This window comes from Burkholderia pyrrocinia, from assembly GCF_003330765.1.
Classification (GTDB): domain Bacteria; phylum Pseudomonadota; class Gammaproteobacteria; order Burkholderiales; family Burkholderiaceae; genus Burkholderia; species Burkholderia pyrrocinia_B.
The window spans coordinates 1,318,068-1,373,351 of sequence record NZ_CP024903.1 but is presented as its reverse complement, the minus strand read 5'-3'; the positions used below and the strand labels follow the sequence as shown (position 1 = coordinate 1,373,351).

Genomic DNA, 55,284 nt, shown 5'->3' with positions numbered 1-55,284 from the left:
GCCATACGCGCGCAGCACGACGCCGCGCACGGCGCCCTCATCGTCGACGATCAGCGCCAGCGCGCGCGTGTCGTAGCGCGTCGCGACGCCGAGCGCCACCACCCGTTCGGCCAGCACGCGCATCAGCATCTGGCCGCCGCCCCAGCCCGGCCATTGCGGCGTGTGGCCGCGCGGGCACGGCTTCGCAGCCTCGCTGAACGGCCAGGCTTCCTCGCTGCCCGACCAGATCAGGCAATCGTCGGTTTCCGGTTCGACGATCCGCTCGGCGACGAACGTGTTCTTGTACGTAAGGCCCTGTGCGACGAGCCAGTCGTGGTGCGCGAGGCTCTCGTTCGCGTAGAGGCGCACTTTCGCCTCGTCGGCATCGCGGCCGCCCGCGAGCATCAGGTAGCGGTACAGATCCTCGGTGTCGTCGCGAAAGCCGGCCTGCCGCTGCGCGGGCGTGCCGCCGCTGCCGCCGAGGTAGATCTCGCCGCCCGACAGCGCGCTCGTGCCGCCGTAGCTCGATGCGCGCTCGACGATCAGCGTGTCGGCGCCGGCGCGCGCGGCTTCGATCGCCGCGCAGGCGCCGGCTGCGCCGAAGCCGACGATCACGACGTCGTGTTCGGCGTCCCAGCGATGCACGTCGCGGGTGTTCAGGGGGCGGGTCAGGGAATGATCGGATGACATGGGGAATGGGTCAGCGTGAAGGAAATCTGCGGGAAGCGATGGTCGTGGCGCTGGCCTGCCGGGCACGCGGCCTGACGCGAAGGTCGCCGCGTTGCCGATACGGGCACACGGCGGTGCGAAGGCAAGCCGCACGCCGTGTCGTGCGCGGTGGAAGTCGAACAACGTGAAACCCGGATCGACAGCGCTATCTGGCCGACCCGCAACGATTGCGCCGTGGCCTCGGCGAAAGCGCTTCATGCGCTGTCGCGCCGCGACGGCTTTCGGCCTGCGCGACGCGCGGCCGCGCCGGCGTCACATGCCGCGCAACGCGGCGAAACCGAAGTGCGATGGGTCGATCGGCACGCAACCGGTCGGCAGGCCGCTCGGGTCGACCGAGCGGCATTGCAGGATGCCGGCCGCATACGGCGGCGACGGGACCTGATCGGCTCCGTATCGCGCCATCGCCATGGCAGCGAACGTGCCCATCGCCAATACGCACAGCTTGCGAGTCGTCAGTCTCATGATCGTCGTCCCCTCCGGTTGGCCGCTGATGCGGTTCGTATCCGGCGCGCATCGCATGCAGCACCGGATGACTGCACGGTAGCCAGCGCCCGGCCGCCAGCCATCGTCCATTCCGACTAGGGGCAAACGCTGAGCGGAGGCCGCACGGCATACCGCATCGCACCATCGCGACCAACGGATTCGCACGCGTGGCGCAAACGCGGCACATCCCGGGCCTTTCGCGACCGGCCGCGCCAATCGTCAGACGCATGCCGCGCATCGGCCGCTGCGTCGCACCATCGCGCGGCGCACGGCGGCCGGCCCCGGTGTTTTCCCCGAGCCTCGCCCTGCTCCGTATGGATGATGAGTCTCGATCGGTCCGATGCGAACCTGCGCATCGACGTCGCAATGCCGCCGCGTCCGCACTCTCGCGGCGCGGCCGACTCTTTCCGTTCTTCCACGGGAGCCATGCATGACCGATCCGAATCCCCGCCACGCGCTGTACGAACTCGCGTGCCGCTACGCGCAAACTGTCGACCGGCGCGACTGGCCGCGGCTCACCGCCCTCTTCACGATCGATGCCACCCTTGCCGGCCCCGGCTTCCGCTTTGACGACCGCGATGCGATCGTCGCGGGCATGCGCGTGATCGAGCGCTACGAAGCGACCCAGCATCACGTGCACAACCAACTGGTCACGCTCGACGGCGGCGAGGCCGACGTCGAGACCTACGGCATCGCGTGCCACGTCTACGTGCGCGACGGCGTGAAGCGCAAGCTCGACTGGGGGCTGCGCTATCGCGACCGCTGCGTGTTCGACGGCGGCACGTGGCGCTTCGCCGCGCGCACGCTGCACGTCGACTGGGCGCAAGACCTGCCGCTGGAGGGCTGACCGATGCGCACGTCCCTTCCCCTCGCAGGCCGCACCGCGCTCGTGACGGGCGGCGCCGGCGGCATCGGCGCAGCCTGCGCGCATGCGCTCGTCGCCGACGGCGCGGCCGTCGTGCTGATGGGCCGCCGCCGCGACGCGCTCGAACGCGCCCGGCGGCAACTGACCGACGCGGTGCCCGGCAGCCGCGTCGCGATCCACGCAGGCGACGCGTGCGACGAAACCGACCTGCAGGCCGCGCTCGATTGCGCGTGGACAATCGACGGCCGCCTCGACATCGTCGTGCCGACGGTCGGCGGCGCCGGATTCCGGCCGCTGCTGATGCACGACGCCGACACCTTCCGCGCGGAAATCGACCTGAACCTGCACAGCGCGTTCGCCGCGATCCGCCATGCGGCACCGCGGCTGGCCGACAGCGGCGGCGGCGCGATCGTCTGCATCTCGTCGACCGCCGCGCGAATCAATTTCCGCTGGCTGACCGCGTACTGCACCGCGAAGGCCGCGCTCGAAGCGCTGGTGCGCGGCGCGGCCGAGGAACTGGCCGGCGCGAAGATCCGCGTGAACGCGGTGCGCCCGGGCCTCACGCGCTCCGAGGCGACCGCGCCGATGTTCGACAACCGCGCGCTGGTCGACGGCTTTCTCGAACAGATCCCGCTCGGCACGCTCGGCGAACCCGAAGCCATCGCGCATGCGGTGCGCTATCTCGCGGGGCCCGAGTCGGGCTGGGTGACCGGCCAGAGCTTCGCGGTCGACGGCGGCCACGAGCTGCGCACCAACCCGCGCGTCGACGACACGATCGCGCAGATCTACGGCACGGCCGCGCTCGACGCGATCAAGGCCGGCCGCGCACCGGGCGCCGCATGAGCGCTCGCCTTCCTTCAACGTCACAGGAATTGGACCGACCATGATTTCATTCACCGGCAAGACCGTGCTGGTCACCGGCGGCGGCGCGGGCATCGGCCGTGCGTGCGCGGAAGCGTTCGGCGCGGCCGGCGCGCGCGTCGCCGTGGCCGAAATCGACGCGGCCCGCGCGCAGGACGTACGGCAGGCGCTCGAAGCGGCGGGCGTCGATGCGCTCGTCGGCACCGTGGACGTCACGCGTCGCGACGAGGTCAATGCGTTCGCGCGGACGGTCGACGCGCGCTTCGGCGGCCTCGACGTGCTCGTCAACAACGTCGGCGATTTCCTGCAGATCGCGAAGCCGTTCGACGATTACACCGACGACGACATCGCACGGCTGTTCGACGTGAACCTGCGCCAGGTGTTCATCGTCACGCGCGCGATGCTGCCGTTGCTGCGCAAGCGTGGCGCGGGCAGCAGCATCGTCGGCGTGTCGTCGATCGAGGGTTTCCGCGCGATTCCGAACTGCACCGTGTACGCGTCGTTCAAGGCCGCGCTGACCGGCTTCACGAAAAGCCTCGCACTCGAACTCGGGCCGGCCGGCATCCGCGTGAACCAGATCGCGCCCGAAACGACCGAGACGCCGCAGGTGCCCGTCAGCATGATGGTCGCGGCCGAACACCATGACCACATCCCGCGCTGGATTCCGCTCGGACGCTTCGGTGCGGCCGGCGACGTCGCAGGCGCCGCGCTGTTCCTCGCGAGCCCGCTCGCCGCGTGGGTCACCGGCACGACGCTGCACGTCGACGGCGGCGCGCTCGCGGCGGCCGGCTGGTATCGCGACCCGAACGGCTTCTGGACCAACCTGCCCGTCGTCACGGGCAACGGCTTCAATTTCTGAGTCTGAGCGAAGGCCGCCCGCATCCGCGGCATCACCCGTTCATTTCACGCGGCGCGCCTGCGCCGCTACGGAGACACCATGAAGATCCTGATCGTCGGCGGCACCGGCCTCATCGGCGGCCACGCCGCGCTGCACCTGCACGCGCAGGGCAACTCCATCACGCTCGCCGCGCGCAAGCCGCCCGCGGCCGGCAGCGCGCTCGCGCAGTTCGACGTGCTGCTGCGCGACTACGTGGCCGGCACCTTCACGCGCGACGATCTCGCGTCGTTCGACGCGGTCGTGTTCGCGGCCGGCAACGACATCCGCCACCTGCCGCCCGGCACCGACGAAGCCGCGCACTGGGAACGCGCGAACGTCGACGCGGTGCCGCGCTTCTTCGCGCTCGCGCGCGACGCGGGCGTGAAGCGCGCGGTGCTGGTCGGCAGCTTCTATCCGCAGGTCGCGCCGGCGCTCGTCGACACGGTGCCGTACGTGCGCTCGCGCCATCTCGCCGACGAACGCGTGCGCGCGCTCGCAACGCCGTCGTTCGCGGTGTGCAGCGTCAATGCGCCGTTCGTCGTCGGGTCGGTGCCGGGGCTGCGCAACGAGATGTTCGCCGCGTACACGGGCTATGCGCAGGGCCAGTTCGCGGGGCTGCCCGTGTTCGGTCCGGCCGGCGGCAGCAACTTCATCTCGACGCAATCGCTGTCGGAAGCGATCTGGGGTGCGCTGCAGCGCGGCGAAGCCGGCAAGGCGTACCTCGTCGGCGACGAAAACCTCAGCTTCGCCGACTACTTCGCGGCATTCTTCCGCGCGGCCGGCAATCCGCAGCACGTGCCGTCGCTCGACCAGGAGCATCCGCTCCTGCCCGACATCGCGATCTACACGGGGCGCGGCAACGTCGTGTCGTACGAGCCCGACCCTGCCGATAGCGCGCTGCTGCGCTACCGGCGCGGCGACGTGCAGCGCGCGGTCGACGAAGTCGTCGCGCATTGCCGCGCGCAGTAAGCGAACCACGCACGCGTGGCGCGGATGCAAAAACGTCCCGCCACCGGCGATCGCTGCCGGTGGCGGGACGTCAAGGTCGATGCGTCGATGCGTCGATGCGTCGATGCGTCGATGCGGATCGTCAGGTGCCGATGCGTTGCTCGATCTTCTTCATCGTGTCGGTCATCTCGGCCGGCAAGCCCAGCTTCAGCGTGTCGAACAGCGCCGCATGCAGCTTCAGTTCGTCGCGCCATTCGTCGGCGTTCATCGACATCACCGTATCGAACTGCTCGCGCGTGAAATCGAGCCCGTCCCAGTGCAGGTCGTCATACGCGGGTGACACGCCGAACGCATGCTCGCCGCCGCCGCCGGTGCCTTCGAGACGATCGAGCATCCACTTCAGCACGCGCATGTTCTCGCCGAAGCCCGGCCATACGAACTTGCCGTTCGCATCCTTGCGGAACCAGTTCACGCAGTAGATCTTCGGCAATGCGGCGCCCGCGCCTTCGAGCTGCTTGCCGATCTGCAGCCAGTGCGCGAAATAATCGCTCACGTTGTAGCCGCAGAACGGCAGCATCGCGAACGGATCGCGCCGCACGATGCCCTGCTGGCCGACCGCCGCGGCGGTCGTCTCCGAGCCCATCGTCGCGGCCATGTACACGCCTTCGACCCAGTCGCGCGCCTCGGTCACGAGCGGCACGGTCGTCGAGCGGCGGCCGCCGAAGATGAACGCATCGATCGGCACGCCCGCCGGGTTCTCCCAGTCACCGTCGATCGACGGGCACTGCGCGGCCGGCGCCGTGAAGCGCGAGTTCGGATGCGCGGCCTTGCGGCCGGTTTCCTTGGCCGTTTCCGGCGTCCACGGCTTGCCCTGCCAGTCGGTCAGCTTCGCGGGCGGCGTATCGGTCAGCCCTTCCCACCACACGTCGCCGTCTTCCGTCAGCGCGACGTTCGTGAAGATCACGTTTTCGGTCAGCGTGGAGATCGCGTTCGGGTTGGTCTTCACGCCGGTGCCCGGCGCGACGCCGAAGAAGCCGGCTTCCGGGTTGATCGCATACAGGCGGCCGTCGCGGCCCGGCTTCAGCCACGCGATGTCGTCGCCGATCGTCGTGACCTTCCAGCCGTTGAAGCCCTGCGGCGGAATCAGCATCGCGAAGTTGGTCTTGCCGCACGCGGACGGGAACGCGGCCGCGACGTGATACTTCTTGCCGGCCGGCGACGTCACGCCGAGGATCAGCATGTGCTCGGCGAGCCAGCCCTGGTCGCGGCCCATCGTCGACGCGATGCGCAGCGCGAAGCACTTCTTGCCGAGCAGCGCGTTGCCGCCGTAGCCCGAACCGAAGCTCCAGATCTCGCGCGTCTCGGGGAAATGCACGATGTACTTGACCGGGTTGCACGGCCACGGCACGTCTTGCTGGCCCGCTTCGAGCGGATGGCCGACGCTGTGCACGCACGGCACGAAATTGCCGTCCTCGCCGAGCACGTCGTACACGTCGCGGCCCATGCGCGTCATGATCCGCATGTTCACCGCGACGTACGGGCTGTCGGACAACTCGACGCCGACGTGTGCGATCGGCGAGCCGAGCGGGCCCATCGAAAACGGCACGACATACAGCGTGCGGCCGCGCATCGAACCGCGGAACAGGCCGTTGAGCGTCTCGCGCATTTCGGCGGGCTCGACCCAGTTGTTGGTCGGGCCGACGTCGTCGCGCGATGCCGCGCAGATGAACGTGCGATCCTCGACGCGCGCGACGTCCGACGGATCGGATTGGGCGAGATACGAGTTCGGGCGCTTCGCCGGGTTCAGGCGCGTGAGCGTGCCCTGGTCGACCATCGCCTGGCACAGCGCGTCGTTTTCTTCCTGCGACCCGTCACACCACACGACACGCTCGGGCTCCGTGAGCGCCGCGATGCGCGACACCCAGTCGATCAGCTTGCGATGTTTGACGAAAGCCGGCGGAGCGATCAGCGGGCCGTGTGTTGCTGCGGCCAAAGTGTTTTGCGACATGAGGATGTCTCCAGATTATTGGGCGGGGATGGGAGATGCGGGGTGAGCCCGCCAGATGGGGAATGCGATTGGAGCGCAGGGGGCAGCGGCGCGCAGGACGAGACGCGCGAGCGGAGCGCGCGTCGATGCCGCCATGCGTGCGAGAGAAGGTGAAGTCTCGTCAGAGGGTGCGAACGCGAGTTTCGCCATACAAGCAACCTGCCATACAACTCCATGCCGGCCAGCATACCATCGCCGTTATTCGGGGGACGTTGCGTTGCAACAAGAAACAACTGTGACGACGCGCCGGCACGCCCGTTGCAGGCGGGTCTTTTTTACAGCGCCATTGCACGCGCTTCCGGGACGAAACGGCCGGGACGGCCGCCCGGCAAGGATTTCGCGCGAACGGCAAGTTCGGCCCGCCGCTCTCGCGTGCCGCCAACGCGAACGCGAGCCGCGCGGATTCACGTTTTCGCTACTCAGGCAAACCCTGAATTAGGTTGCGTACACAAACATCGGGCTCGAATGCTTGATGCATGCCCCTGCTCAAAACGGCGCGCCCGGCAATCCGGGGTAATACGCGCCTGCCGCCATCCCGCCGTCGACGGCCAGTTCGGCGCCGTTGCAGTACGACGCTTCGTCGCTGGCGAGGAACAGCGTCGCGCGCGCGATCTCGTCGGGCAAGCCGACGCGCTGCAGCGGCACGTTCGCGTAATGCTTGTTGATCTCCTCGAGCGGTGCGCCGGCCGGATTCGACATCGCGGTGTTCACGCCGCCCGGATGGATCGAATTCACGCGCACGCCCTGGTGGCCAAGTTCGAGCGCCGCGACTTTCGTCAACCCTCGCACGCCCCACTTGCTCGACACGTACGCGGCCAGCGCGTTCACGCCGCGCAGCCCGTCCACCGACGAGATGTTGACGATCGACCCGCGCTTCTGCGCGATCATGCGCGGCGCGATCGTGCGGATACCGACGAACGTGCCGACCAGATTGATCGACACCGCGCGTTCGAAATCGCGTTTCGACAGCTCGGTGATGCCGCCGAACATCAGCACGGCCGCGTTGTTGACGAGCACGTCGATGCGGCCGAACTGCTCGACCGTCGCTTCGGCCACGCGCACCCAGCTCGCTTCGTCGGCGACATCGAGCCGCATGAAACGCGCCGCATCGCCGAGTTCGCGTGCGAGCGCTTCGCCCTCCGCGTCGAGCACGTCGCCGATCACGACGCGCGCGCCCTCCTCGACGAACAGCCTGCACGTCGCCGCGCCCATGCCACGCGCGCCGCCCGTGACGATCGCTACCTTTCCTTCCAGTCGACCCATGTCGTCCTCGCTTCGTTTCCGGTTTGCCGGCTGCCACGCACGCGCGTGCGCGTCCGAGCCGGACCCATGATTGGCACGCGGCACGCGCCGCCCGCCGTCAGCCCCGTTGTTGGCCCCGCCGTCAGCCCCAGTAAGCCTGCCCGCCGTCGAGCGGCAGCGTCGCGCCCGTCAGGTACGCGGCGTCGCGGCTCGCGAGAAACACGATCGCGCGCCCGATGTCCTGCTCGCAGTCGCCCACGCGGCCGAGCGGAATCGTGCGGAAGAATGCGGCGGCTTCCTGCGGATTCGCATCGACCCAGCCCTTCAGGCCCGGCGACAACGCATGCGGCGCGACCGCGTTCACGCGGATGCCGTCCGAGCCCCATTCGCACGCGGCCGCGCGCGTCAGCGCACGAATCGCCTCCTTGGTCGCCGCGTACGCGCCGTAACCCGACGCATCCCAGCGCACCGCGGCCGACGACGCGAAATTGACGATCACGCCGTCGCCCTTCAGATGCGGATGGCATGCGCGCATCATCCGCAGCGTCGCGATCGGCCCCGATTCGAGCCCCGCGAGAAAATCCGCGTCGGTCACGTCGAGCAGGCGGCCGAGCGGCACGACCTGCGCGTTGTTGATCAGGATCTGTACGCCGCCGTACCGCTCGACGACCGCATCGACGCAATGCGAGATCTGCGCGGCGTCCATCACGTCGCACACGAACGGCTCGGCCACGCCGCCGCGCGCGCGGATCGCGTCGCAGGTCGCGAGCAGCTTGTCGCGCGTGCGGCCGACCACCGCGACCCGAGCGCCTTCGGCCGCGAGCGCGTGCGCGACGCCCTGGCCCACGCCCTGCCCCGCGCCCGTCACGAGCGCGACCTTGTCCTTCAGGATGCCCATGCGCGCTCCTTAAGCGACGATCGCCGGATGCGCCTGCACGGGCCCGCCGAGCAGCTCGCGGTACGACGGCGGCTGCTTGCCGTCGAGATCGGCGATGCCGTACTGCAGCGCCGCCTCCGCGCCGACGAGCACCTGCCCCGACAGCGCCATGCGCTGCGGATCGCCGTGGATCGCGTGAATCACGCGGCCCGTGAATTCCGGGCTTTCGGCGACGAGCGAGAATTCCTTGTAGAGGTCCGGATGTTCTTCCCACACGCGCGTCGTGCGCTCGGTGCGCAGCGGTCCCATCCAGATCGACACGGCCGCGACGTCGAACGGCTTCAGGTCGACGGCCATGTCCTTCGCGAACTTGTCGACGCCGGATTTCTGCGCGCCGTAGGCCGCGCCGTGCATGTAGCAGCTCGCGCCGAACGACGACGTGAACGCGATCAGCCCGCTGCGGCGCTTCGCCATCAGCGGCGCCGCGTGCCAGCTCGCGACATAGGCCGAGCGCAGCCCGACGTCGAGGATGTTCACCAGGTCGAGCGACTTCTCCCAGAACGGGCCCGGCAGGATCAACTGGTCGTGCAGGTAGGTCGCGTTGTTGACGAGGATGTCGAGCCGCCCGCTGTCACGTTCGATGCGCTCGAACAGCGCCTTCACCTGCGCGTCGTCCGCGTGATCGCATGCCACCGCGATCCCGCGCCCGCCGAGCGCGTCGATCTCGCGCACGGTCTCGTGGATCGTGCCGGGCAGCGGCGCGTCGCCTTCGTGCTGCGAGCGGCCCGTCACGTAGACGGTCATGCCGGCCGCACCGAGCGCGCGTGCGATGCCTTTGCCCGCGCCGCGCGATGCGCCCGTCACGACGGCAACCGGCACATCGTGGTTCTGTGTCATGTTCGATGTCTCCTGAGGAATGCGCGCCACGCGCGCGGTGGTGGCGTGCGTCAGGCGGCCGGCGGCTGTGCGCCGGCGAACAGCACGCCCGGCGCATCGCCTTCGTAGCGGACCGACAGCGTCGACGTGACGACGCAGCGCGTGCCCGCGATCTTCCATTCGCCGTCGACCTTCCGGTATTCGTCGTCGTAGTACGCGCCGAGCTGCGTGAGCGTGCGCGCGTTCGTGTCGATCATCTGGTAGTGCAGGCCCCACGTGCCGCGCGCATGCGTGTCGTCGAGCACGGCGATGTCGGGATTCACGCCGTGGTGCATCTCGACGATGTGCGGATGGCAGCCGAGCCGCTCGAACACGTCGACGAGCGCGTCGCGCGTGTCGAACGTGCCGATCCGGCCGTAGTCGATGTGCACGCGGCCGGGCGCGAAGCAGTCGCGCATCCCTTGCGGATCCTTGCGGTCGCAGCACGTGAAGTAGCGCGCCTTCAGCCGGCGGATCGCGTCGGCATCCTCGAGCCTGCGCACCCGCGTTTCCAGCGATTCGATGAGGGTCATCCCGTCTCCTTGTTCGGTGCCGGCGCGGATCGAAGGCCGCGTCGATGCCACGTTACCGCCGTGCGATGCACCGGCCATCACCCGTTCGGATTAAACCGGCGATTCGTATCGGCGCGGCCAACCGCAAGCGCGCGGCTTTCGTCCGAACAGACGATGTGATGCAGGCGGCTTCGTTCCTACCATCGAGCGACACCACCACGAGACACGGCGATGGACGACACGACCCGCACGCTCCATGCATACGAGCAGATCCGACAGTTGAAGTACCGGTATTTCCGCGCGATCGACACGCACGACTGGTCGCTGCTCGCGGATTGCCTGACCGAGGATTGCGAGGCGCGGCTGTACGGCGGCCGCTACGCGTACGACGGCCGCGACGCGTTCGTGTCGAGCCTGCGCGCGCTGATCGGCAAGCCGACCTTCCTGACGATGCATCACGGCCACCACCCGGAACTCACGCTGGTGTCCGCCGATCACGCGTGCGGCGTGTGGTTTCTCGAGGATCACGCGATCAATCTCGAGGATGACTACCTGCTGCACGGCACCGCGTTCTACGACGACCAGTACGTGAAACGCGACGGCGTGTGGCGCATTCACGCGACGCGCCACGAGCGGCTGTTCGAAACCGTCACGTCGCCGATCCCGCCGTCGTTCACGCTGACCGCGAACCGGTTCGCGCCGGGCGAGCACCCAGCGGCCGGATCGACGGCAACCGCTTCCTGAACCCCGGCGGCAGCGCCGCCGATCCCGTCATTCCCCCCTGGAGCCGGAGCAATGGAGAAAGTCATTTACGTGTTGTGGCGCGACGCGCAGGCCGCACCCGATCAGTGGAACCGCACGGTGCGCGCGCAACTCGCCGACACGCTGCTGTCGCTCGGCGCGCACGGCGTGCAGGTGAACGTCGCCGACGCCGATGTCGCGCCGGCCGCCGGCCTGAAGCAGACCAACACGCACCCGGGCATCGACGGGATCGTCGCGGTGTGGGTCGACAGCGCGAACGCGATGTTCCGTCAGCCGTTCGACGACGCGGTGCGCGCGATCGTCCCGCACATGGCCGCGTATCTCGTCACCGAGTCGCAGCCGATTCCGAACACGCGTTTCCCGGCGCAGCCCGGCGAGCGCACGACCGGCTTCTCGCAGCTCGCGTTCCTGAAACGGCCGCCGCGCCTCACGCACGAAGCGTGGCTCGACGTGTGGCACGGTCATCACACGCGCGTCGCGATCGATACGCAGGACAATTTCCTGTACGTGCAGAACGTCGTCGTGCGCGCGCTCACGCACGCGGCGCCCGGTTACGACGCGATCGTCGAGGAATGCTTTCCGGCCGCCGCGATGACCGATCCGCATGCGTTCTTCGATGCGGTCGGCGACGACGAGAAATTCCAGCGCAACGTGGCCGAGATGATGGATAGCTGCGGGCGCTTCATCGACTTCGACAAGATCGATGTGGTGCCGACGAGTCAGTATGTCGTGAAGGCTGTGCGCGGTTAAGTTGTGCCGATCGCTGGCCGCGCGGGCGTGGCCGCACGGCTCGCTTGCCTTCATCGGGTTCGTCTCGTATTCCTTCGCGCTGCGGCAGGTAACGCGTTGGGGCACGCGGCGCCAACGCTCGTACGCTTGCACCTACCGCGCGGCCGATGCTGACATAAAATGGAAAACGCTACGTTGAAAATCAATTGATGGCAAAAAAGGGGGTGCCAACATGAGACGCCTTTATTTCCTCGTACCCGATACGCAGATGGCGAAGGCGATCGTCGATGACTTGCTGCGCGCGCGCATCATCTGGCGCCATATCCACGTCCTCGCCGATCACAGCGTCACGCTCGATCAGTTACCCGAAGCATCCTTGCTGCAAAGCAGCGATGTGGTGCACGCGCTCGAGCGCGGCGTCGCATTCGGCGGCGCGACGGGCGCGCTTATCGGCCTCGTCGCGCTTGTGTTCCCCCCTGCGGAGCTCGTGATTGCGGGCGGCGCCGTCGTCGCATTGACGTTGGCGGGAGCGGGCTTCGGAGCGTGGACGGCCGCGATGATCGGCATCGCCGAGCCGAACGCGCGACTCCAGCGATTTCGTGACGCCATACGGGAAGGTCAGATCCTGATCATGGCCGACGTGCCGGGATTACGAGAGCAGGAAATCGAGCAGATGGTCGCCCAGCATTTTCCAAAGGCGGATCTGGAGGGCGGCGAGTCTACGACACCGATCTTCCCCTGAAACGCGAAAACCGGCGTACGCAACATCTGCGGCTGCCTCTACATTGAGCGTGTCGGCGTCAGGCCAGTGTGAAATCGGCATGAGTCCACGCAGGAGAATGGTTGGGGTACTTCCGCTGCCCCGGCACGCCGGTACAAGGGCGATTCGGTGACATCCGGTACCCCTTTGCGTTGGCCCCATCTCTACCATTCTGAATCGCACAAGGGACGTACTTTTGACGCGAGTGGCCCTTCTGAACCTGAGTGCTGAAATTGAACTGTCAGCAAGGAGGTCGTATGGAACTGAACATTCAATCACACCATTGGCAACGGCGCGTGCCCGACTGGCTCGCCGCTGCCGTGGCCGGCCTTGCGGGCGGCGCCCTGGTGATCGTGCTCGAATTCTTCTGGTCGACCATGGTGCTCGATGAAAGCCCGTGGCAACCGACCCACAAGATCGCGGCGATGGTGATGGGCCGCAGTGCGCTCGAGCAGATGTCGGTCTTCAGCTTTGGCATCGTGGGGACGGCGCTGGTACTGCACTACGTGCTCGGCGCCATTATGGGGATGATTCTCGGCGCGATCATTGCGCCGTTTCGCTTCGATTCGAGTGTGGGCATGGAGGCTGTCATCGGGCTGGCCTTCGGGATCGTCGCGTATGTATGGAACTTCTATGTGATGACGGCCGTGTTCCCATGGTTCATCTCGGAGCGGGGTTCCGGACCCTTGTTGGCAAACCTGTTGTTCGGTGTGGTCACCGCCGTCGTTTACGGCATGCTTGAACGGCGCAAGCAGGACGCGATGCACTGACACGTTTTTTCCCGCCGCGCCGATAGGGTCTCAGACCCTGAACACCCGGCGCCCTCGCGAGACGGCCGCCTCGACAACCGATGCTCGAGGCGGCCGTTTTGCATTGCATCGCGACAAGTCACTCCTCCATTCGCGCGATGCGTCGATGAGACGCGCTTCCCCGTTGCACTGCCTTGCACGATGCCGAGGAGAGGACTACCTTTTCTTTTAGAGCCGCTTGTAACGCTTGGTGAATCGGTCTTGGCAGACTGCCGGCGAAAATAATACGAAATACGGCAAGGCGGCACAACGACGCCAGGAGCGCTTGTCGGCGGCTCCGGCGAGTGACGCGCGGCGAGGCGGCTTATGGCGCTTGCGATTGCCCTGTTCCTGATCATCATATTGGCGGTGGGGTTTCACTTTGCCAGTCCCTGGTGGATCACGCCGATCGCGTCGAACTGGGTGCGCATGGACGATATGCTGACGATCACGCTCGTCATTACCGGCGCGCTCTTCATCGCAATCAACCTGTTCATCGTGATCGCACTGGTGCGCTACCGCCACCGCAGCGGGCATCGTGCTGCTTACGAGCCGCACAACAAGCGGCTGGAATGGTGGCTGATCGGCCTGACCTCCGTCGGCGTGGCAGCGTTGCTGGCACCGGGGCTGTTCGTCTACGCGGACTACATCCGGCCGCCGCGCAACGTGCTGCAGATGGAGGTGCTCGGCCAGCAATGGCAATGGCGTTTCCGCTTTGCCGGACCCGGTGGCAAGCTGGGCACGACGGACGTGCGCTACATCAGCAACGACAACCCCTTCGGCCTGAACCCCGGCGACCCCAACGGCCGTGACAACTACCTGATCGAGACGCCCGAGGTGCACCTGCCGCTCAACCGGCCGATCCAGGTCCTGGCACGGTCGCGCGACGTGCTGCACGACTTCTACGTCCCGCCGTTCCGTGCGCGCATGAACATGGTGCCCGGCATGGTGACCACCTTCTGGTTCACGCCGACCAAGGTCGGGCGCTACGACATCCTGTGCGCACAGCTTTGCGGTATCGGGCACTCCAACATGCGCGGCGTGGTGGTGGTGGAAGACGAAGCATCGTTCTCGCGCTGGCTGGCGCAGCAGAGCACGTTCGCGCAGCGGCAGCAGGCCAGGGTGCAGGCTGCCGCCGCCGCTGCCGGCGGCAGCGCCCAGGCGCTTGCCGACCAGGGCAAGACGCTCGCGGCGGCCAAGGGCTGCGCCGCCTGCCATACCGTGGACGGCAGTCCGCGCGTGGGCCCCACCTGGAAGGGCCTGTACGGCAAGACCGAAACGATGGCCGACGGCAGCACCGCGAAGGTGGACGAAGCCTATCTGCGCGCCTTCATCCGCGACCCGAAGGCCCGCGTCGTGAAGGGCTTCTCACCCATCATGCCGACCTTCGACCTGAGCCCGCAGGAACTGACCGCGCTGGTGACCTACATCGAATCGCTAGGCGGTCCGGCCGCCAGCAGCGCAACGAATCCCTAGCGGAGCAGACGCCATGCCCTACGCGCACACCGACCACGCCCCGCAAAGCTTCTGGACGCGCTATGTCTGGAGCCAGGACCACAAGGTCATCGCCGTGCAGTATTCGCTGACGGCCATCGCCATCGGCCTGGTCGGCCTCGTGTTGTCGGACCTGATGCGGTTGCAGCTCGGCTTTCCGGGCAAGTTCAGTTTCATCGACGCCACCCACTACTACCAGTTCGTCACCATGCACGGAATGATCATGGTGATCTACCTCCTGACGGCGCTGTTCCTGGGCGGCTTCGGCAACTACCTGATCCCGCTGATGCTGGGCGCGCGCGACATGGTGTTCCCGTTTCTCAACATGCTGAGCTACTGGGTCTACCAGCTGGCCGTGCTGGTGCTGGTGGCGAGCTTCTTCGTGCCGGGCGGGCCGACCGGCGCGGGCTGGACGTTGTATCCACCCCAGGCCATCCTGCCGGGCACGCCGGGCGTGGAATGGGGCATCGTGTTGATGCTGGTGTCGCTGGCGATCTTCATCGTCGCGACCACGATGGGCGGCTTGAATTACGTCACCACCACGCTGCAGGCGCGCACCCGCGGCATGACGCTCATGCGCATGCCGCTCACGGTGTGGGGCATCTTCATCGCGACCATCATGGCGTTGCTGGCGTTTCCGGCGCTGTTCGTGTCGGCGGTGATGATGCTTCTCGACAGGACACTCGGCACCAGCTTCTTCATACCGGCCGTGGTGTCGATGGGGCAGACGCTCAAGCATGCCGGCGGCAGCCCGCTGCTGTTCCAGCACCTGTTCTGGTTCTTCGGGCATCCGGAGGTCTACATCGTCGCGCTGCCGGCCTTTGGCATCGCGTCGGACCTGATCAGCACACACGCGCGCAAGAGCATCTTCGGCTACAGGATGATGGTGTGGGCCATCATCATCATCGGTGCGCTGAGCTTCGTGGTCTGGGCGCACCACATGTTCGTCGCCGGCATGAATCCGTACTTCGGCTTCTTCTTTGCCACCACCACGCTGATCATCGCCGTCCCGACCGCCCTCAAGGTCTACAACTGGGTGCTGACGCTGTGGCGCGGCGATATCCACCTGACCGTGCCGATGCTGTTTGCCATCGGCTTCATCAGCACCTTCGTCCTGGGCGGGCTGACCGGGCTCTACCTCGGCAACGTGAGCGTGGACATTCCGCTGTCGAACACGTACTTCGTGGTCGCGCACTTCCATATGGTGATGGCCGTGTCGCCGATCCTGGTGGTGTTCGGCGGCATCTACCACTGGTACCCGAAGGTGACGGGCCGCATGCTCGACGACACGCTCGGGCGCGTGCACTTCTGGGTCACCTTCGTCGGCACCTATGCGATCTACTTCCCGATGCACTATCTCGGCATCCTCGGCATGCCGCGGCGGTATTACGCGTACGAGGGCTACAGCTTCATTCCACATTCGGCGCAGACGCTCAACACGTTCATCACCGTCGTTGCGCTGATCGTTGCGGTGGCGCAGTTGCTGTTCCTGGTCAACCTGGCGTGGAGCCTGGTGCGCGGCAAGCGTGCCGACAGCAACCCGTGGCGCGCCACCACGCTGGAATGGCAGACCCCGCAAACGCCGCCCGTGCACGGCAACTGGGGCGCCGCGCTGCCCGTCGTCTACCGCGGGGCGTACGAATACAGCCCGCCGGGGCAGGAGGAAGACTTCGTCCCGCAAAACCAGCCGCCCGAGACGGCACCTGAAACGGCCCACCCGACGCTTCAACCCGGCGAGGCACGCGAATGACCACACTGCCCCGCCCCTTCGTGCCTGACACGCCGCCGGTGCTCCCGAATGCGAGCCGCATCGGCCTGATCGTCTTCATGGCGGTGGCGACGACCTTGTTTTCGCTGCTGCTGCTCGCCTATGCCATGCGCATGCGCGAGCCCGACTGGCAGCCGATCCCGCATCCGGCGCTGCTATGGTGGAACACCGGCGCGCTGGTGCTGGCAAGCATTGCCATGCAGCGCGCACGGCAGATGACCTTGCACCGCGCGGCGTGGCTGGTGTCCGGCGGCGTGCTGGCGGCCGTGTTCGTGATCGGGCAACTGACCGCCTGGCGCATGCTGTCGGAGGCCGGGCAGACCGTCGCCGTCAATCCTTCCAACAGCTTCCTCTACCTGCTCACCGGCCTGCACGGATTGCACGTGCTGGGCGGGCTGGTGGCCTGGGTCGTGACGATTGCGCTTCTGCAGCGCGCGGATCCCTTCCGGGCCCAGCGCGCCATCGCGCTGTGCGCGATCTACTGGCATTTCCTGCTGGCTGTCTGGCTCGTGCTGCTGGCGGCGATGTGGTGGCTCACCCCCGGGTTCGTCGCCGCCATCTGCGGGCCGCTGTATGGAGCCGCGCCATGACCTCGCCCACGCTCCCCGGCGAATCCGCTGCCACTACGCCGACCGACGCGCCCGCCGACGCCGGGCCTGACGGCTGGCGCGGCATCGTCACGGACTGGTCGGCCGACCGCGAAGCCTTCAAGGTGCCGTGGGGCAAGGCGATGATGTGGATCTTCCTGCTGTCGGATACCTTCATCTTCAGCAGCTTCCTGATCGGCTACATGACGGTGCGCATGTCGACCACGGCGCCGTGGCCCGACACGTCCAAGGTGTTCGGGCTCACCGTGGGCGGCGTGGAGGTGCCGTTGCTGCTGATTGCCATCATGACGTTCACCCTGATCAGCAGCAGCGGCACCATGGCGATGGCCGTCAACTTCGGCTACCGGCGCAACGCAAAGCCCGCCGCCGCCCTGTTGCTGGCGACCGCGCTGCTGGGCGCGACCTTCCTGTCGCTGCAGGCCTTCGAATGGAGCAATCTGATCTTCCGTGAAGGTATACGCCCCTGGGGCAACCCGATGGGAGCGGCACAGTTTGGCGCGTGCTTCTTCCTGATCACCGGGTTCCACGGCTTTCACGTGACCTGCGGCGTGATCTACCTGCTGCTGATCGCACGCAAGATCCTGCAGCCGGGGTTCACCGAGCACGGCAACTTCCAGATCGTCGAGATTGCCGGCTTGTACTGGCACTTCGTCGACCTGGTGTGGGTATTCATCTTCGCGCTGTTTTATTTGTGGTGAGGCAGGCCATGGACCACACCGATCCCGCCGATCGACCCGACGCCGCGCACGGCCAGCAGCATCCGATCGGCATCTACCTGAAAATCTGGGGCCTGCTGTTCGTCCTGAGCACGATGTCGTACCTGGTGGACTACTTCAACGTGCAGGGCCTGCTGCGCTGGGTGCTGATCGTCGTGCTCATGATCGCCAAGGCCGGGCTGATCGTGTCGATTTTCATGCACATGATGTGGGAACGGCTGGCGCTGGTGTACGCCATCCTGATACCGCCTCTGTGCCTGCTGGTGCTCATGGTGCTGATGGCTGCCGAAGCGCATCACACTTTCGGCATGCGGGAACTCTTCTTCCACTGAGCCCTGCGCCGCCCGTTCCTCACGCGACGAACGCTTCGCATCACGATGGGCACGATGACGTGGGGCATCGACGGACGTCGTTTCTAGATGGACGGCGTCACGTCATCAAAGACGGTCGGGGGTAACACACATGAAGGAGAACGCCATGAAATTTTCACGCCGACGTTTTATTGCAGCCACCACCGTTCTGGCATCCGCGCTGGCATTGGGACGCCGCGCGGCGGCGGCAGATGCCAGTGCCGTGCAGGAATCCGATGCAAACGCCCAGGCCCTCGGCTACAAGACGGACGCAAGCCGGGTCGACCATGCGAAGTTCCCGAAATTTCAGGCGGGCGAAGCTTGTGCGAACTGCCAGTTCTTCCAGGGAAAAACCGGCGTCGCGATGGCGCCGTGCGCCATTTTCAGCGGCAAGCAGGTCAATGCCAAAGGCTGGTGCAGCGCCTATTCGAAAAAAGCGTAGCAAGGACGGCGTAGCGGCCATGCTGCCGGTGGCCAGTTTCCTGGTGCCCTTTTCCTGCTAAAACGGTCGCCGCTCCACGGCAACCCGCGCTTTTGCCACGCTCATGACAAAATGTCTATAATTGGACAATCCATCGACCGGCCCGCCGCAGCCTTTCATCGCGTGCGTGCCGCGATCCCCCGGCCCAGCCTACCCGGAGCGACATGAGCGACTACCCCGTTTTCGACGCGCTGTGCGATCTGCTGAATACGTCCGGCGCGCGGTTCCGCGTGCTGGATCACCCGGCCGAAGGCAAATCCGACGTCATCGCCGCGATCCGCGGCACGCGCCCCGAACAGGGTGCGAAAGCGATGCTGTGCACGTTCAAGGATGGCGGCGACACCACCGCGCTCGCCGTGATTCCCGGCCACCTGAAGATCGATTTCCGCAAGGTCGCCGACGCAGTCGGCCGCCGCAAGGCGACGCTTGCGTCGCCCGATGTCGCAGCCGTCGTCACGCGCTGCGTGATGGGCGCCGTGCCGCCGTTCGTGTTCGACGCGAACGTGACGCTCGTCGTCGATCCCGCGCTGGTCGAACGCAACGCCGAAATCGCGTTCAACGCGGGCCGCCTCGACCGCTCCGTCGTGCTCGACGCGTCCGACTATGTGCGGATCGCCCGCCCGCTGCTGGCCGACATCACGCGGCCGGAAACGGCAGACGACCCGGCGCTCCGAGCAAACTCATGACCACGCCCCGCAGAAAACCGCAGTCTGAACAGGCGTCGCTGATCGAACAGGTACAGCGCATCGCCGAAGGGCTCGGCGAGATGTTCGCGCCGTTCACCGAGGTCGTGGTCCACGACCTGCGCACGCCGAAGCACGCGATCCTCGCGATCCACAACAACCTGTCCGGGCGTGCGGTCGGCGATCCCGCGACCGAACTCGGTCTCGCCCGCATCGCCGACGACGATTTCCCGCCCGTGCTCGCGAACTACCCGAACCGCTTCGCCGACGGCCGCACCGCGAAAAGCACGTCGATCGGCATCAAGGATTCGACCGGGCGCTACGTGGCCGCGCTGTGCCTGAATGCCGACGTCACGCTGTTTCGCGGCTTCCAGGGCATGCTGAACCAGTTCTGCAGCACGGACGGCGAAACCGTCGCCGAAACGCTCGACCCGGCCGGCGCGGACGCGATCCGGCAACGCATCGACGCGTTCGCGACACGCCTCGCGACGACGCCGCGCGAGCTGAAGACCGACCAGCGCCGCGAGTTGCTGCAGACGCTGAAGGCCGACGGCTTCCTCGAGGTGCGCCGCGCGATGGAGATCGTGTCGCAGCATCTCGGCGTATCGCGCGCGACGGTGTACAACGATGCGAAATGATGTGTGCGCGGATGTGTGCGCGGATGTGTGCGCATTACGCGCCCTGTTTTCCTGTTGATTGATCTTTCCGACCCTCGACCGACCATGAACTCACCGACTCTCCCCACGTACGACGACGTTGCCGCCGCCGCGGCCCGGCTGGAAGGCCATGCGCACCGCACGCCGGTCATGACGTCGCGGACGATCGACGATGCGCTCGGCGCGCAGGTGTTCTTCAAGTGCGAGAACCTGCAGCGCATGGGCGCATTCAAGTTCCGCGGCGCGTTCAACGCGCTGTCGCGCTTCGACGCGGAGCAGCGCCGCCATGGCGTCGTCGCGTTCTCGTCCGGCAACCATGCGCAGGCAATCGCGCTGTCGGCGCGCATCCTCGGCATTCCCGCGACGATCGTGATGCCGCAGGATGCGCCGGCCGCGAAGATGGCCGCGACGCGCGGCTACGGCGGCACCGTCGTGACCTACGACCGCTACATCGAGGATCGCGAGCAGATCGGGCGCGATCTCGCAGAGAAGCACGGACTCACGCTGATCCCGCCCTACGACCACGCGGACGTGATCGCCGGCCAGGGCACGGCGGCCAAGGAACTGTTCGACGAAGTCGGCCCGCTCGACGCGGTATTCGCGCCGCTCGGCGGCGGCGGGCTGCTGTCGGGCACCGCGCTCGCCACGCGCGCATTGTCGCCGCACGCGACGTTGTACGGCGTCGAGCCCGAAGCCGGCAACGACGGCCAGCAGTCGTTCCGGTCCGGCGCGATCGTGCATATCGACACGCCGCGCACGATCGCCGACGGCGCGCAGACGCAGCACCTCGGCAACCTGACGTTCCCGATCATCCGTCGCGACGTCGACGACATCCTGACCGCAACGGACGCGGAACTGGTCGACTGCATGCGCTTCTTCGCTACCCGTATGAAGATTGTCGTCGAGCCGACCGGCTGCCTGTCGTTCGCCGCCGTGCGACGGATGAAGGACGCTCTGCAAGGCAAGCGCGTCGGCGTAGTGATCAGCGGCGGCAACGTCGATCTGGAGAACTTCTGCGCGCTGGTGTCGTCGTCGGCATGAATGTCGCGGCGCGCGTGAACATCCTGTCATCCGCGCGCCACCGCACCTTCACGTCGCGTTAAGTTTCGCGCCCTAGACTGATTACGTTGTCCCGAAGTCAGTCGTGAAGGAGCCACCATGAACACGCACGCGATCGTCGCCGCCGCCCTGGCGGCCGTTTCCCTTTCGGCGTTCGCTCAACCGGGCGTTACGTCATCCGGTTTTCCCGCCGCGTCGCCGCGCGACACGGTCGCACCGGCGACGCACCGTTCGCCCGGCGCGTTGCCGGCCGCCGGCTTCGTGCTCGCGAAGATCGATCAGAACAATACGCCACCCGACCGCGGCGGCGACCCGAGCGGCCGCACGCACACCGGCACCCGCATGTAACGGCGCGCCGGTCGCCGCTACTGCGCCCGGTCGTCATTGTCAGAACGACGGCAGCGACGGATCGCGTGCGGCGAGGATGTCGTCGGTGCGCCGCTGCAGCGCGCCGTCGATCGTCTCCGGTTGCGGAATCAGCCAGTAGCGCCCTTCGCGAATACCGTCGAACACACGCTCGGCGAACGCGTCGGGCGTGAGCCCGTGTGCGTTCAGCATCGAGCGCATCGTGTCGACGAAGCCGCGCACTTCGGGCCGGTCGTGTGCGGCGCCGAACGGATCGTTGAAGATGCCCGACTGCACGGGCCCCGGCGCGAGCAGCGACACGCCGACGGGCGCGCCGAGCATCTTCAGTTCGCCGTACAGCGATTCGGTCAGCGCGACCACCGCGAATTTCGTCGCCGAATAAGGCGACATCAGCGGGCTCGGCAGGAATCCGCCCACCGATGCGGTATTCACGACCCGTGCCGGCACGTTGCGTTCAAGCATCCGCGGCACGAAGCTGCGGATCCCGTTCAGCACGCCGTGCACGTTGATCGCGAAGCTGCGCTCGAAACGTTCCGGCGTGATTTCCCAACTGAAGCCGGTCGCCATCACCCCCGCGTTGTTGAACAGCAGGTCGACGCCGCCGAAGCGCTGCCACGCGGCTTCCGCCAGCGCGTCGACGGCTTCCGGCCGGCTGACGTCGGTCGGCACGCACAGCACGTCGGTGTCGAGCGTCGCGGCGAATGCGTCGAGCTTCACCGGATCGAGATCGGCCAGCACGACGCGCATGCCGAGCGCGGCCGCACGGCGCGCGAGCCCGCTGCCGATGCCGCTGGCCGCGCCGGTGATCACGGCGGTGCCGCCGTCGAAGCGAATCGATTTCGTCATGTCAGAGTCCTGTCGGGTCGATGTGGGGATGCGCATACGCGGGAATCACGGGCGGCGGCAGCGGCGTGCGGCCGTCGAGCGAACGCACCGCGAGTTGCTGCGCGAGCGGGAAATGCAGGCTGTGCGTAACGAGGCCCGTGCGTTCGCGCGCCGGCAGGCTGCACAGTGCGAGCGCCGTTTCGGCGAGATACGCGACGTCCTCGGTCGGATAGCCTTCGGGGATGTAGCGCGCCGCGCCCGGCGTGCGGATTGCCGTGCTCGGCGCGACGAGATTGACGGCGATGCCGTCGGCTTCGAGTTCGGCCGCGAGCCCCTGCGTAAAGCGCGACAGCGCGGCCTTCACCGCCGCGTAGACGGTCGCGCCGCCCGCGCGCGAAAAATCGTCGAACGGCCGCAGCGGCGGCAGCGCCGTCACCGAGCCGACGTTCACGATCCAGCCGGCGCCGCGCGCACGCATCAGCGGGATCGCGGCCTGGGCCAGTGCGAACGGAATGCGCAGATAGTGTTCGATGGTCGTGTCGAACATCGTCATCGGCATCGCGTCGACGCAGGCGTAGTCGGCCACGCCCGCGTTGTTGACGAGGATGTCGAGGCCGCCGGCGGCCTGTGCCGCGCGCCCGACGAGAGCGTCGCGTTCGGCCGCGTTCGACAGGTCGGCCGCGAGCGCGATCGCGCGGCCGCCGGCCTGTTCGATCAGCGCGACCGTCTCGGCGAGCGTGCCGGCGGTGGTCGCGGATTGCGTGAGGCTGCGCGCCGTCACGACGACGGTCGCGCCTTCGGATGCGAGGCGCTGCGCGATCGCGCGGCCGATGCCGCGGCTCGCGCCCGTCACGAGTGCGCACTTGCCGGCCAGCATCATGGCTCGGGTGTCGGTCATCTTGTCTCCTGTGTTTTCCAGTGCGGGCGGTTCAGCCCGCGATATCCGCAACGTGCAGCACCAGCTTGGTTTTCGCCTCGCCCGTTTGAACGAGATCGAGCGCCCGTGCCGCCTGTTCGAGCGGGAAACTGTCGAAGCGCGGCACGCGCAACGCGCGCCTGCCGAGCCGTTCGGCAATCAATGCGAGCGTGTTGCCGCTCGGCATCCGGCTGTAGGTCATCGCGGTATGCAGCCCGCGACGCGCGGCGTCGGCGCCGGTCGCGGCCAGCCGCTCGGCGTCGCCGGCCGCGAGCGTCATGATGTTCACCAGCGTGCCGCCCGGCGCGAGCAGGTCGAGCGCGTCGGGCAGCGTGTCGCCGCCGACCGCGTCGAGCACGAGATCGACGCCGCCGGGCGCCCACGCCCGCACCGCCATGCCGATGTCCTGCGCGCGGTAGTCGATGCTCGCCGCCGCGCCCAGCGATTCGACCGTCTCGCGGTTGCGCGCCGAACACGTCGCCGCGACGCGCGCGCCCGCCTGGGCGGCAAGCTGGATCGCGAACGTGCCGACCGCGCCCGCGCCGCCGTGCACCAGCACGGTCTGCCCGGTGCGCAACCCGCCGTCGTCGAACAGGCCGGCCCACGCGGCCAGCGCGGGCGTCGGCGTGGCGGCCGCTTCCGCGAAGCTCACTGCATCAGGCAGCCGCACGACCGAGTCGTGGCGCACCGCGACGTATTCCGCATACGCGCCCCAACGCCCCGCGCCAACGTCGGTCTGCGCGAACACGCGCATGCCGGGCGCGAAACCGTCGACGCCGTCGCCGACCGCTTCGACGACGCCCGCCGCGTCGAAACCGATCACGAACGGAAACGTGTACTGCATGAATGCGCCGAGATAGCCTTCGCGGCATTTCCAATCGGCGGGATTGACGCCCGCGTACGCGACGCGGATCAGCACGTCGCCGGGGCCCGGTTTCGGTGCGGGAACATCGGCCAGCCGTAACGCGTCGGAATGTCCGACGCGGTCGATCAAAAGGGCTCGCATCTTCGTGTCTCCAGGTTTTTTTGTTGACTTGGTGCGCGCGGCGCGTCACGCCGTCGTGTCGGCCAGCAGGCTCGACGCGAGCGGACAGAACGCATGCGAGATCGCGTCGACCGTCCAGTCGGGGCTTTCGGCGTCGAACCGGCGGTCGACCCAGCCCCAGTGATACGGATGCATCAGGTATTCGCCGAGCAGATCGCCGACGTGCGCGAATTCCTGTTGCCATACGTGCGTCCATGCACCCGGCGTCGCGATCCGGCTCAGGCGCCAGTTGCGGATGCCGGGCATGAACGCCGGCATTTGCAGCAGCTCGCGTTCCAGCTCGGCGACCTGTGCTGCACTCGCCTGCGGCCGCACGCGCAGCATCAGCGTGCGCCACACGCCGTCGCGCAACGCCGGTTCGCGCAGGCCGCCGCCGAGCGCGCGACACACGGCGCCGTCGATGCGCGCGATGCCCGGCAGTCGAGCCAGCATCGCGAAATCCGCTGCGGAATCGACCGCCGGTTCGTCGCGCAGCACGTCGAGCGTGTAGTCGCCCGCGCCCCAGCAGCCTTCCAGATTGCGCGCGAGCGCCACGCGGGTTGCGCCGGGCAGCGCGTGCGCGGCCTCGCGCAATGCACGCTCGATTGCGTCGGCGCCGCGATCCGCCGCAACGAACACCTGTGCCGTGTCATGCCGCATGGTCGGCCTCCGTCAGCGCGGGCAACGGCGCATCGGCGTCGGTCATCACATGGCGGCGGCGCGCACCGCACAGACCGTCGACCGCCATCCAGAACGCGACCGCGTCGCCATCGGTCAGCGCGCGCATCCGGTAATAGGACGGCGCATCGTCGACGTGCCAAGTCAGCCAAAGCGTGCTCGGCTGCCCCGGCACCGCGACGGGCGGCGACACCCAGTGGCCGGCCGCCGTCAGCCCGCGCGCCGCGTGGCCCGGCAGGTAGCGCTCGCGCAGCAGTGCCAGCACGTCGGGAATGCGCTCGGGTGCGAGCGTGATTTCATCGATGATCTGGATCATTCGCGTGTTGTCCGTGGTCGTTCGGGATCGTTCGTGGCGGGATGCGTCGCCGGCCTACGCCGTTTCGGCGAGGCGGAAGGCGCCCGGCGTGGATAGCATTCTTGCGTGGTGTCGGCTCGCGAACCCCTACCGGCCCGCTCACCGCCCCCTGTCGCAACGATCAGATCGGGAGACTCATGAAACAGCACGTCATGCCGGCAAGCGGCCGCGTCCTGCCGGGCCTTGGCGCTCGTCTGCTGAGCGAACTCACGCGCAGCGGCGCGCCGCCGCCGCAAGATGCGACGACACCGGGCGGCTTCGTCGCGCTGTACCGCGACGCGATCGAGCGGCTCGAGGCGCAGGTCGCGCGCGGCAACGGCCATCCGCCGATGCGCAAGCAGGAAGTCGACCTGATGTGCCGCTGCCTGCTGAGCTGCGCGACGCTCGCCGACGCGATCCGCTGCGCGCGCGAATTCTGCGAGATGCTGACGCCGCGCGCCGGCGGGCTGTCGCTCACGGTACGCGACGGGCGCGCGACGTTCCGGATGGACTCGCTGCGCCGCACGCGCAGCCCGGCCGCGTGCCTCGTCGACCTGACGGGGCTGTTCTGCTACCTGCAACTGTTCGGCTGGCTGATCGGGCAGCCGCTGCGTCCGGCCGAAGTCTGGCTCGGCCATCCGTGCCGCGACGATGCCGTGCCGTTGCTCGGCCTGTTCAACGCGCCAGTCGACGTCGGCCGCCCAACCTACGGCTTCGCGTTCGACGCCGCACGGCTCGATTGCCGCGTGATCCGGCAGCCGGGCGAGCTCGGTGCGTTCCTCGTCGATTTCCCGTTTCGTCTGATCGATGCGGCGCCGGCGGTCGTGTCATGGGCGCAGCAGGTGCGCGGTTTTCTCGATGCGGCGCTCGCACGCGAACAGGCGCTGCCGCCGCTCGCGGAGCTGGCCGTGTGGCTTGGCGTCAGCGACGCGACGTTACGTCGGCGGCTGAGCGCGGAAGGCAGCGGCTATCACGCGTTGCGCGAGCAATGCCTGGCCGATGCGGCACGACGATGCCTGCACGAGACGGACTGGCCGGTTGCACGCGTGGCCGCGCATCTCGGGTTCGGCGGCGAAGAGGCGTTCCGGCGCGCGTTCGTGCGCTGGACGGGGGTGGCGCCAAGTCGATTCAGGCGCGATCGAGAGACCTCGAATTACCCGGTTTCATCAGACATGAAACGCAACACCGGCGCATGAAGGAAAGGATTTAGAAAGTTTTCATCGGCCAATGACGTTTTTTCGCATCCCCGCGCGACCGGACAATTGACGCGCCGGAGTGCGCGCCATTACGCTTGCGCGCTGATGGTTCCCGGAGACGGGATCAAAAGGGAACGCAGGAGAGGCAGCGCCTCGAATCTGCGGCTGCCCCCGCAACTGTGAGCGGCGAATCCGTGCCACTGCAAGCCACTGGGAAACCGGGAAGGCCGGCGCGGATGACGACCCGCGAGCCAGGAGACCTGCCATCGACCCGAGGTCCAAGCAGCCGCACCGGGCGGGGTGTCCCGATGCGCAAGCACCGCCGTTGGCGGTCGCCCGTTGCATGGACGGCCCGACCTCAGGATCCTTCAGATGTCCACCGTTCCCGAATCCGCTTCGACGCCGGAAGCGTCGCGCCGACACGCCGTCGGCATGTCCCGCTGCCTCATGAACATTCGTTATCTTCTCGCCACATCCGCCGCCACCGCGCTGCTCTCCCCGATCGCCCATGCCGCCGGCGACACGGCGCTCCCGCAGCCGGCCCGGCCCGCGGAAGACGCCGACCTGCCGACGATCAGCGTGACCGACACGCGGCACCTGCCCGAATCGTTCGACCGGCGCTATGCGTCGACGCAGGTGCTCACGCGCGACGACCTCGACCGACTGTCGCCGAGCGACCCGAGCATCACGCAGGCGCTTGCGACGCTGCCGGGCGTCACCGTTTCGCAGAACGGCGGCCCCGGCTCGTCCGCGTCGGTCAGCATCCGCGGCTCGTCGGCAAACCAGGTCGCCGTGTTCATCGACGGCATCCGGATCGGCTCGCCGACCACCGGCATCGCGCCGTGGGCCGACCTGCCGACCGATGCGTTCGAACGCGTCGAAGTGATTTCGGGCCCGGCCGCCGCATCGTTCGGCGCCAATGCGATGGGCGGCGTCGTGCAGCTCTTCACGCGGCGCGCCGCCAACCAGCCGAACCAGACCACCGTCTCGTTCGGCGGCGGGTCGAACAAGACCTTCGACACGCAGTTCCGCACGTCGGGCACCGTGCCGTCGACGGGGCCGCTTGCCGCGCTCGGCGGGCTCACCTATTCGCTCGGGCTGCACGACTACAACACGGCCGGCATCGATGCGACACGGCCCTTCGCCTACGGCCACGAGGCCGGCCGCAATCCGTATCACGCGCAGGATCTCGATGCGCGCCTCGGCTACGCGCGCGACAACTGGTCGATCTCGACGTTCGCGCTGTATCACCGGTCCGATCTGTCCTTCGACAACAGCGGCTATCCCGACCGCGAGCTCGATCACCAGCTGACGACCGGTGTCGCGTTCCATCTCGACATCACGCCCGACACGCAGTTCGACCAGTCCGTTGGTTATGCGAACGACCGCCAGTTCCTCTACGCGGACAATCCGGCCATTCCAATCGATCAGATCAATTCACAGCGCATCAGCACGTCGACGTCGCTGACTCATCAGGAGCACGGGTTCCGCCTGTTCGGCCTGCCGCTGTCGGGCGAGTCGAAGCTGGCCTACGACTTCACGCGCGAACAGGCGTTCCTGCCGGTCGACGTGCCCGGCGGCGTGCCGACGCGCAACGACTCCGCGTTCTCGCTGCATCAGTCGGCGACGCTCGGCAGCGTGACGATGTTCGTCGCCGGGCGTCACGAGATCATCGCCGGGCGATCCGTGAACACCGGCAACGCCGCACTGTCGTGGGCGATCACGCCGGTCTACACGGCGCGCGTGTCGTACGGCAATGCGTTCCGACTGCCGACGTTCAACGACCTCTACTACCCCGGTTACGGCAATCCGGACCTCAGCCCGGAACGCAGCAATTCGGTCGAGGTCGCGATCGATGCGAACACGTCGTACGGCATGTTCACCGCCGCGATCTACGACACGCGGGTCAACAACCTGATCGCCTACAACCCGGCGACGTTCTCGCCGATGAACATCGGCCGCGCGCATATTCGCGGCATCGACCTGTCGTACAAGGGAACGATCGGCCGCTCGACGCCGGTGAGCGTGGCAGTCGGCATCCTGAATCCGCAGGACGAAACCAACCAGACCTGGCTCAACCGCCGGCCGCGCCAGACAGTCAGCCTCAACGTCGACCACACGTGGGACGAATTGCACCTGCATGCGCTGAGCACGGGCGCGTCGCTGCTCTACGGCGGCTCGACGTTCGACGATCCGGCCAACACGACGTATCTGCCGTCCTACCTGACGGTGAGCCTGCGCGCGTCGTACCGGATCAATTCGCACCTGACGGTGTCGGCCTCGCTGTCGAACCTCTTCGACCGGCAGTACATGACCGCGTACGGCTACAACTCGCTCGGACGCACCGCGTTCGGCAAGGTCAGCTACACGTTCTGACCCGGGCCGTGCATCGGCGCCTGAGGTCGCGGGCGCCGATGCACACGCGTTTGCGCGCATCGAATGTCGTCGTCGAACGCGTTCGATCGAACCGCTGTCCGCTTCAGGACCCGATGACGCCGCGCACGCCCGCGACCAACTGGATCGCGCCGAATACCGCGATGACCGCGGCCGACACGCGCGACAGGCCGTGCATGAACGCGAACGACATCTTCGTGCGCAACGCGGCGGTCGCGCTGCTCAGGCACAGCCACCAGGTCGCGGAACCGATGAACACGCCAGCGACCATCAGTGCCACGGCCGGCCACATCGCGCCCGCCCTCACGCCCGACAGTGGGCCAAGCGCCGCGAAAATCCCGACGAACGACAGGATCGTCATCGGGTTCGACAGCGTGAGGCCGAATGTCGTCAGGAAATCGCGCAGCACGGTCGTGCGCGGCAGGTCGCGTTGCGCTGCCGACGCGGCCGGCGCCTGACGCGCAATGGTCCAGGCGAGCCACACGAGGAATGCGCCGCCGCCGATTTTCAGGCCGACGGTCAGCATCGGGAATGCCGTGACGATGCCCGCGATGCCCAGCGCGCCGAGCAGCCCGTAGATCGCATCGGCGCACGCGGCGCCGACGCCCGTCGCGAACCCCGCCTGAAATCCGCGGTTCAGGCTGCGCTGAATGCACAGCATGCCGATCGGGCCGACCGGCACCGCGATCGACAGCCCCATCACGACGGACTGGATGAACAGCATCGCCTGCTCCTTGCGACATGCAACGGGTTGAACAGGCATCGTAGGGAAAGTCCGGTCACTACTGAATGCGGTTTTTAAGGAAAAATGGCCGCTCCACCTTAAAAAATCCTGCCGCGATGGACGAACTGGACTGGAAGGTACTGGCGCTGTTGCAGGCCAACGGCCGCATCAGCTATACGGAGCTGGCGCGCTAGGTTCACCTGTCGGTGCCGGCGGTGACGGAACGCGTGAAGCGCCTTGAAACGGCCGGCGTCGTCGAGGGCTACACGGCCCGGATCAATCCGGCCGCGGCCGGCTATCCGGTGGGCGCGCTGATCGGCATCACGGTGCCGCAACCGGCGAAAGCGAAATTCCTCAAGTTGCTGGAGACGATTCCCGAAGTCGTCGAATGCCATCACGTGACGGGCGCGGACTCGTATGTCATGCGGTTCGTCGCCATCAGCATGACCCATCTCGAACAGCTGATCGAACGCATCAACCTGTACGGCGAAACACGCACGTCGATCGTGATGTCGACGCCGCTGCCGGCGCGCGGGCTGGCGCGGCCGCCGTCCACCAGGTTCGATGACACCCGCAGGTAGCGGGCCGGGTTCGCATAACCGCCTGACAGATCCCGACCAGGAACGATGACGGCCGGCGCCAGCCGGCCGATTGTCTGTGTGGCGATCGGCGCCGGTCGATTATTTGCCGACCGCGCCGCCCAGCAGGCCGCCCACCAGCGACGTCACCGGCGCGAGCGGATTGCCGATACCGCCCAACGGCGTGGCGCCGCCCGTGTCAGTCGCGGAACCGTTGTGGACGGTCGCCGGGATGCCGCCGACCACGCTCGTCACCAGACCGGCGATCGGCACCGCGCCGTTCGCGCCACCCGGATTCACGAGACCGCCCGCATTGGTCACCGTGTTGCCGACGGCAAGGACGACGTTGCCGACGCCGCTCACGAGCGGCTGGGCCGATGATGCGGACGTCACCTTCAAGCCGGCCGACGTGAGCGCCCCGCCGACCTGCCCGAGCAAGCCGGCGACCGGCTGCCCGAGGCCGCTTGCGGTGCCGACCTGCTGCGTGAGCTGGCCGGCCGTCGTCACGAGCGGCGTGACCGCCGTGCTGATCGCCTGTGTCGTCTGCTGGACCGGGCCAGACGAAAGGGCCGCGCCGAGCATGGTGCCGCCCGACTGAAGACCGCCGGCCACCGTGTCGAGCAAGCTGCCGACCGGCGTCGTGATCGGCGCCAGCGGCGACAACGGGCCGGTGCCGAGCGCCTTCACCGTTCCGCTGAGGCCGGTAATCGGGTTACTGGCCGTGCCGACGATGGCGCCGAGACCGGCGACCGTCGTGCCGACCGGGTTCGCCGTGAAGCCGATCTGACCGAGGCCGTTGCTCGCGGCGTCCGACGTATCGCGGACGATCGTGCCGACGCCGATGACCGTGTTGCCAAGCCCGGCGGTCACATCCTTGCCGACAGGCGGGCTCACGCCGGCGATCGTGGCGCCTGCGTCCATGACGACCCCGCCGCCAGAACTGATGATGCCGTTCGTGCCTGGCGTGCCGCTGGTGCCCCAGCCGCTGGTGTTGCCGCTGCTCGAACCGCTGCTGCTTGAGCCACTGCTGCTTGTGCCACTGCTGCTTGTGCCATTGCTGCTTGTGCCGCTGGTCCCACTCGTGCCGCTTGATCCACTCGTACCGCTCGTCGTCCCGGTCGCAGTTGTCCCGATGTTGTTACTGGCCGGCGTCGGCACCGTAATGTCACCACCGCCGCACGCAGCCAGCGTGCACGCCGCGGCAATGGCGGCGAGCGCAACGTTCGCCTTGATGAAATGATGTTGCATGGAAGTCCCCGTCAGCTATTCAGCGCGATCATTCCAACAAGCATCTACCGTGCCATCTCCATCGGGACCGATGACAATTCCGCAATCGCACCGAATCGCCCCGGATCGGCGCTCATCTTCGCGCACGACGCCCGGCATCCTGGCTCGACCCTCCGGTGCAATCCCGCCTGACGTCCCGGTAACGCTTGCGTAACACGGCCCCGCGTTACGTAGCATCGAGCGACAAAAGACGAGGCGCTGCCTTGCATGGCGCTTCGAGAGCGTTCAATGGTGCTATCGTCGACACCTGCCCGGAATACACCCGTTCCGCACCGCCGGCGCCCCGACCTTCGGACAAGGTAGACGATGAGCAACCCGCGAGAAATTCTGAAAGCCGCAGATATCACGGCGATGGAACCGGAGCGTTCCGTCCATCCGTTGAACGAGAATGCCGTCCGCCTGAAGCGGTCACTTGGCGACGCAACCGGACTGACGCAACTCGGCTTTCATCTGATGACGTTGATGCCGGGACACGAATCGACCGAATATCACCGGCATCTCTACGGGGAAGAATGCATTTACATCCTGTCCGGATTCGGCGAAACAACCGTTGACGGCCACACCTATCCGATTGGTCCGGGAGACTTCATGGGATTCCCGCGTGGCGGCCCCGCGCATACGATGCTGAATACAGGCAACCTGCCTCTGATTTATATCGTTGCCGGCGATCGGCCGGAGCACGACGTGTGCGACTACCCGAGGCTCGGCAAGCGACTGTACAAGGCGGGCGCCAACAAGGTGATCGTGGATCACGACAAGTAGCCGTCACCGGACAAGCTGCGGAGAAGTCACCGTGTCGCGTGGCATTGAGCGGCAAAAAAACCGGACCTGCCGAGTATCGTTTGCTCCGACACCTATTGCCCCACGCCTGCGCCCCACGCCTGTCACCGCCGCTTCACGAGCTTCACGATCGTGAGCGTGCCGTTGACGCTTTCAACCCGAACCCTGACCTTGTCGTCCACATCTTGTCGCGCACATCTTGTCACCCACGTGAAGCGGCCCGATCATGGCCGCGTCGCCGGCCTTGAACGCCATCGTCACCGGCGGCATCCCCGGTCACACGATCAACGTCACACCGGCCCAGGCGATCAGGACGACGCCCAGCACGCGGCCGATACGTTCGCCGCCGGGCAGGATTTTTTCCGCGAACACCAGGAGCGACAGCGCGGCGATCCAGACGACATTCATCACGCCGCCGACGAACAGCAGCGCCATCAGCAACCAGCAGCAGCCCACGCAATACATGCCGTGCCGCGCGCCGAGCAGGAAACTGCCGGCGACGCCCTGACGCCAGTGCGCAACGAGGAACCGGGCCGGCGCACGGCATTGCCGAAGACACGCGCGTTTCAGCGGCGAGAATTGATAGAGCCCGGCCAGCGCCAGCACGAACGCGGAAAGAACGGCGCTCTTCGACCACAGCATCATCGCGGAGATCAGCCCGGCCGGCTGCAGCAGCGCCTGAAGCAACGCCGCGCCGATCGAGAATGCGAGCCATGCGGCCAGATAGCCGGCCAGCAGGGACACCGACGTGAACGCCGAACCCGAACCGTCCGCGCCGCGATGCCGCAGCACGCGCCGGTACAGCATCACGAGCGGCGCCGCGCTCGGCGTCATCATCGCGATCATCATCACCCACCACATCACGATCACGGTCGGCAACGACGGATCCATGCTGCCCATGTCGTCCGCCAGTCGATGCGGAAAAAGCGCGACCGTCGTCATCTCCCGCGCCGACATGCCGGTTCCCGCCCCCGTCCACAGGTAGAACCAGCACACGCCGACGAGCGCGGCCATGCCGAGCAGCGTGATGACGCGCTCACGGCCGAGCCAGTTGTCGAGGGGAATCATGCCGCGGCGCGATGCCGGATCAGCCCGTGGTTGTTCAGGTGCAGCCGGGCGAACTGCGCATAGGTTCCATCGAGGGTCAGCGCGATGTTGCCTTGCGAGCGCCCCGTGCCCGAGCCGATCTCGGCAAGCTCGTATTCGAAACCGTTGGGCAGGTCGATCCGCGCGCGATGCTCGGCGCCCGTCACCGGGTTGCGGATGGGATCGCCCGCGACATCGAACACGCCATCGACGTGAATCCGGCCGCGCCGCGCATCGACATCGACGTCGAAATCGATCTTCGTGAAGATCGGATCGAACGCCTGCTCGAGCGTCGATGCGAATACCGAGAACATCGTCGCAAACGGATCGGTATCCTGACCGGTCATGATCTTCAGCACCGCGTCGCGCTGCGCCGGACTGGCGCGCTCGTCGACGATCGGCTGGCACTTGCCCTTGCCTTCGTGGATCGGCCCCGGCCACTGGAACACGACCGCGATCGCGACACCGTCGAGCACCACGTCGCCGTAGTGGCCGCTGTCGATCGAAATCGCGCCCATCGCTTCGCAATTGCCGTTGGTCGGCAGCGCATTGAACTGGCAAGGGCAACCGTATGAGCAATTGCAATTGATCATTTCGGTACCCTGAATCTCCCACGGAGTCATGACTCCACCTCGCGCTCGGTGACACGTGAACGCTTCGAATCTAGTGCACGGCACAGGGGAAATCAAAGCCGGAATGAAGGCCCGAACCGACGCGTGAAAACCGTGCGCTCCGGCCTCGCGCAACATGTTTCGAGACGCTCGCGCAACGCGGTTCCGCGACCGTCATCTCACGCGAACAGCGACGCGACGATCGCACACCACACCGCGCTCGCGCCGCACAGAAACACGCGCCGCGCGACGAACATCCGCGATTCGTCATCGGGTGATTTCATCGGCGATGTCGCGAGAAACGGCACGCTGGCGAGGCATGCGAAGCCCGACAGCGCGGGCACGATCACGACGTAGTCGCCGAACCGCCAGGGTAATGCCTCGTGCAATCCCCAGTAGCCGAGAAACAGCATGCCCATCGAAAACATCGTCGCAGCAGCCGAACTGAGCGCGACCACCGATCCCGTCGGAAATTGCATGGGAGCCCCCCTCGCGCATCGCGCGCGACGCCGGCCAGCGAATACGCGTTGTCACGGATTGACAGAATCGACTCGATCGAGTGCTGCGTCGCGCCACTAACCCGGCTTCCTCGGCGCCTGCGCGACGGCTATCCAGCCCACCACCGCCGCGGCGACCCAGCAACAGGTGATCATCAGGTCGAGATCCATCAAGCCTTGGAAATTCGTACTGTTTTCGAAACTGCAGCGATGATGGCCCCTGACCCACATGCAGCCGCTGATGAACTGCTGAATGTGCATGTAAACGTTGTAGACGGCAAAAGCCGACGTAATCACTGCGAGCCGCAGGGGTATGTTCTTTTTCATCTGAAGCGGATGCCGGGGGAAAGTCCTGTGCCGATCTTACGGCAACGGCAACCGAACCGGCAATCCGTCGCATCCCGGCCCGCCCGGCTGCCCGCTACCCGTCGATCCGCCTGATCGTCCTCAAGCAATCCGCCGCCAGTTGCTGATAAATCCGCGTGCCGTTCGCCTTCGCGTCGATCTCCGCCTCGCTCAGCCGCCGGACGACGCGCCCCGGCACGCCCGCCAGCAGCACGCCGCGCGGCACGTCGTAACCGGCCTTCACGAACGCGCACGCGGCGACGATCGTCGTCGCGCCGATCGTCGCGCCGTCCATCACGACCGCATTCATCCCGATCATCGTGTCGGGTTCGAGCGTCGCGCCATGCACGATCGCGCCATGGCCGACATGACTGTTGACGCCGAGCCGGCATGTCTCGCCGATCCCGACATGCAGCACGCAGCCGTCCTGCACGTTGCTGCCGTCTTCGACGACGATCGCGCCGAAATCGCCGCGCAGGCTCGCATGCGGGCCGATATAGCAGCGCGCGCCGATCGTCACGTCGCCGATCAAGACCGCGCTCGGGTCGACATACGCGGACGGATCGATGCGCGGCCGCATCCCGTCGAATTCGAACAGCGGCATCGGTCAGAGCGCCGCGGCCGCTTCCGGCACGAGCGTGAACAGATCGCCGACGACGCCATAGTCGGCCACGCTGAAGATCGGCGCCTCCGGATCCTTGTTGATCGCGACGATCACCTTCGAATCCTTCATGCCGGCCAAGTGCTGGATCGCACCCGAAATACCGACCGCGATGTATAGCTGCGGCGCAACGATCTTGCCGGTCTGGCCGACCTGGTAGTCGTTAGGTACGTAGCCCGCGTCGACTGCGGCGCGCGACGCACCGAGTGCGGCATGCAGTTTGTCGGCCAGCGGCTCCAGCACCTTCGTGTAATTCTCGCCACTGCCCAGACCACGGCCGCCAGACACGATGATGCTCGCGCTGGTGAGTTCCGGACGGTCCAGTTTCGTCACTTCACGGCTCACGAACTGCGACTTGCCTGCGTCGGCCGCCGCTTCGATCTTCTCGACCGCTGCGCTGCCGCCAACGGCCGCCACCGGATCGAAACCCGTCGCGCGCACCGTGATGACCTTGATCGGGTCGCTCGACTGCACCGTCGCGATCGCGTTGCCCGCGTAGATCGGGCGTTCGAACGTATCGGCCGAAACAACCGCCGTGATCTCGGAGATCTGTGCGACATCCAGCCTTGCGGCGATGCGCGGCGCGATGTTCTTGCCATATGCGGTAGCCGCCGCGAGGATATGCGAGTAGTCCTTCGCGACGTTTATCACCGTCGCCTCGACGTTCTCGGCCAGACCGTCGGCCAGGTGCGACGCGTCGGCCAGCAGCACCTTCGAAACACCTGCGATCTTCGCCGCAGCATCGGCCGCCGCCTGCGCGTTGTGTCCTGCGACCAGCACGTGAATGTCGCCGCCGATCTTCTGTGCCGCCGCCACCGTGTTCAACGTCGCCGCCTTGATCGTCGCATCGCCCCCCAAGGGGGCTTCCTTCGGGGCGTCGTACTCCGCAATTACCAGAATCGTCATTTCCTTGCGTTCCCTGTTACAGCACCTTGGCTTCGGTCTTCAGCTTCCCGACCAGCGTCTGCACGTCCGGCACCTTCACGCCGGCCGCGCGCTTCGGCGGCTCGTTCACCTTGAGCACCCTCAGGCGCGGCGTCACATCCACGCCCAGGTCTTCGGGCTTCACGATTTCCAGCGGCTTCTTCTTCGCCTTCATGATGTTGGGCAACGTCACGTAGCGCGGCTCGTTCAAACGAAGGTCGGTCGTGACCACCGCCGGCAACGTCAGCGACAGCGTTTCCGCGCCGCCGTCGACTTCGCGCGCGACTGTCGCCTGACCATCGGCCACCACCACCTTCGACGCGAATGTCGCTTGCGGCAGGCCGGCGAGCGCAGCCAGCATCTGCCCGGTCTGGTTCGAATCGTCGTCGATCGCCTGCTTGCCGAGGATCACGAGCGAAGGTTGCTCCCTGTCGACCAGCGCCTTCAGCACCTTCGCGACGCCCAGCGGCTCGATGCCGTCGTTCGATTCGACGAGGATCGCGCGATCCGCGCCGATCGCGAGTGCGGTGCGCAGCGTTTCCTGCGCCTGCGCGACGCCGACCGACACGGCGATCACTTCGGTCACCACGCCAGCTTCTTTCAGGCGCACGGCTTCTTCAACGGCGATCTCGTCGAACGGGTTCATCGACATCTTTACGTTCGCGATGTCGACGCCTGTCCGGTCGGATTTCACGCCGACCTTCACGTTCGCGTCGACCACGCGTTTCACTGCCACGAGCACTTTCAACTGCCTGTCTCCTGTTCCGTTGCCAGCACAGCGCCGCGTCAGCGCGCGGTATAGCCGCCGTCGATCACGAGCTCCGCACCCGTCACGTAACGACCGGCCGGCGACACGAGATACAGGATGCCGGCCGCGATGTCGCGCGGGCTGCCGATCTTTGCCATCGGCACGTTCGTCTGCATGTACTCGAATGCGCGATCGGGATCCTGGCCCATCTGGCGGAACGCGTCCTCGAGCATCGGTGTGCGGATGTAGCCGGGATGCACCGAGTTCGCGCGGATGTTCTTCGTCGCGTACAGCATCGCGTCGACCTTCGCCATCATCCGCACCGCGGCTTTCGACGCGTGATACGCGGGCACGTCGGGGCCGCCGACGATCCCGTACATCGACGACAGGTTCACGATCGACCCGCCGCCGGCCGCGTCGATATGCGGAATCGCCGCGCGCGTGCACAGGAACACGCCGTTGACGTTCACGTCCTGCACGCGCTGCCACTGCGCGAGCGTGAGCTCGTGCGTCGGCACGTTGTGCCCTTCGATGCCCGCGTTGTTCACGAGCACGTCGAGGCGCCCGAAGCGCGCGACAATCTCGCCGAACACGCGCGACACGTCGGCCTCGTGCGTGACGTCGAGCTGCCAGAACGCGGCCTGGCCGCCCTGCGCGCGGATTTCCTCGACCAGCGCTTCCGCCGGCTGCGACAGCACGTCGAGGATCGCGACGCTCGCGCCGGCCGCGGCCAGCGTGCGCGCCGTCTCCGCGCCGATGCCGCGCGCGCCGCCGGTGATCGCGGCTACCTTGCCGCGCAGGTCGAACAGTTCTTCGATGAGTTTCATTTTGTCTCCGTATAGGTCAGATCGACCGCGCCCGTCCGGCGGGGCGGCCTTCATGGGCATCCGGCGTTATCGCGTATTCCTCGCCGCAAGAAAATCGAGGCATTCCCGATTGAAATAATCGGCGTGTTCCACCATGACCCAGTGGCCGCACCGGTTCATCAGCACGAAGCGCGCGTCGCGGCAGTGTTCGAGGAACTTCAGCGCGCCACCGACCGGATTGAAGCGGTCGTCCGTGCCCCAGAAACCGAGCACCGGGCTGCGCAGGTCGCCGAGCGCGTCGGTCAAGTTTGGCACGCTCATCGTCGACAGCACTTCGGTCGGCTGTTCGACGCACACCTTCATCCGCTCGGCGACGAGCGCGTCGGTGACGATCGCCGGGTCGTGCACGAGCAGCGTCAGCAGTTCGCGCATGGTGTCGTCATTCATCTGGCGATTGGTGAACAGCTTCACCATCCGCTGGATCCCTTCCATCCGGAAATAGGTGTCGCGATCCTCGACGCCGCCCGGCGCCATCATGATCAGCCCGTCGACCTCGTCCGGATAGTCGAGCGCGTATTTCAGCGCGATCGCGCCGCCGAGCGAGTTGCCGAGCAGCATGGCCGGCCCGATCCCGAGCGCGGCAAGCTGCGCATGCAGCGCGCCAACGAAGAAATCGAGCGTATAGGCGACGTCGGACGGCTTCGACGACTGCCCGTAGCCGGGCAGGTCGACGACGATCGCGCGATAGCCTGCCGCTGCGAACGCGGGGTAGTTGTGCTTGAAGTTGCTGAAACCGCTGGCGCCCGGGCCGCTGCCGTGGATGAACACCACGGGCCGGCCCTCGCCCGCCTCGATATGGTGCAGGCGCAGGCCGCTCGGTACGTCGGTGAAGATGCCGGCCGGCGGCGTCGTGGGGATCGTCATCGCGGGTTGTCTCCTTCGTCTGTCGATGGATGCTTGCCACGATGATTGCGCCGCCGGCGCCGGCCGGCATCATCCTTTCAGACTACGAAGCCGCACGCGCTTCTTCCTATCATCGGCCCACGGAAACGGAGGCTGACGATGAACGGATTCGACTACAGCGGCAAGACGGTGCTCGTGACGGGCGGCACCAAGGGCATCGGGCGGCGCATCGCCGAGCGGTTTCTCGCGGCGGGTGCGCACGTGTTCGTCTGCGGACGCAGCGCGCCCGACACGCCGCCTTCGGCCGGCGGCCGCACAGCGGCGTTCGTCGCGGCCGACCTGCGCGACATCGAGCAGGTCGACGCGATGCTCGCGACGATCCGCGATACGGCAGGCGGCCTCGACGTGCTCGTCAACAACGCGGGCGGCTCACCGTTCGCGCTCGCGGCCGATGCATCGCCGCGCTTCACCGAATCGATCGTGCGGCTGAACCTGATCGCGCCGCTGCAGCTCGCGCAGCGCGTGAACGCGATCATGCAGCCGCAGCCGGAAGGCGGCGTGATGCTGTTCATCTCGAGCGTCAGCGCGTCGCGGCCGTCGCCCGGCACGGCCGCATACGGCGCCGCGAAAGCGGGCCTCGTCAGCGCGGTGACGTCGCTCGCGGTCGAGTGGGCGCCGCGCGTGCGCGTGTGCGCGATCAGCCCGAGCCTCGTGCAGACGGAAGCCGCAGCCGAAGGCCATTACGGCGACAGCGACGCGCTCGATGCGATCCGCGCGACGATTCCCGCCGGGCGCCTCGCGACGCCCGACGACGTCGCCTCCGCGTGCCTGTTCCTCGCGTCGCCCGACGCGTCGTACACGTCGGGCGCGAACCTGCGGCTCGACGGCGGCGGCGAGCGGCCGGCGTTCCTGACCGCCGCGCAGGCAGCCGCGCGCTGAACCCTGCCATGCAAGCGGTGCGGGGCCGATCGTTGCCAGTCCTAGGGAAGTCATCTAGTTCATTTTGACGATTCCCTGCTACCGCGATCTCCCTACTCTGCCTCTCACGACAACACACACAGACGATCGTCGTCGATACCCCAAGAGGAGACACCATGCATCAACGGATTTCGCGCCGTACCGACAAGCGGGCAACCGCCACGCTGTCGACGCTGGCCGCCGCGCTGCTGACGTGCGCCGTTCCCAACGCGCACGCCGGCAGCACGATCGAGCTTGGCGCCGACACGACGCTGGACTATACGTTCACGCTCAGTTACGGCCTCGGCATGCGCACGCGCGCACCGAGCGGCAATCTGTTGACACCGGCGAACATCAACGGCGACGACGGCGACCGCAACTTCGCGAAGAACAAGCTGATCGAGAACCAGGTCAGCCTGCTCGGCGAAGTGAACCTGAAGCACGACGACTGGGGCGTGTTCGTGCGCGCGGACACGTTCTACGACCAGGCCTATCACCGTCCGAACTACAACGACGCGCCGGGCACCGTGAACCAGTCGGGCCAGTACAACAACTTCACGAGCGATGCGCGCTACTGGTCGGGCGGCCACACGACGCTGCTCGCCGCGTATGTGTACAACACGTTCCACATCGGTTCGACCAGCCTGAACGTGAAGGTCGGCGACCAGGTCGTCGCATGGGGCGAAAGCCTGTTCTTCCCGAACATCGCGGGCGCACAGGGGCCGTCCGACGCGACCAAGTCGTATATGGCAGGCGCCGAGGTGAAGGACATCCTGCTGCCCGTGCCGCAGATCTCGACGCAGTGGCAGATCACGCCGAACTTCAGCCTGCTCGGCTACTACCAGTTCTCGTATCAGCAGAACCGGCTGACCGCACCCGGCACGTACTGGAGCTACTCCGACGTCACGGGCCCCGGCGCGCAGTTCATCATCGGCCCGGGCGGGTTGATCATTCCGCGCGGCCCCGACGACAAGCCGAGCGCGCGCAACCAGTGGGGTATCGGCGCACGCTTCCGCGTCCTCGGCGACACCGAGCTCGGCGTATACCACCTGCACTACAACGACATGAACCCGAGCGTCGTCACGACGTACTTCCCAACGCTCCAGTACCAGCAGACCTATTTCAGCAACATCAAGCTGACCGGCGCGAGCTTCTCGACGCAGGTCGGCCCCGTGAACGTCGCGGGCGAAGTGTCGTACCGCCAGGGCGCGGCCGTGCTCGTCAATACGGCGACGGGCCCGCAGTCGACGCGCGCGAACGTGCTGCAGACCAACCTGTCCGGCATCTATTCGATCGGGCCGAGCTTCCTCGCGAATTCGCAGTCGCTGGTCGGCGAACTCACGTACGTGCATGCGGGCAGCATCTCGGCGCTCGACGGTTCGACGACGCTCACGAATTCGCGCAACGCGCTCGCGATGGAGATCGCGTGGACGCTCAGCTACAAGAACGTGTTCAACGGCTGGGATCTCGACGTGCCGCTGACCTACTCGCACGACCTGACCGGCACGTCGCCGCTCGCCGGCGCGCTCGGCTCGCTGACGGGCCAGGGCGACCACCGCGTGACCGCCGGCGTGACCTTCACGCGCCTGAGCAACCTGCAGCTGTCGCTCGTCTACGCGAAGTTCCTCGGATCGCCGAACCCGGTCACGCGCCCGCTCTCGGATCGCGACTACGTGCTGGCCACGGCGACCTACCACTTCTGAGCGGCCCGGCCGCTCGTCACTCAGCAAGAGGATTGTCATGAAGCGAATTCGTCTCCCCCTCCTGCGCGCGTCGGTGATGGCCGCGTGCGCACTCGTTGCGACGGCATCGTTCCCGAAGGTCACGCCGGACGACCTGAAGGCGCTCGACGGCCCGCTGACGCCGATGGGCGCGGTGCGCGCCGCGAGCAAGGACAGCGGCGTGCCCGAATGGTCGGGCAAGTGGCTCGGCACACCGCCCGACGTGCAGTACAAGCGCGGCAGCCGCTACCCCGATCCGTTCGCGAGCGAGAAGCCGGTCGCCACGATCACCGCGGAGAACATGGCGCAGTATGCCGAGCACCTGACCGACGGCCAGAAGGCGATGTTCAAGCGCTATCCGGCCACGTTCAAGATCAACGTCTATCCGACCCATCGCGACTTCCGCTACGCGGATTCCGTCTACAAGGACATCCGCGCGTACGCGCCCGATTCGACGATGACGTCCGACGCGAACGGCCTCACGAATGCGCCGCCGACGGTGCCGTACCCGATCCCGAAGACCGCTGCCGAACTGCTGTGGAACCAGCGCTTCTCGTCGGCGATCGGCGCCGAGCAGGCGACCTACGACCAGGCCGTCGTGTACTCGGACGGCAACATCGCGTGGGGCAAGGTGCGCTACGACATCTACTCGCCGCGCAACGTCGGCAAGTACGACGTGAAGAGCGACCTGAACAACCGCACGTACTACCGCAACGCGACGGAGCTGCCGCTGTCCGACCGCGGCTCGCTGATCGTCGGCTTCACGAACTGGGACAAGGCCGGCGCGGACAACTCGTCGCGCACGTGGATGTACAACCCCGGCACGCGGCGCGTGCGCCAGGCGCCCGAGTACGGCTACGACCAGCCGCAGGGCCCGGGCGGCTTCCGCACCGTCGACGACGACCGCCTGTACAACGGCCCCGGTGATCGCTACGACTGGAAGATCGTCGGCAAGCGCGAAATCTACGTGCCGTACGACAACTACAAGGCGATGGACACCTCGGTGAAGTACGCCGACCTGCTGACCAAGGGCCACGAGAATCCGTCGTACATCCGCTACGAGCTGCATCGCGTGTGGGTGCTGCAGGCGACGCTGAAGAGCAACTACCGTCACCAGTATGCGAAGCGCGTGCTGTACCTCGACGAGGATTCGTGGATGACGCTGCTCGCCGACAACTACGACGCGCGCGGCCAGCTGTGGCGCACCAACGTCGCGACGACGCTGTACGCGTTCGACGCGAAGGTGTTCTACCCGGGCGTCGTGTTCTACCACGACCTGATCTCGGGCGCGTACATGGCCGACCGCCTGACCAACGAAGGCCCGATGCCGAAGCTCGACAACAGCCCGCAGTTCAACGAGGCGTACTTCTCGCCGGACGCGATCCGCAGTTCGGGTAACTAACTGACCAACCGACGCGGAACGCCCGCGACCCACGCGCCGGAGCCCCGCTCCGGCGCACGACGCCGCCCGCGACGGCGGCCTGTTCCATTCGAGGGCCCTTTCATGTCTTCCCGCCTGCATACGACGCTCGGCGACGAGCTGTACGCCGCGTGGCACGCACGCGCGCCGGTCGCGCCGCTGTCGAGCCGCCCGCGCCGGCTGTCGCTCGACGACGCCTACCGCATCCAGCAGCGCTTCATCGAACGTCGCGTCGAACACGGCGAAGCGGTCGTCGGCAAGAAGATCGGCGTGACGAGCCAGGCCGTGCAGGACATGCTGAACGTGCGCCAGCCCGATTTCGGCATCCTGCTGTCCGGCATGCACTACGCGGCCGGCGAGGCGATTGCCGCCGACTCGCTGATCGCGCCGCGCGCCGAGGGCGAGATCGCGTTCATCCTGTCGCGCGACTTGCGCGGCCCCGGCATCGACCGCACCGACGTGATCGCCGCGACGGCCGCCGTCGCGCCCTGCTTCGAGATCGTCGATTCGCGCATCCGCGACTGGGCGATCCGCATCGAGGACACCGTCGCCGACAACGCATCGTGCGGCGTATACGTGCTCGGCGATGCGCGCGTCGATCCGCGCACGCTCGATCTCGCCGCCTGCGAGATGACGATCGACAAGAACGGCGAGCCCGTCGCGCAAGGGCGCGGCGATGCGGCGCTCGGCCATCCCGCCGACGCGGTCGCGTGGCTCGCGAACACGCTCGCCGCGTATGACGTGCCGCTTCTTGCCGGCGAGATCGTGTTGTCCGGCTCGCTCGCGAAACTGATTCCGGTCACGGCCGGCGACGCGCTGTCGATGCACATTTCCGGCATCGGCAGTTGCGACGTCCGCTTTATCTAAAGGAACAAGCCAGATGAAGAAAATCAAATGCGCACTGATCGGGCCCGGCAACATCGGCACCGACCTGCTATACAAGCTGCGCCGCTCGCCGGTGCTCGAACCCGTGTGGATGGTCGGCGTCGATCCGGCGTCCGACGGCCTCGCGAGGGCGCGCGAGTTCGGCCTGAAGACCAGCGACCAGGGCGTCGACGGGCTGCTGCCGCACGTGGCCGACGACGATATCCGCATCGCGTTCGACGCGACGTCGGCCTACGTGCACCGCGACAACTCCGACAAGCTCACCGCGCTCGGCGTGCGGATGATCGACCTGACGCCCGCCGCGATCGGGCCGTACTGCGTGCCGCCGGTGAACCTCGACGCGCATCTCGACAGCGCGCAGATGAACGTGAACATGGTGACCTGCGGCGGCCAGGCGACGATCCCGATGGTGTACGCGGTGTCGCGCGTGCAGCCGGTCGCGTACGGCGAGATCGTCGCGACCGTGTCGTCGAAGTCGGTCGGCCCCGGCACGCGCAAGAACATCGACGAATTCACGCGCACCACGTCCGGCGCGATCGAACAGGTCGGCGGCGCGCGCAAGGGCAAGGCGATCATCGTGATCAACCCGGCCGAGCCGCCGCTGATCATGCGCGACACGATCCACTGCCTGACCGACGGGCCGCCCGACGTCGACGCGATCACCGCATCCGTGCACGCGATGGTCAAGGAAGTGCAGCGCTACGTGCCCGGCTACACGCTGAAGAACGGCCCGGTGTTCGACGGCAATCGCGTGTCGGTCTTCATGGAAGTCGAAGGGCTCGGCGACTACCTGCCGAAGTACGCGGGCAACCTCGACATCATGACCGCCGCCGCGGCCGCCACGGCCGAGCGTTTCGCCGAACAGATGCTGGCCGCGACGGCCGCCACCGCTTGAGTTGAGGAGCCACGCGATGTCACTTGCAGGCAAGAAGATCACCGTCCACGACATGTCGCTGCGCGACGGGATGCACCCGAAGCGCCACCAGATCACGCTCGACCAGATGCGCGACATCGCGCGCGGGCTCGACGCGGCCGGCGTGCCGCTGATCGAGGTCACGCACGGCGACGGGCTCGGCGGCGCGTCGGTCAACTACGGTTTCCCCGCGCATACCGACGAGGCGTACCTGAGCGCCGTGATTCCCGAACTGAAGCAGGCGAAGGTGTCGGCGCTGCTGCTGCCCGGCATCGGCACCGTCGAGCATCTGCGGATGGCGCACGCGCTCGGCGTCGGCACGATCCGCGTCGCGACGCACTGCACCGAGGCCGACGTGTCGGAGCAGCACATCGGCCTCGCGCGCACGCTCGAGCTCGACACGGTCGGCTTCCTGATGATGGCGCACATGTCGCCGCCGGAGCAGCTCGTCGTGCAGGCTAAGCTGATGGAGTCGTACGGCGCGAACTGCATCTACATCACCGATTCGGCCGGCCACATGCTGCCCGACGACGTGACCGCGCGAATCGGCCAGGTGCGCGACGCGCTGAAGCCGGAGACGGAGCTCGGCTTCCACGGCCACCACAACCTCGCGATGGGCGTCGCGAATTCGGTCGCGGCGGTCGCCGCCGGCGCGAACCGGATCGACGCGGCCGCGGCCGGCCTCGGCGCCGGCGCGGGCAACACGCCGATGGAAGTGTTCGTCGCCGTGTGCGACCGGATGGGGATCGAGACGGGTGTAGACGTGTTCGCGATCTCGGACGTCGCCGAGGATCTCGTCGTGCCGATCATGGACGCGCCGATCCGCCTCGACCGCGATGCGCTGACGCTCGGCTATGCGGGCGTCTACTCGTCGTTCCTGCTGTTCGCTAAGCGCGCGGAAGCGAAGTACGGGATTCCCGCGCGCGACATCCTCGTCGAACTGGGCCGGCAGCGGCTCGTCGGCGGCCAGGAGGACATGATCGAGGATGCGGCGCTGACGATGGCGCGGGCGCGGGCGGTGGCGGCGTAACGGAGCTCCGTTCGCCGTCGACGCGCCGCATGCATGCGGCGCGCTCGTCCCGGTTGCCGGCTCAGGCAACCCGGGCCGGGTCCGCAACAGTTGCGGTCCCGGCCTCACAACCGCATGCATGTGATCAGTGCGTGCTCCCGGCATCGCCGCCAATGGCGGCAAAAAACGAAACCGTACTGGCCATCCGGGCCGCGCGAAGCCGAATCACCTCGAGTCGGGCCAGGCCGTACGCATACTCGGCCTGTAACACGCCGAGTCGATCGCCACTGCCATGGGCAAGCTGGCTGCTCGTCATCGCAAGCAACGTATGTTGACGTTGCGTCACCGCGGAATGTGCGCGCAGCGCCTTCGTGTCCCGATCGATTTCCGCCATGGTGTCGGCAACGCTCTGCAACCCGCCGAGCACGACGTTCCGATAGTCCTCGAAGGTCGCATCGTACGCGGCATACGCCGCGTCCCGCGCGGCTCGCAATTCACCACCGTGAAAAATCGGTGCGCCGAGCTGGGCCCCGATGTTCCAGATCGTCGTCCCGCCGGCGAACAGTTGCCCGAGCACCAACGGTGACGATCCGATGCTCGCTCCCAGTTCGATCCGCGGGTACAGGTTGGCAGTCGCGATACCAGCCAGCTCCCCGGCGATGTGCAGGCTCGCCTCCGCCGCCAGGATGTCGGGCCGTTGACGCACGAGTTCCGACGGAACGATCGACGGCAGGTTTTGCGGCAACTGCAAGTCCGGCAGTCGGAACTCCGGGAGCGAATGGGGAGAGGTAGCGCCCGCATAGACCGCCAGTTGAGACCTGACCTGCAGCAATTCCGCACGTAATGGCGCCAGCGCGGCTTCGAGGCGATCGATGTCCGAATCGCCATCGATGGCTTCCCGATAAGTCACACTCCCGATCGCATAGCGTTCATGCAACGCCCGCTGAATCGCCCGGCGATTCCTCAGCAACGCCTCGTTCAGTTCGATTTCGTCGCGCAGGCGCCCTTCCCGGATCGCGGCCGTCACGAGATTGGCGGCCAGTGCCAGGCGTGCGGCGTCTGCCTGATGTTTCCGGACCGCCGCTTCGTACCGTTTCGCGCCGATCCGATGTCGCTGCGCGCCGAAAAAATCGAAGTCATATCGAACACTCACGTTCGTGTTGTAAAGCATGAACGGTGACGGATTCGGAATCATGGGCAGGCCGACTGCAGCGGTATTCAACTGCTCTTTCTTCGCTGACGCACCTAAATCGACCTGCGGATAGCGACTTGCACCGCGTTGAGCAGCGAGATACTGCGTGGCTTCGATCAGGCGCAATTCCGCGCTGCGTATGGACGGACTGTCCGTCACTGCCTGCTCGACGAGCGCATCCAGCGCAGGAGAACCGAAGCGCCGCCACCAGCGCGCGTCGCAGCCGACAACCGTGCACGCATCGTCGCGGCCGGTCGTGACGACGCTCATTCCCATGAAGGTCGACGGCAACGACAAGTCGCTCGCGGACCGCGGGATAAATGCGGGACCGCTGCAACCCTGTCCCGCGCCGATCGCAATCGCCGCCGGCAAAACAGCCATCCAGCGGGAACCACGGCGACCGGGAAAATTTCGTTGTGTCATCGTCGATCAATCGAGCGTGTTTCTGTATGCGACCAGGCCGATCACCATGGCAACGAAACCGAACACAACCAGCGCCGCAGCGTCGGGCCAGATTTCGTGCCATCCATTTCCCTTCAACAGCACACCCCGAATGGCCCTGTTGAAATATGTCAGCGGCAATGCATTGCCGATCAGTCTCGCCCAGCCGGGCATGCCGGCAAACGGGAACATGAACCCGGAGAGCAGCACGCTCGGCAAGAAATAGAAGAACGTCATCTGCATCGCCTGCAACTGGTTTCGCGCGATCGACGATATGGCTATGCCAACCATCAGGTTCGCGACGATCAACAGCAACGCAAGGCAGTAGACCGTTACCCGATTTCCTTCGAACGGCACGTCGAATACGAAACGGGCCGCGAGCAGAATGATCGTGCACTGCAAGACCCCGATGAGGATGTACGGAACGATCTTTCCGCAGATCACCTCGACGGATGTCGCGGGCGACGCGAGGATGTTCTCGATCGTCCCGCGTTCACGCTCGCGCGTAATGGCGAGACTCGTCATCATCACCATCGTCATCGACAGGATCACCCCCATCAGTCCGGGAATGATGTTGTACTGGGTGATTCCCGCTGGATTGTAGATTTTGTGTACCCGAGGCGAGAAGGCATGCGGTGGCGCGGTTACCGCCAATGCCCCGGTCAGGTCCTTGTCCAGCACCGTCCGCACCATCGTATGGAACGCAGCGATCGCGTTTCCCGTTGCGGCGGGATCGGTCCCGTCCGCCTCGACAAGAATCTCCGGATGCTCGCTGCGCACCAGCCTCCGGGAGAAATCGTGCGGGATGCTGACGATGAACTGCACCGCGCCCCTCTGCAGCGCGTCGCGTGCCGCACGCTCGGAAAACATGCCGTCCCGGACATCGAAATAGCCGGTATTGCGCATGCCGGCAACGAGCGATCGGGAAAATTCGCTTCGGTCGTCGGCCAGTACGATCGTCGGAAGATGCTTGGGATCGCTGTTGATCGCAAAGCCGAACAAGGCCAGCTGAACGAGTGGCAGGATGGCGATCATCCCGAGCGTCACCCGATCGCGACGGATCTGGAGAAACTCCTTCACCACCATGCTCCACCAGCGCGAAATCGAGATTCCGATCATGGTCAGCCGAGCGCTTGCGACGCATCGTTCATCAGATGCAAGAAGACGTGCTCGAGGTTCGTCTCGATTCGTTCGACTGCCACGCCGCCGTCGCTGACCGCGTCGAGACTCGCCGCGAGCGCGGCTTCGTCGCGTCCCGATACATGCAGTGCACGTCCGAACGCAACGACCTGCTCGACACCCGGTTGCTCGCGGAGCCGATCGTTCAATCGCACCAGATCGCCGCCCGATACCGCCCAGGTATGGAGTGCTTGCCGCCGCACCAGCTCACGGGCTTCGCCGTGTGCCAGCAACGTGCCGTACGAAATGTAGGCCAGCTTGTGACACCGCTCGGCCTCGTCCATATAGTGCGTGCTGACGAGCACCGAAATGCCGCGGGCAGCCAGCCGGTGCAGTTCTTCCCAGAATTCGCGGCGCGCACTCGGATCGACGCCCGCCGTCGGTTCGTCGAGCAGCAGAAGCTCGGGCGACTGCAACAGCGCAGCAGCAAGCGCCACGCGTTGCTTCCAGCCTCCCGACAACGCACCCGTCAGCTGGTTCGCACGCGACTCCAGCCCCATCTCGGCAAGAATCCGCGCGACGCTTTCCTTGCGCGCGTCGATTTCGTACAACCGTGCCACGAAATCCAGATTCTCGCGAACCGTCAGGTCCTCCCAGTAGGAAAAGCGCTGCGTCATGTAACCGACCCTTCGCTTGATTTCCCGGCATTCCGTCAGGATGTCGAAGCCGAGGCAGGTCCCGTGCCCTGAATCGGGCGTCAGCAGCCCACACATCATGCGCAACGATGTCGTCTTGCCGCTTCCGTTAGGACCGAGAAAGCCGAATATCTCGCCACGGGCGACCTGCATGCTCAGATCCTTGACGACATGTCTCGCGCCGAAATGCTTGTTCAGATCATGCACGTCGATCAACGGCGTCGCGTTGTTCATGGCGTCACCTCGACCGGCAAGCCGGGATGCAGATTGCGCGCGGCCGCATCGTCGGGCCGTGCCTCGACCAGAAACACCAGCTTCGAACGGGCTTCGATGCTGTAAATGACTGGCGGCGTATATTCCGCTTCAGGTGCGATATGGCTGATCGTCGCCGAATAGCCGGGTTCGCATCCGTCGCAAGCCAGCTTCACCGTATCGCCAACGCGCAGTCGCGACAGCCGGGGCTCTGGCACGAAGAAGCGCACCTTGGTGTTGCGATCGACGAGCATCTTGACGACCGGGTTGCCGACCGCTACCCATTCACCCCGCGTAAAGAAGGTGTCGACGACGACGCCGTTTCCGGGAGCCTGCACCGATAGTTGTCTGTATTGCCGCTCCGCGCGTTCGTACTCAGCCTGAAGCGCTTCGGTGTTCTGTCGTTGCGAACGAAGTTGATCGTCTCGTGCCGGCAGGCGCGCCGTCTTGAGCTGACTGATCAGTTCCCTGACCCGCGCGCTGTCCACGCGAGCCGCCGCACGCTCGCCTTCGAGCTTGTCGAGCGAAATCGCGCGAATACCGTAGTCGGCCTCGGCACGCGCGAGCCGTTGCGTCGAACGGGTGGCGGTGGCCCGTGCCTGTTCGAGTTGCGCCTTCAACGCGTCGATCTCCGAAGGACGTCTTCCTTTTTCAAGGTCGTCGAGCACGCTCAGCGCCGACTGCCATTGGTGATATTGGCGCTTGGCCGCCTGCTCCAGATCGGGTGAGTCGATCTCGAACACGGCCGTCCCGGCGGCAACGCGCTGGCCGCGCGCTCCGAACAACGCTTTCAGGTTCCCGGAGTACGGTGCCGACAGATAGGAAAACTGCCCTTCCATATACCCCTGATAGGTCTCCGGCGGTTCCGTACAGCCTGCCGCCAACAGGCAGATGAAGGCGAATCCGAAACCGGCCCGTTGGGGCATGAGCGTGATGCGTTTCATAGTGAAGAGGCCGAACGTGACACGGTTTTACGCGACGCCGGCTCAGGCAATCGGCAAGCGGTGATCCGACGGACGTCGACTCCCGGTTCTCCGCCGGTACGCGTCGAGAAAGTCGGCGGCTGCAGCGCGACGGACTTCCGCGACATACTGCGTACAGCAATGGTCGCCGTCAGCGAAGAGCGTGAGCTTCACGTCGCCCGCTCCCCCGAGTCCGTTCAGGGTATCGCGCAGCCATGTCTTGTCGGCCACCGACACGAGCGGGTCGCGGCCCCCGTGAACGATATGGACATGTGCACGAACCCTGCCGAGCATCGCGATATCTCGAACGGCGAAACCATTTGCCGCACGCCTGGCTTCGTCCATCGACGTGATGCCCAGGATCTGGCAAAACTTGCTTTTCAGGAAAAAGGGTAGTTTGTTGAATTCGCGGGCGTCGACAGGACCGCCCAGATCGAGAATCGCGCTGACGCGCAGGTCGATCGCGGCGATCTTGTAAGCCCACATGCCGCCCCAACTGATCCCGGCAACGGAATAGCCTTCCGTGTCAATCTGCGGATAGTCGCTCAACCCGTCAACGCAGGCGACGATCGCCTCTTCGAAGTTCTCTGGCCATGTCATGCCATCGAGCAGAAACGCCTCGCCCTGCCCTGGCCCATCGATGCACAGAACGGCAAATCCTGCGTCGGAAAACAGCAACTCGCTGGCGAGATGCTCTTCCTTGACGTCATCCATGCCATGCACGATCACGGCCAGCGGGATCTTCCTGGACGGCTGCGGCCGCTCAGGCAAATGCAGGTTTGCCCACATCGGCCGGCCTTGCCAATCGATACGCAGACGGGCGAATCGAGCGCCGAACGCCCGGCGCTCGGCTTCGAGATAGAAGTCGCGACACTGCCGATAGGCGCGCATTTTCACATCTGAAAGCGGCAGACAGCCCCATTGGACGAGATGGGCGAGAAACGACAGCCGCCGATAATGCGCGACGATCTCGTCGTTCGACATCCCGGGCAGCATCGCCTCGACCTGCCGAATTTCTCCTTGCAGAAATTCCTCGCCTTTTGTCGGCCAGTCGGAGAGACCGCTCATCGCGGCAAGAAAGCGATCCAGCGTGTTCTGGTCGAACAGCGCCGCACGCCAGCGATTCCAGAAAGGCCGCGTGATGTTCTTCACACCCACTACGCGCGACAGTGCGAAGATGGCACGGCTGAGTACATGATCGGTAAAGGAGTAGGCGTCGGTTTCGCTCAGGTTACGCATCGTGCTTGTCCTTTCGAAGCTTCACGCCGAATTCGGCGGCCTCCCGATCGCTCAGTCCGAGCATCGTCGCGCCGAGCCGCACGATTGCCGGATCGGGGGAACTCGACGCCGCCCGGTCCGGTGCGTGCCCGAGCCGCCGTTCGTTCGCGTCGATCACCTGGTAAAGGTCGAAGCCGAATCTGGATCGCATGACTGCCCGACCCAACTCGTTGATCATGCAGTTCGAACTGCAGGCACCCGTATTTTTCGGGAGAATCCAGCCATATCGCTCGATATGCGCGATCTGAACATCTCGCTCAGGCCTTCGGACAAGCTCGTAGAACGGCACGAGCACGGTTGGAAAGCGGATATCGTTGGGGTCGGCGTCCAGCGCACTCGCCTGATCAGGGATCGCTTCGCGGAACGGCCGTACGAATTTGGCAACGAGATCGTTGACTTTCGGCAAGGCTTGCGAAGACAACACGCCGGCGCCTTCGAGATTCAGCCGGTTCTGCCCTTTTTGCGTGCCGATGAAGCACAGCGGAATGCGATGGCGATTCGCAAACGCGCTCGCGCTGACAGCGATCAGCGAAAAGCACGGCCAGCATGCGGACCCGTAGGTCATCGCCCCTTTTTGCAGATCGATATCCGAATGCTCGCCGATCGAGAACCCGGATCGGAACAATGCATCCGTGAGCGTTTTGTCCGGCCGTTCGATGACGAGCGGGATACCGAGTGCCCCGGTCACGCGCCGCGCGCTTTCGAGCGTCTGCGGCGACTGATAACCGGGATCCAACATCCATGCGCAGACGTTCACCCCTTTCTCGGCAAGCTTGATCAGCATGTATGTGCTGTCCTTGCCGCCGCTGTAAAGCACCATCGCGGAGTAAGTCGAGCGCGTGTCGCGTACCGGAATCGAATCGAGAATGCCCGCCGCCACGCCGAGGCCGCCTTCCCCGATAACCGACAGACGTTTGGCGATCGACAGTGCGGTGTGACGCCAGGTTCGCTCGCCTTCAGCGGCAGAGATCATCGCATCGATCAGCCATTCATGGTCGGCCTCCGGCTCGTATTCGGAGCGCCGGTTGGATTGCCTGCCGGAACAGTGTGCGCAGAGCCCTGATGCTGCGACGGCCGGCGACTCGGTGCCGTTCATGAGCGCGTCATAATGCAACGGCATTCCGCACGCATTGCATCCGCGATAAATCGGGACCTGTTTCATGAGCGGCCTCCCGGAGGGTTGCGCGATTCGAACGCGTCGACCGCGAAGCGGCGGAAGTGCTCGACGTCCAGCAGATGCTTTCCGCATTGGAGCGGTGGAATCCCGAACTTCATGTCGTCGAACGCGCGCTCATAGGCCAGCAATTGCGCCACATCGGCCTCGCCAATGTTGCCGGCGAGCTGCGGCAGGCTGGCTCGCAGCAACCCCTCGGCAAGACACGACCATGAAACGACGCTGCCGTGCCCATGGTCGTCAGCGAAATCGAACGGAAAGAACGACCGGTATGCGATCTCGCGCACGTCGACCAACCCTGCGTCGCACGGGAGGATGTCGCCACGCGCCTGCACGCGGCCCCACGCCGCATCGCGATTCCAGCAATAGGGCTGGCTGTCGTCGATCAAGATCGTACCGGGCCGGACGAGATCGATATCGAGGATGGACGGCGTGCTCACCGCGCTGACAATCACGTTGGCCTCGCGATAGCATCGGCTGTCGGCCGGCAACGCGTGACGGGTCGGGAGCACCTCAACCGATACCTGCATCGGTGAGCATGACGCCACTTCCTTTGCGATGGCGTGAAGCCTGTCATGCTGTTGCAGCGTGTCGACGAGAATCAGACCGGCAGGCCTGGTAGCGCGTGTCGAATGCGCCAAAAGCCTCGCCACCCCTGCACCCACGCTGCCGACCCCAACAACGGCGAGGACGGCGTCACTCCCGTTCATTCTGGATTCGCACAGTGCCTTGTCGAACTGGCGGACGATCGATACGGACGTCACCGCGTGGCCGGTCGTCAGTTCAATGCCAAGTTCCTTCGAGCGTGCTTCGATGCGGCGTCCGTAATTCGTCAACGATCCGGTCAATCCACCAAGACAGACGTGCCGTGCTCCCATCGCAGCAACCTTGGCCAACCCTTCATTTTCGAGGCGGCCGCGGCTGTATGCGCGCTTTCTCGGGTCGATCATGTCTTCCGCGAGAATCGGCAAAAACAGTATTCCGATGTTGAGATCCTTCGCCTCGATGATTTCGCCATAAACGGGCTGCAGGCAGTTCAGCAGATCCCCTATCGCCTCGCCATCGAGCGCGCCGGTCCATGGGAACATTCGCGCAACATCGGCCCTGTCGCGGGGATGGGTCAACAAAACGACATCGATATCGCCGTTGCCATCGCTTTCCGACCATTTTCTTTGCGCGGACGGGCCAAAGCAGGCATTCGATGCGGCCACTGTCTGAAATTCAATGCTTTCGTTCATTGGTGCACTTCCATCGTTTCAGTTGAAGCATGGACGGCGAATTCTTCGGATTGGTTTAACGGATTTGACTGCACGCGAAAATAACCCACTCAATTGCGACCCGGCCACGGGAATTCAAAAAATAATTATTTTCAATCGATCAATTTCAGACATGTCTTATAAAACTTCAGATATCCCCAGCAGCCATGAGAGTCAACCTTATTGGCGACGAATTCTATTTTTAAGGCCGCAGCGCGTCAACATCACAATCCATTGTTTTTTATGAAATTTATCTGGAAACAATTTTATTTTTCAATTTGAAACAAATTCACCATTAATACTTGTACGAAATCATGAATTGCATTCAACGAGCAATGCCGATTCATACCGAAAATATGACTCCAGCCAATTCAGACATGGAAATCCCGTCTTGCAAACAACAACCCGATTGGTCTAGCAGATGGGAAAACCGTCGCCCCGGCGCTCCATGTGAAGTTTTTTCCCGGACATGAACGCCCGGAGCCGCCTGGATCGCTCCGGGCATGCCGCCTGCTAGCGACAAGATGCGGCGACGATCCCGCGATTGCTGCTGTGCCTGTCACGCGCATCGACGGATGTCCGCACTACTGACATGACGCTGTCAGCAGAGCCTCGCTACCCTCCGGCTACCGTTACTCGAGAATTGCCCAATGCCCCAAACGGAACGTATTGCCGGCAATCCCGCACATCGTCACGGCATGACCTTGCTGACCCTCTGCCTCGCCGTGCTCGTCGCGCAGGTCGACACGGCGGTCGTCAATCTCGCGACGCGCGCGATCGGCGACTATTTCCACGCGGGGGTCGGCGCATTGCAATGGGTCGTCGACAGCTACAACCTCACTTACGCGGTGCTGCTGCTGACCGGCGGGCTGCTCGCCGATCTGCACGGCCGGCGCCGCGTCTTCATCGCCGGTACCGCCCTCTTTACCGTCGCGTCGCTGCTGTGCGCGCTCGCGCCGTCGGTGTCGGTGCTGATTGCCGCACGCGCGCTGGCCGGCGTCGGCGCGGCGCTGCTGCTGCCGGCGTCGCTCGCGATCGTGCGCGTCGTGTGGCGCGACCCGGTCGAGCGCGGCCGCGCGCTCGGCATCTGGGCCGCGTGCAACGGCGCGGCGATGGCGATCGGCCCGACGCTCGGTGG

At 66.0% G+C, this 55,284-nt stretch carries 58 protein-coding genes, 1 pseudogene and 1 riboswitch (2 of these 60 running past the window's edge); of the genes and pseudogenes, 29 read left to right on the top strand and 30 right to left on the bottom strand.

Annotated elements, in window-relative coordinates:
- On the bottom strand, positions 1-669 hold the beginning of the coding sequence (locus tag CUJ89_RS23700; protein ID WP_114179837.1) for an FAD-dependent oxidoreductase. It extends 828 nt beyond the left edge of the window; the window shows 669 of its 1,497 coding nt (coding positions 1-669); it begins with the start codon at positions 667-669; its stop codon lies beyond the left edge, outside the window.
- 291 nt (positions 670-960) lie between these two features.
- Positions 961-1,170: a hypothetical protein gene (locus tag CUJ89_RS23695; RefSeq protein WP_114181529.1), complete on the bottom strand. Its 210-nt coding sequence runs from the start codon at positions 1,168-1,170 to the stop codon at positions 961-963.
- A 451-nt stretch (positions 1,171-1,621) separates the two neighbouring features.
- Between CUJ89_RS23695 and CUJ89_RS23690 the strand changes: the two genes are divergently transcribed.
- The 4 genes from CUJ89_RS23690 (at position 1,622) to CUJ89_RS23675 (ending at position 4,763) form a co-directional block, all read left to right on the top strand.
- Positions 1,622-2,038, top strand: coding sequence for a nuclear transport factor 2 family protein (locus CUJ89_RS23690; RefSeq protein ID WP_114179836.1), 417 nt, complete (start codon positions 1,622-1,624; stop codon positions 2,036-2,038).
- A gap of 3 nt (positions 2,039-2,041) precedes the next feature.
- Entirely contained in the window at positions 2,042-2,899 is an 858-nt protein-coding gene (locus CUJ89_RS23685; protein ID WP_114179835.1) for an SDR family NAD(P)-dependent oxidoreductase, read from the top strand.
- Between the two features lie 40 nt (positions 2,900-2,939).
- The gene (locus CUJ89_RS23680) at positions 2,940-3,776 is read left to right on the top strand and encodes an SDR family NAD(P)-dependent oxidoreductase (RefSeq protein WP_114179834.1); all 837 of its coding nucleotides are present in this window, start codon (positions 2,940-2,942) and stop codon (positions 3,774-3,776) included.
- Between the two features lie 78 nt (positions 3,777-3,854).
- Entirely contained in the window at positions 3,855-4,763 is a 909-nt protein-coding gene (locus CUJ89_RS23675) for an NAD-dependent epimerase/dehydratase family protein (RefSeq protein WP_114179833.1), read from the top strand.
- A 121-nt stretch (positions 4,764-4,884) separates the two neighbouring features.
- Here the strand turns inward: CUJ89_RS23675 and CUJ89_RS23670 are convergent, their stop codons facing one another.
- The 5 genes from CUJ89_RS23670 to CUJ89_RS23645 all read right to left on the bottom strand — a co-directional run bounded on the left by CUJ89_RS23670 (position 4,885) and on the right by CUJ89_RS23645 (position 10,356).
- Positions 4,885-6,750, bottom strand: a complete 1,866-nt coding sequence (locus CUJ89_RS23670) for a phosphoenolpyruvate carboxykinase (GTP) (protein WP_114179832.1) — start codon at positions 6,748-6,750, stop codon at positions 4,885-4,887.
- A gap of 525 nt (positions 6,751-7,275) precedes the next feature.
- Positions 7,276-8,052, bottom strand: coding sequence for a glucose 1-dehydrogenase (locus tag CUJ89_RS23660; RefSeq protein WP_114179830.1), 777 nt, complete (start codon positions 8,050-8,052; stop codon positions 7,276-7,278).
- Between the two features lie 121 nt (positions 8,053-8,173).
- Positions 8,174-8,929, bottom strand: a complete 756-nt coding sequence (locus tag CUJ89_RS23655) for an SDR family NAD(P)-dependent oxidoreductase (protein ID WP_114179829.1) — start codon at positions 8,927-8,929, stop codon at positions 8,174-8,176.
- Between the two features lie 9 nt (positions 8,930-8,938).
- Positions 8,939-9,805 carry an SDR family NAD(P)-dependent oxidoreductase gene (locus CUJ89_RS23650; RefSeq protein ID WP_114179828.1) on the bottom strand — a complete coding sequence of 289 codons (867 nt, stop codon included), beginning with the start codon at positions 9,803-9,805 and terminating at the stop codon, positions 8,939-8,941.
- A 50-nt stretch (positions 9,806-9,855) separates the two neighbouring features.
- Positions 9,856-10,356 carry a nuclear transport factor 2 family protein gene (locus CUJ89_RS23645; RefSeq protein WP_114179827.1) on the bottom strand — a complete coding sequence of 167 codons (501 nt, stop codon included), beginning with the start codon at positions 10,354-10,356 and terminating at the stop codon, positions 9,856-9,858.
- Between the two features lie 210 nt (positions 10,357-10,566).
- Between CUJ89_RS23645 and CUJ89_RS23640 the strand changes: the two genes are divergently transcribed.
- From CUJ89_RS23640 to CUJ89_RS23575, 14 genes are all read left to right on the top strand, one after another.
- Positions 10,567-11,079, top strand: coding sequence for a nuclear transport factor 2 family protein (locus tag CUJ89_RS23640; protein ID WP_114179826.1), 513 nt, complete (start codon positions 10,567-10,569; stop codon positions 11,077-11,079).
- Between the two features lie 51 nt (positions 11,080-11,130).
- Positions 11,131-11,847 (top strand): EthD domain-containing protein, encoded by a 717-nt coding sequence (locus CUJ89_RS23635; protein ID WP_114179825.1) that lies wholly within the window; start codon positions 11,131-11,133, stop codon positions 11,845-11,847.
- 211 nt (positions 11,848-12,058) lie between these two features.
- Entirely contained in the window at positions 12,059-12,568 is a 510-nt protein-coding gene (locus CUJ89_RS23630; RefSeq protein ID WP_114179824.1) for a DUF1269 domain-containing protein, read from the top strand.
- A 275-nt stretch (positions 12,569-12,843) separates the two neighbouring features.
- Positions 12,844-13,356, top strand: a complete 513-nt coding sequence (locus tag CUJ89_RS23625; protein WP_114179823.1) for a hypothetical protein — start codon at positions 12,844-12,846, stop codon at positions 13,354-13,356.
- 345 nt (positions 13,357-13,701) lie between these two features.
- A complete protein-coding gene (locus CUJ89_RS23620) occupies positions 13,702-14,850 on the top strand; it encodes a c-type cytochrome (RefSeq protein WP_114179822.1) in 1,149 nt (382 codons plus the stop codon).
- Positions 14,851-14,863: 13 nt separating this feature from the next.
- On the top strand, positions 14,864-16,618 hold the full coding sequence (gene ctaD, locus CUJ89_RS23615) for a cytochrome c oxidase subunit I (protein WP_114179821.1): 1,755 nt from the start codon (positions 14,864-14,866) through the stop codon (positions 16,616-16,618).
- Positions 16,615-17,226 carry a cytochrome c oxidase subunit 3 gene (locus CUJ89_RS23610; protein WP_114179820.1) on the top strand — a complete coding sequence of 204 codons (612 nt, stop codon included), beginning with the start codon at positions 16,615-16,617 and terminating at the stop codon, positions 17,224-17,226. Before ctaD ends, CUJ89_RS23610 begins: the two co-directional genes overlap by 4 nt.
- Positions 17,223-17,942 (top strand): heme-copper oxidase subunit III family protein, encoded by a 720-nt coding sequence (locus tag CUJ89_RS23605; protein ID WP_114179819.1) that lies wholly within the window; start codon positions 17,223-17,225, stop codon positions 17,940-17,942. Before CUJ89_RS23610 ends, CUJ89_RS23605 begins: the two co-directional genes overlap by 4 nt.
- 8 nt (positions 17,943-17,950) lie before the next feature.
- Positions 17,951-18,292 carry a cytochrome C oxidase subunit IV family protein gene (locus CUJ89_RS23600; protein ID WP_114179818.1) on the top strand — a complete coding sequence of 114 codons (342 nt, stop codon included), beginning with the start codon at positions 17,951-17,953 and terminating at the stop codon, positions 18,290-18,292.
- A 145-nt stretch (positions 18,293-18,437) separates the two neighbouring features.
- Positions 18,438-18,752, top strand: coding sequence for a high-potential iron-sulfur protein (locus CUJ89_RS23595; protein ID WP_114181528.1), 315 nt, complete (start codon positions 18,438-18,440; stop codon positions 18,750-18,752).
- A 203-nt stretch (positions 18,753-18,955) separates the two neighbouring features.
- Positions 18,956-19,477, top strand: coding sequence for a YbaK/prolyl-tRNA synthetase associated domain-containing protein (locus CUJ89_RS23590; protein ID WP_114179817.1), 522 nt, complete (start codon positions 18,956-18,958; stop codon positions 19,475-19,477).
- Positions 19,474-20,112: a transcriptional regulator gene (locus CUJ89_RS23585; protein ID WP_114179816.1), complete on the top strand. Its 639-nt coding sequence runs from the start codon at positions 19,474-19,476 to the stop codon at positions 20,110-20,112. The genes CUJ89_RS23590 and CUJ89_RS23585 overlap by 4 nt, the downstream gene beginning before the upstream one ends.
- 84 nt (positions 20,113-20,196) lie before the next feature.
- The gene (locus CUJ89_RS23580) at positions 20,197-21,171 is read left to right on the top strand and encodes a threo-3-hydroxy-L-aspartate ammonia-lyase (protein ID WP_114179815.1); all 975 of its coding nucleotides are present in this window, start codon (positions 20,197-20,199) and stop codon (positions 21,169-21,171) included.
- Positions 21,172-21,288: 117 nt separating this feature from the next.
- Complete coding sequence (locus CUJ89_RS23575) at positions 21,289-21,537, top strand: hypothetical protein (RefSeq protein ID WP_114179814.1); 249 nt, start codon at positions 21,289-21,291, stop codon at positions 21,535-21,537.
- A 39-nt stretch (positions 21,538-21,576) separates the two neighbouring features.
- Here the strand turns inward: CUJ89_RS23575 and CUJ89_RS23570 are convergent, their stop codons facing one another.
- From CUJ89_RS23570 to CUJ89_RS23550, 5 genes are read right to left on the bottom strand one after another with little or no spacing between them, the layout of a single operon-like run.
- Positions 21,577-22,401 carry an SDR family NAD(P)-dependent oxidoreductase gene (locus CUJ89_RS23570; RefSeq protein ID WP_114179813.1) on the bottom strand — a complete coding sequence of 275 codons (825 nt, stop codon included), beginning with the start codon at positions 22,399-22,401 and terminating at the stop codon, positions 21,577-21,579.
- A gap of 1 nt (position 22,402) precedes the next feature.
- Entirely contained in the window at positions 22,403-23,278 is an 876-nt protein-coding gene (locus CUJ89_RS23565; protein WP_114179812.1) for an SDR family NAD(P)-dependent oxidoreductase, read from the bottom strand.
- A gap of 31 nt (positions 23,279-23,309) precedes the next feature.
- Positions 23,310-24,302 carry an NADP-dependent oxidoreductase gene (locus CUJ89_RS23560; RefSeq protein ID WP_114179811.1) on the bottom strand — a complete coding sequence of 331 codons (993 nt, stop codon included), beginning with the start codon at positions 24,300-24,302 and terminating at the stop codon, positions 23,310-23,312.
- A gap of 45 nt (positions 24,303-24,347) precedes the next feature.
- The gene (locus tag CUJ89_RS23555; RefSeq protein ID WP_114179810.1) at positions 24,348-24,980 is read right to left on the bottom strand and encodes a Dabb family protein; all 633 of its coding nucleotides are present in this window, start codon (positions 24,978-24,980) and stop codon (positions 24,348-24,350) included.
- Entirely contained in the window at positions 24,970-25,314 is a 345-nt protein-coding gene (locus CUJ89_RS23550; RefSeq protein WP_114179809.1) for a hypothetical protein, read from the bottom strand. Before CUJ89_RS23550 ends, CUJ89_RS23555 begins: the two co-directional genes overlap by 11 nt.
- Positions 25,315-25,490: 176 nt before the next feature.
- Between CUJ89_RS23550 and CUJ89_RS23545 the strand changes: the two genes are divergently transcribed.
- Positions 25,491-26,528: a helix-turn-helix domain-containing protein gene (locus CUJ89_RS23545; RefSeq protein WP_114179808.1), complete on the top strand. Its 1,038-nt coding sequence runs from the start codon at positions 25,491-25,493 to the stop codon at positions 26,526-26,528.
- An 89-nt stretch (positions 26,529-26,617) separates the two neighbouring features.
- Positions 26,618-26,811: riboswitch (cobalamin riboswitch) on the top strand.
- A 164-nt stretch (positions 26,812-26,975) separates the two neighbouring features.
- Positions 26,976-28,904, top strand: coding sequence for a TonB-dependent receptor domain-containing protein (locus tag CUJ89_RS23540; protein WP_114181527.1), 1,929 nt, complete (start codon positions 26,976-26,978; stop codon positions 28,902-28,904).
- A 103-nt stretch (positions 28,905-29,007) separates the two neighbouring features.
- Here the strand turns inward: CUJ89_RS23540 and CUJ89_RS23535 are convergent, their stop codons facing one another.
- Positions 29,008-29,646: a LysE family translocator gene (locus CUJ89_RS23535; protein ID WP_114179807.1), complete on the bottom strand. Its 639-nt coding sequence runs from the start codon at positions 29,644-29,646 to the stop codon at positions 29,008-29,010.
- 116 nt (positions 29,647-29,762) lie between these two features.
- Here CUJ89_RS23535 and CUJ89_RS23530 point away from each other — a divergent pair.
- A pseudogene (locus CUJ89_RS23530) lies at positions 29,763-30,227 on the top strand (Lrp/AsnC family transcriptional regulator).
- Between the two features lie 99 nt (positions 30,228-30,326).
- On the opposite strand, the gene CUJ89_RS23525 reads toward CUJ89_RS23530, so the two are convergent.
- Positions 30,327-31,472, bottom strand: a complete 1,146-nt coding sequence (locus CUJ89_RS23525) for a collagen-like triple helix repeat-containing protein (protein WP_114179806.1) — start codon at positions 31,470-31,472, stop codon at positions 30,327-30,329.
- A 345-nt stretch (positions 31,473-31,817) separates the two neighbouring features.
- On the opposite strand from CUJ89_RS23525, the gene CUJ89_RS23520 reads away from it, so the two are divergent.
- On the top strand, positions 31,818-32,273 hold the full coding sequence (locus tag CUJ89_RS23520) for a cupin domain-containing protein (protein WP_114179805.1): 456 nt from the start codon (positions 31,818-31,820) through the stop codon (positions 32,271-32,273).
- A gap of 294 nt (positions 32,274-32,567) precedes the next feature.
- Here the strand turns inward: CUJ89_RS23520 and CUJ89_RS23510 are convergent, their stop codons facing one another.
- The 9 genes from CUJ89_RS23510 to CUJ89_RS23470 all read right to left on the bottom strand — a co-directional run bounded on the left by CUJ89_RS23510 (position 32,568) and on the right by CUJ89_RS23470 (position 38,893).
- Complete coding sequence (locus CUJ89_RS23510) at positions 32,568-33,359, bottom strand: DUF2182 domain-containing protein (RefSeq protein ID WP_114179804.1); 792 nt, start codon at positions 33,357-33,359, stop codon at positions 32,568-32,570.
- Positions 33,356-34,000, bottom strand: a complete 645-nt coding sequence (locus tag CUJ89_RS23505) for a DUF1326 domain-containing protein (protein WP_114179803.1) — start codon at positions 33,998-34,000, stop codon at positions 33,356-33,358. Before CUJ89_RS23505 ends, CUJ89_RS23510 begins: the two co-directional genes overlap by 4 nt.
- A 167-nt stretch (positions 34,001-34,167) precedes the next feature.
- Positions 34,168-34,467, bottom strand: a complete 300-nt coding sequence (locus tag CUJ89_RS23500; RefSeq protein ID WP_114179802.1) for a hypothetical protein — start codon at positions 34,465-34,467, stop codon at positions 34,168-34,170.
- A gap of 96 nt (positions 34,468-34,563) precedes the next feature.
- Positions 34,564-34,812 (bottom strand): hypothetical protein, encoded by a 249-nt coding sequence (locus tag CUJ89_RS23495; RefSeq protein WP_114179801.1) that lies wholly within the window; start codon positions 34,810-34,812, stop codon positions 34,564-34,566.
- A gap of 94 nt (positions 34,813-34,906) precedes the next feature.
- Positions 34,907-35,434, bottom strand: coding sequence for a transferase hexapeptide repeat family protein (locus tag CUJ89_RS23490; RefSeq protein ID WP_114179800.1), 528 nt, complete (start codon positions 35,432-35,434; stop codon positions 34,907-34,909).
- A gap of 3 nt (positions 35,435-35,437) precedes the next feature.
- Complete coding sequence (locus tag CUJ89_RS23485; RefSeq protein ID WP_114179799.1) at positions 35,438-36,397, bottom strand: electron transfer flavoprotein subunit alpha/FixB family protein; 960 nt, start codon at positions 36,395-36,397, stop codon at positions 35,438-35,440.
- A 16-nt stretch (positions 36,398-36,413) separates the two neighbouring features.
- The gene (locus CUJ89_RS23480) at positions 36,414-37,163 is read right to left on the bottom strand and encodes an electron transfer flavoprotein subunit beta/FixA family protein (RefSeq protein ID WP_114179798.1); all 750 of its coding nucleotides are present in this window, start codon (positions 37,161-37,163) and stop codon (positions 36,414-36,416) included.
- A gap of 38 nt (positions 37,164-37,201) precedes the next feature.
- Positions 37,202-37,990, bottom strand: coding sequence for an SDR family NAD(P)-dependent oxidoreductase (locus CUJ89_RS23475; RefSeq protein ID WP_114179797.1), 789 nt, complete (start codon positions 37,988-37,990; stop codon positions 37,202-37,204).
- A 66-nt stretch (positions 37,991-38,056) separates the two neighbouring features.
- Entirely contained in the window at positions 38,057-38,893 is an 837-nt protein-coding gene (locus CUJ89_RS23470; protein WP_114179796.1) for an alpha/beta fold hydrolase, read from the bottom strand.
- 138 nt (positions 38,894-39,031) lie between these two features.
- On the opposite strand from CUJ89_RS23470, the gene CUJ89_RS23465 reads away from it, so the two are divergent.
- The 6 genes from CUJ89_RS23465 to dmpG all read left to right on the top strand — a co-directional run bounded on the left by CUJ89_RS23465 (position 39,032) and on the right by dmpG (position 45,798).
- Positions 39,032-39,811 carry an SDR family oxidoreductase gene (locus tag CUJ89_RS23465; protein WP_114179795.1) on the top strand — a complete coding sequence of 260 codons (780 nt, stop codon included), beginning with the start codon at positions 39,032-39,034 and terminating at the stop codon, positions 39,809-39,811.
- Between the two features lie 155 nt (positions 39,812-39,966).
- Positions 39,967-41,532 (top strand): DUF1302 domain-containing protein, encoded by a 1,566-nt coding sequence (locus CUJ89_RS23460; protein ID WP_114179794.1) that lies wholly within the window; start codon positions 39,967-39,969, stop codon positions 41,530-41,532.
- Between the two features lie 37 nt (positions 41,533-41,569).
- Positions 41,570-42,952 carry a DUF1329 domain-containing protein gene (locus CUJ89_RS23455; protein ID WP_114179793.1) on the top strand — a complete coding sequence of 461 codons (1,383 nt, stop codon included), beginning with the start codon at positions 41,570-41,572 and terminating at the stop codon, positions 42,950-42,952.
- A 102-nt stretch (positions 42,953-43,054) separates the two neighbouring features.
- A complete protein-coding gene (gene dmpE / locus CUJ89_RS23450) occupies positions 43,055-43,837 on the top strand; it encodes a 2-oxopent-4-enoate hydratase (RefSeq protein ID WP_114179792.1) in 783 nt (260 codons plus the stop codon).
- Positions 43,838-43,850: 13 nt separating this feature from the next.
- Entirely contained in the window at positions 43,851-44,750 is a 900-nt protein-coding gene (locus CUJ89_RS23445; RefSeq protein WP_114179791.1) for an acetaldehyde dehydrogenase (acetylating), read from the top strand.
- Between the two features lie 16 nt (positions 44,751-44,766).
- Positions 44,767-45,798, top strand: a complete 1,032-nt coding sequence (gene dmpG, locus CUJ89_RS23440) for a 4-hydroxy-2-oxovalerate aldolase (RefSeq protein ID WP_114179790.1) — start codon at positions 44,767-44,769, stop codon at positions 45,796-45,798.
- Positions 45,799-45,922: 124 nt separating this feature from the next.
- On the opposite strand, the gene CUJ89_RS23435 is transcribed toward dmpG, so the two are convergent.
- Genes CUJ89_RS23435 through CUJ89_RS23405 form a run of 7 tightly spaced genes read right to left on the bottom strand, consistent with a single transcriptional unit; the run spans position 45,923 to position 54,128 of the window.
- Positions 45,923-47,392, bottom strand: coding sequence for an efflux transporter outer membrane subunit (locus CUJ89_RS23435; protein ID WP_114179789.1), 1,470 nt, complete (start codon positions 47,390-47,392; stop codon positions 45,923-45,925).
- 6 nt (positions 47,393-47,398) lie between these two features.
- Positions 47,399-48,529, bottom strand: a complete 1,131-nt coding sequence (locus tag CUJ89_RS23430; RefSeq protein WP_114179788.1) for an ABC transporter permease — start codon at positions 48,527-48,529, stop codon at positions 47,399-47,401.
- 2 nt (positions 48,530-48,531) lie between these two features.
- Positions 48,532-49,458 carry an ABC transporter ATP-binding protein gene (locus CUJ89_RS23425; protein WP_114179787.1) on the bottom strand — a complete coding sequence of 309 codons (927 nt, stop codon included), beginning with the start codon at positions 49,456-49,458 and terminating at the stop codon, positions 48,532-48,534.
- A complete protein-coding gene (locus CUJ89_RS23420) occupies positions 49,455-50,420 on the bottom strand; it encodes an HlyD family secretion protein (protein ID WP_114179786.1) in 966 nt (321 codons plus the stop codon). Before CUJ89_RS23420 ends, CUJ89_RS23425 begins: the two co-directional genes overlap by 4 nt.
- 42 nt (positions 50,421-50,462) lie before the next feature.
- Positions 50,463-51,677 carry an alpha/beta hydrolase family protein gene (locus tag CUJ89_RS23415; protein ID WP_114179785.1) on the bottom strand — a complete coding sequence of 405 codons (1,215 nt, stop codon included), beginning with the start codon at positions 51,675-51,677 and terminating at the stop codon, positions 50,463-50,465.
- Positions 51,670-52,878, bottom strand: a complete 1,209-nt coding sequence (locus tag CUJ89_RS23410) for a phosphoadenosine phosphosulfate reductase family protein (RefSeq protein WP_152036658.1) — start codon at positions 52,876-52,878, stop codon at positions 51,670-51,672. Before CUJ89_RS23410 ends, CUJ89_RS23415 begins: the two co-directional genes overlap by 8 nt.
- Positions 52,875-54,128 (bottom strand): hypothetical protein, encoded by a 1,254-nt coding sequence (locus tag CUJ89_RS23405; protein ID WP_114179783.1) that lies wholly within the window; start codon positions 54,126-54,128, stop codon positions 52,875-52,877. Before CUJ89_RS23405 ends, CUJ89_RS23410 begins: the two co-directional genes overlap by 4 nt.
- A gap of 668 nt (positions 54,129-54,796) precedes the next feature.
- Here CUJ89_RS23405 and CUJ89_RS23400 point away from each other — a divergent pair.
- Positions 54,797-55,284: the start of an MFS transporter gene (locus CUJ89_RS23400; RefSeq protein ID WP_114179782.1), read on the top strand. 892 nt of this gene lie beyond the right edge of the window; 488 of the gene's 1,380 nt are visible here — the first part of the coding sequence; its start codon is at positions 54,797-54,799; its stop codon lies off the right edge, out of view.

Bases quoted from the DNA above. Each gene is read 5' to 3' on its own strand.
- CUJ89_RS23695 (WP_114181529.1), bottom strand. From the start codon at position 1,170: ATGAGACTGACGACTCGCAAGCTGTGCGTATTGGCGATGGGCACGTTC.
- CUJ89_RS23690 (WP_114179836.1), top strand. From the start codon at position 1,622: ATGACCGATCCGAATCCCCGCCACGCGCTGTACGAACTCGCGTGCCGC.
- CUJ89_RS23685 (WP_114179835.1), top strand. From the start codon at position 2,042: ATGCGCACGTCCCTTCCCCTCGCAGGCCGCACCGCGCTCGTGACGGGC.
- CUJ89_RS23680 (WP_114179834.1), top strand. From the start codon at position 2,940: ATGATTTCATTCACCGGCAAGACCGTGCTGGTCACCGGCGGCGGCGCG.
- CUJ89_RS23675 (WP_114179833.1), top strand. From the start codon at position 3,855: ATGAAGATCCTGATCGTCGGCGGCACCGGCCTCATCGGCGGCCACGCC.
- CUJ89_RS23670 (WP_114179832.1), bottom strand. From the start codon at position 6,750: ATGTCGCAAAACACTTTGGCCGCAGCAACACACGGCCCGCTGATCGCT.
- CUJ89_RS23660 (WP_114179830.1), bottom strand. From the start codon at position 8,052: ATGGGTCGACTGGAAGGAAAGGTAGCGATCGTCACGGGCGGCGCGCGT.
- CUJ89_RS23655 (WP_114179829.1), bottom strand. From the start codon at position 8,929: ATGGGCATCCTGAAGGACAAGGTCGCGCTCGTGACGGGCGCGGGGCAG.
- CUJ89_RS23650 (WP_114179828.1), bottom strand. From the start codon at position 9,805: ATGACACAGAACCACGATGTGCCGGTTGCCGTCGTGACGGGCGCATCG.
- CUJ89_RS23645 (WP_114179827.1), bottom strand. From the start codon at position 10,356: ATGACCCTCATCGAATCGCTGGAAACGCGGGTGCGCAGGCTCGAGGAT.
- CUJ89_RS23640 (WP_114179826.1), top strand. From the start codon at position 10,567: ATGGACGACACGACCCGCACGCTCCATGCATACGAGCAGATCCGACAG.
- CUJ89_RS23635 (WP_114179825.1), top strand. From the start codon at position 11,131: ATGGAGAAAGTCATTTACGTGTTGTGGCGCGACGCGCAGGCCGCACCC.
- CUJ89_RS23630 (WP_114179824.1), top strand. From the start codon at position 12,059: ATGAGACGCCTTTATTTCCTCGTACCCGATACGCAGATGGCGAAGGCG.
- CUJ89_RS23625 (WP_114179823.1), top strand. From the start codon at position 12,844: ATGGAACTGAACATTCAATCACACCATTGGCAACGGCGCGTGCCCGAC.
- CUJ89_RS23620 (WP_114179822.1), top strand. From the start codon at position 13,702: ATGGCGCTTGCGATTGCCCTGTTCCTGATCATCATATTGGCGGTGGGG.
- ctaD (WP_114179821.1), top strand. From the start codon at position 14,864: ATGCCCTACGCGCACACCGACCACGCCCCGCAAAGCTTCTGGACGCGC.
- CUJ89_RS23610 (WP_114179820.1), top strand. From the start codon at position 16,615: ATGACCACACTGCCCCGCCCCTTCGTGCCTGACACGCCGCCGGTGCTC.
- CUJ89_RS23605 (WP_114179819.1), top strand. From the start codon at position 17,223: ATGACCTCGCCCACGCTCCCCGGCGAATCCGCTGCCACTACGCCGACC.
- CUJ89_RS23600 (WP_114179818.1), top strand. From the start codon at position 17,951: ATGGACCACACCGATCCCGCCGATCGACCCGACGCCGCGCACGGCCAG.
- CUJ89_RS23595 (WP_114181528.1), top strand. From the start codon at position 18,438: ATGAAATTTTCACGCCGACGTTTTATTGCAGCCACCACCGTTCTGGCA.
- CUJ89_RS23590 (WP_114179817.1), top strand. From the start codon at position 18,956: ATGAGCGACTACCCCGTTTTCGACGCGCTGTGCGATCTGCTGAATACG.
- CUJ89_RS23585 (WP_114179816.1), top strand. From the start codon at position 19,474: ATGACCACGCCCCGCAGAAAACCGCAGTCTGAACAGGCGTCGCTGATC.
- CUJ89_RS23580 (WP_114179815.1), top strand. From the start codon at position 20,197: ATGAACTCACCGACTCTCCCCACGTACGACGACGTTGCCGCCGCCGCG.
- CUJ89_RS23575 (WP_114179814.1), top strand. From the start codon at position 21,289: ATGAACACGCACGCGATCGTCGCCGCCGCCCTGGCGGCCGTTTCCCTT.
- CUJ89_RS23570 (WP_114179813.1), bottom strand. From the start codon at position 22,401: ATGACGAAATCGATTCGCTTCGACGGCGGCACCGCCGTGATCACCGGC.
- CUJ89_RS23565 (WP_114179812.1), bottom strand. From the start codon at position 23,278: ATGACCGACACCCGAGCCATGATGCTGGCCGGCAAGTGCGCACTCGTG.
- CUJ89_RS23560 (WP_114179811.1), bottom strand. From the start codon at position 24,302: ATGCGAGCCCTTTTGATCGACCGCGTCGGACATTCCGACGCGTTACGG.
- CUJ89_RS23555 (WP_114179810.1), bottom strand. From the start codon at position 24,980: ATGCGGCATGACACGGCACAGGTGTTCGTTGCGGCGGATCGCGGCGCC.
- CUJ89_RS23550 (WP_114179809.1), bottom strand. From the start codon at position 25,314: ATGATCCAGATCATCGATGAAATCACGCTCGCACCCGAGCGCATTCCC.
- CUJ89_RS23545 (WP_114179808.1), top strand. From the start codon at position 25,491: ATGAAACAGCACGTCATGCCGGCAAGCGGCCGCGTCCTGCCGGGCCTT.
- CUJ89_RS23540 (WP_114181527.1), top strand. From the start codon at position 26,976: ATGAACATTCGTTATCTTCTCGCCACATCCGCCGCCACCGCGCTGCTC.
- CUJ89_RS23535 (WP_114179807.1), bottom strand. From the start codon at position 29,646: ATGCTGTTCATCCAGTCCGTCGTGATGGGGCTGTCGATCGCGGTGCCG.
- CUJ89_RS23525 (WP_114179806.1), bottom strand. From the start codon at position 31,472: ATGCAACATCATTTCATCAAGGCGAACGTTGCGCTCGCCGCCATTGCC.
- CUJ89_RS23520 (WP_114179805.1), top strand. From the start codon at position 31,818: ATGAGCAACCCGCGAGAAATTCTGAAAGCCGCAGATATCACGGCGATG.
- CUJ89_RS23510 (WP_114179804.1), bottom strand. From the start codon at position 33,359: ATGATTCCCCTCGACAACTGGCTCGGCCGTGAGCGCGTCATCACGCTG.
- CUJ89_RS23505 (WP_114179803.1), bottom strand. From the start codon at position 34,000: ATGACTCCGTGGGAGATTCAGGGTACCGAAATGATCAATTGCAATTGC.
- CUJ89_RS23500 (WP_114179802.1), bottom strand. From the start codon at position 34,467: ATGCAATTTCCGACGGGATCGGTGGTCGCGCTCAGTTCGGCTGCTGCG.
- CUJ89_RS23495 (WP_114179801.1), bottom strand. From the start codon at position 34,812: ATGAAAAAGAACATACCCCTGCGGCTCGCAGTGATTACGTCGGCTTTT.
- CUJ89_RS23490 (WP_114179800.1), bottom strand. From the start codon at position 35,434: ATGCCGCTGTTCGAATTCGACGGGATGCGGCCGCGCATCGATCCGTCC.
- CUJ89_RS23485 (WP_114179799.1), bottom strand. From the start codon at position 36,397: ATGACGATTCTGGTAATTGCGGAGTACGACGCCCCGAAGGAAGCCCCC.
- CUJ89_RS23475 (WP_114179797.1), bottom strand. From the start codon at position 37,990: ATGAAACTCATCGAAGAACTGTTCGACCTGCGCGGCAAGGTAGCCGCG.
- CUJ89_RS23470 (WP_114179796.1), bottom strand. From the start codon at position 38,893: ATGACGATCCCCACGACGCCGCCGGCCGGCATCTTCACCGACGTACCG.
- CUJ89_RS23465 (WP_114179795.1), top strand. From the start codon at position 39,032: ATGAACGGATTCGACTACAGCGGCAAGACGGTGCTCGTGACGGGCGGC.
- CUJ89_RS23460 (WP_114179794.1), top strand. From the start codon at position 39,967: ATGCATCAACGGATTTCGCGCCGTACCGACAAGCGGGCAACCGCCACG.
- CUJ89_RS23455 (WP_114179793.1), top strand. From the start codon at position 41,570: ATGAAGCGAATTCGTCTCCCCCTCCTGCGCGCGTCGGTGATGGCCGCG.
- dmpE (WP_114179792.1), top strand. From the start codon at position 43,055: ATGTCTTCCCGCCTGCATACGACGCTCGGCGACGAGCTGTACGCCGCG.
- CUJ89_RS23445 (WP_114179791.1), top strand. From the start codon at position 43,851: ATGAAGAAAATCAAATGCGCACTGATCGGGCCCGGCAACATCGGCACC.
- dmpG (WP_114179790.1), top strand. From the start codon at position 44,767: ATGTCACTTGCAGGCAAGAAGATCACCGTCCACGACATGTCGCTGCGC.
- CUJ89_RS23435 (WP_114179789.1), bottom strand. From the start codon at position 47,392: ATGACACAACGAAATTTTCCCGGTCGCCGTGGTTCCCGCTGGATGGCT.
- CUJ89_RS23430 (WP_114179788.1), bottom strand. From the start codon at position 48,529: ATGATCGGAATCTCGATTTCGCGCTGGTGGAGCATGGTGGTGAAGGAG.
- CUJ89_RS23425 (WP_114179787.1), bottom strand. From the start codon at position 49,458: ATGAACAACGCGACGCCGTTGATCGACGTGCATGATCTGAACAAGCAT.
- CUJ89_RS23420 (WP_114179786.1), bottom strand. From the start codon at position 50,420: ATGAAACGCATCACGCTCATGCCCCAACGGGCCGGTTTCGGATTCGCC.
- CUJ89_RS23415 (WP_114179785.1), bottom strand. From the start codon at position 51,677: ATGCGTAACCTGAGCGAAACCGACGCCTACTCCTTTACCGATCATGTA.
- CUJ89_RS23410 (WP_152036658.1), bottom strand. From the start codon at position 52,878: ATGAAACAGGTCCCGATTTATCGCGGATGCAATGCGTGCGGAATGCCG.
- CUJ89_RS23405 (WP_114179783.1), bottom strand. From the start codon at position 54,128: ATGAACGAAAGCATTGAATTTCAGACAGTGGCCGCATCGAATGCCTGC.